We start from the raw sequence: 57,671 nt of genomic DNA on the forward strand, positions 1-57,671 counted from the left end.
GGCTACCTGGCCTTCGCCTTTACCGGCGCGCTGGCCACCACCTTGCTGGTCTATCTGGTCGGCGCCTATGGCACAGCCAGGCTGGAACCCATGCGCTTCGTCCTGGCCGGCGTGGCCATCAGCGCGGTGATGATGGGCTTTGCCTCCAGCATCACCTTGCTCAACCCCTGGGCCTTCGACCGCGTACGCTTCTGGAGTGCCGGCTCGCTCGACGTACGCGATCTGGCCCTGGTGCTGCAGGTGGCACCCGCCCTGCTGCTGGGCATCGTCATCGCCCTGCTGCTGGCACGCCCGCTCAATGTACTGGGCATGGGCGAGGACCTGGCCGTCTCGCTGGGCAGCCGGCCCAGGCTGATCCATGCCACGGCAGTACTGGCCATCACCCTGCTGTGCGGTGCCAGCACGGCCATCGCCGGCCCCATAGGCTTTGTCGGCCTGATGATTCCGCACATTGCCCGCTGGATGATGGGCACCGACCAGCGCTGGATCATGGCCTGCACGCTGCTGCTGGCACCGGTACTGCTGCTGGCCTCCGACATCATCGGCCGGCTGCTGGTACCGGGCGAACTGCGTGTGTCCATCGTCACAGCCTTCGTCGGCGCCCCGGTGCTGATCTGGCTGGCGCGACGGGCGCAACTCAGCGGGGGCCGCGCATGAGGCCATCCGATTACCTCTACCTGGGCCGGCCCACGGGGCCGGTCTACCTGCGCGTGCGAGCCCAGGGCCTCTGGGTAGGCATGCTGCTGGCCCTGGCGGCCTTGATGCTGGCCGGGCTCGCCCTCGGTGCCGGTGCGCTGGAACTGAGTCACGCCCAGGTCTGGCAGGCGCTGCTGGGCGAAGGCCCTGCACGGCTGGCCGCCGTGGTGCGTGAATGGCGGCTGCCGCGCGTGGTGATGGCGCTGGTAGTGGGCGGTGCACTGGGCATGAGCGGCGCCATCTTCCAGTCGCTGATACGCAACCCGCTGGGCAGCCCGGATGTCATCGGCTTCAACACCGGTGCCTATACCGGCGCCCTGGTCACCATCATCCTGCTGCAGGGCTCTTACTTCGAGATCGCCACGGGCGCCCTGGCGGGTGGCCTGGCTGCCGCCCTGCTGGTCTATCTGCTGGCTTATCGACGTGGCATCCAGGGCTTTCGCCTGATCATCGTGGGTATCGCCATCAGTGCCATGCTGGCGGCTTTCAATACTTGGCTGATGATCAGCGCCAGCCTGGAATCGGCCATGACAGCCGCACTCTGGGGCGCCGGCTCACTCAACGGCATCACCTGGGACAAGGCCCTGCCTTCCGCGCTGTTCAGCCTGGTCGCCATGGTGCTGACGCTGCTGCTCAGTCGCCGAATGGCACTGCTGGAAATGGGCGATGACAGCGCCAGTGCGCTGGGCGTGCCTGCCGAACGCACGCGCCTGCAGCTGATGAGCCTGGGCGTGGTGCTCACGGCCGCCGCCACCGCCGCCGCCGGCCCCATCTCCTTTATTGCCCTGGCCGCACCGCAGATCGCACAACGGCTCAGCCGCAGCCATGGCACGGCACTGCTCTGCGCCTTCTGGGTCGGTGCCCTGCTGCTGTTGCTGGCCGACTATTGCGCCCAGCACCTGTTCGCCCCACGCCAGCTACCGGTCGGCATCGTTACCGTCAGCATCGGCGGCCTCTACCTGGTATGGCTGCTGTTCCGTCAATCCCGCCTGGCCTCATCATGACCTCTGCCCGCCTATCCGTCGTCCACCCGGTCCCTGACGAAGCCACACCGCAACATACCGCGCCCGCTCCTGCCCGGCTGCGCGGCCAGCACCTGCGGCTGGGCTACGGCGACCGGGTGATCTGCCCGCAGCTGGATGTGCGCATCCCCGACGGCTCCTTCACCGTCATCGTCGGCCCCAATGGCTGCGGCAAATCCACCCTGCTGCGCAGCCTGTGCCGCCTGATCACGCCGCAGGCCGGCCAGGTCTACCTGGACGGCAAGCAGATACGCGACTATCCGGCGCGCAGCGTTGCCCAGCAGTTGGGCCTGCTGCCACAGAGCGCCACGGCGCCCGACGGCATCAGCGTGCTCGATCTGGTATCGCGTGGCCGCTACCCCCACCAAAGCCTGTTGCGGCAGTGGAGCCCGCAGGACGAGGCTGCGGTACAGACCGCCATGCAAGCCACCGGCGTAGCCGACCTGGCCGGCCGTGCGGTGGACGAGCTATCGGGCGGCCAGCGCCAGCGCGTCTGGGTCGCCATGGCCCTGGCGCAGGAAACACCCCTGCTGCTACTGGACGAACCCACCACCTACCTGGACATCGCCCACCAGATCGAGCTGCTGGAACTGTTCCGCCATCTCAACCGCCACACCGGCCGCACCCTGATCGCCGTGCTGCACGACCTGAACCATGCCTGCCGCTACGCCACCCACCTGATCGCCATGCGCGAAGGCCGCATCGTGGCCGAGGGCGCACCCGGCGAAGTGGTGACGGCCGACATGGTGGAACAGGTATTCGGCCTGCCCTGCCTGGTGATGGCCGACCCGATAAGCCACACGCCCATGGTGATCCCGCGGGGCAAGCCGCATCTGGCCTAAACCTGCATCGACTACAGACATGGCCGTCGTCAGTTCAAACGCCACCAGCAACGCAGTACCGGCTGGGCATGCACCCGTGGGCGCCGTGCAAGGGACAGTAGGCGGGCTGTAGTAGTGGCCAGAACCTGAGCGATTGCCACCTGGCACCGGGGTCGAAGCTGCCGTCATGACATCGACCTATCCACTTTCCTCGCTCCCAGCGCCCGGCTTGTGCGGCCCTGGCGGAGTCCGACGCACTTCTGACGTTTCCGCGCACAGTTGCTCAATAACTACTGCCGGTACAGCATAGGTGCTTGGTACAGGCGCCCCATACTAGTCACACTGGTTTACCCGTTGCCTGATTCCCAAGCACCTAAACTGCCACCGCCCACAGCCGCCGGCCTCAGAACACCTTGTCGCTATCGCGCTAGCCCCGCATCAACCCAAGCTATCAATCCCCCCCAGCAATTGCGCCAGACACGGCCCTAGTGCCTCCAGCGAGGCCGGCGAGACGATGTCCTCGTGTGCGCAGTCGAATTCATGCACTTGCAGGCCGGCCACGAACGGTGCCCAGGTCTGCTGCACATCCATGCCCTGCGGCAGGGTCCGCTTGGCGACGAACAGTACCGCCTCCCCCTCGAACCGCTGGGTGCTGGCCTGCGACAACAAACGAACGGCGTCCTGGTAGTTGGCCACGATATGACCGAACATCTCGGTCTTCTCGCGCAGCATGAATTCATCGGCCGCCTCTTCGGTCGCCGCCATGAACTGTGCCTGCTCGCGCGCCACCTCGGATTTGGCCTCCTCCTCCGTCGGGCCGCTCCAATCCTGGCCCTCGGGTGGATAGGTATCGAGCAGCCCCAGGAAGGCCACCGTCTCGCCTTCTGCCTGCAGCCGCGCTGCCAGCCCCTGCGCCACGGTGCCGCCCAGCGAATAGCCGATCAGGTGATAGGGGCCTTGTGGCTGTATGCGCCGCAGATTGGCCAAGTGTTGTTCCACCATGGCCGGCATGTCGGCACTGGCCGCGATCGCACCTTGCGGCCGTGGCGATTGCAGCCCGACCATGCCCAGGCCCTCGGGCAGATAGCGGGAGAGCCCGCTGTACTGCCAGGCAAAGCCCGACGCCGGGTGGACGCAGAACAGGGGCTTGCCCTGGCCAGGCCGCAGGTGCAGCACTTCGCCGAAGCCGGCATTGGCCGGGTCGGCTGCCGGCCTGCTGTCGCCCAGTACAGCGGCCAACTTGGCTACCGTAGGCGAGACCATGATCTGGCCGACCGACACGCCCTGGCGCAATTCGCGGCGCAGCTCCGCCGCCAATCGCATGGCCAACAGTGAATGACCACCCAGGGCAAAGAAATCGTCCTCCGCCAGTACGGCCGGCAGCGCCAGGATACGGGCAAAGGCGGCCGCCACCTGGCTCTCCAGGCCTGGCCGCGGCAACCGGCCGCCAGCCGTACCCGCGCCGGATGGCTCGGGTAGGGCCTTGCGGTCCAGCTTGCCGTTGGCGCTGAGCGGAAAACTGGCCAGGCTGACGATGGCCACCGGCACCATATGTGCTGGCAAACGGGCCGCCAGCGCCGTGCGCAAAGCTGTCGTGTCCATGTCCGCCGCTGGATCGCCAGGAATCACATAGCCCACCAGTTGCCTGGCGTCGGCACCTGCCATGCCCGGCTGGTTGCCCAGGGTGCGGGCATGCACCACCGCCCGTGCCACACCGGGCTGCGCCAGCAGTGCCGCCTCGATCTCGCCCAGCTCGATACGCTGTCCGCGTATCTTGAGCTGGTCATCGCTGCGGCCCAGGTATTCCACATCGCCGGTCGGCAGCCAGCGCGCCACGTCGCCGGTACGGTACATGCGCTCGCCATCGCCCCAGGGGTCGGCCACAAAGCGAGTCGCCGTCAGGTCGGGCCTGCCCAGGTAGCCATGGGCCAGCTGTATGCCCGCCAGGTACAGCTCACCCGGCACGCCCACCGGCACTGGCCGCAGGTAGTTGTCGAGGATGCGCATCTGGGTGTTCCAGACCGGGCGACCGATAGGCACGCTGGCCGCCAGCCGGGTGCCGGCGTCGTCATCCGCCGCCGGCTTGTAGCTGACATCCACCGCCGCCTCGGTGGGGCCGTATAGATTATGCAGCGGGGCCACCAGCAGCACGGCATACAGGTTGGCCAGCTCGCGCGAGAGGGCTTCGCCGCTGCAGAACACCCGCCGCAAGCTGCTGCAATGGCCTGCCTGCGCGGCCGGCAGCCCCTGCAGATGGCCCACGAAGGCCGCCAGCATCGAGGGTACGAAGTGCGCCGTGGTAATACCCTGCTCGTCGATCAAGCGCAGCAGGGCCTCCGGGTCGCGGTGCGACTCGGGTGGTGCCATATAGAGACGAGCACCGTACATCAATGGCCAGAAGAACTCCCAGACCGATACATCGAAGCTGCAGGGTGTCTTCTGCAGCACCACGTCCTCGGCGCTCAGGCCATACTCATGCTGCATCCAGGCCAGCCGGTTGACGATGGCCTGGTGCGATACCAGCACTCCCTTGGGCCGGCCCGTCGAGCCGGAGGTATAGAGGAGGTAAGCCGGATGCTCAGGCGTGAGCCCGTCTGCCACACAGGCCGGCAGGGCCTGGCCGGCGTCCGGCTCCAGCGCATCGATCAGGAACAGCGTGCCCAGGTGGGCAAAGCGGGCTGACAGTGCATTGGTGGTCACGATCACGGCAGGCTTGGCGTCGCCGACCATATAGGCCAGGCGGTCGTCAGGGTAGCCGGTATCCAGCGGCAGGTAGGCCGCCCCAGCCTCTATCGCCGCCATCAGCGCCAGGCTCAGCAGCACCGAGCGCGGCAATGCCACGGCGACAATGTCGCCCAGCCCCACCCCGGCCGCCTGCATGCGGGCACCCAGCAGCGCCACCTGTCTGCGCGTCTGCCGGTAGTCCAACTGGTGAGCCTCGTCCAGCAGTGCTGGCCACTCGGGCGTGCGCTCGGCCTGTTCTGCCAGCATGGCGCGCAAGGTCGTGCTCGGCACCTGGGCCTGGGTGGCGTTGATACGCGCCACCAGCTGCAGCTCGGCGGGTGTCGGTGCCAGATAGGCGCCCCATGGCAGCTCGGGCCTGTAGGCCAGATAGTCCAGCAGCATGCGCAGCCGCTCCGCCAGCAACGCCGGCTCGCGCACCAGATTGCGATACTCGATCAACAGTCTTAGCTGCTCGCCCGGCAGTACCAGGATGGTGAGCGGGTAATGGGTATGGCCACGGTTGCGCAACGCGCCCAGCTGCGCTCCCTGGTAGTCCCGGGCATGCAGATCATCCTGGTCCGGGTAGTTCTCGACCACCAGCAGGGTATCGAACAGATTGGTCTGCCCCGCCAGGCGTTGTATCTCGCCCAGGCCCAGGCCGTCGTTCTCCAGCAGCTGTATCTGCTGCGCCTGCACAGCAGCCAGTTGTGCCAGCAAGGGTTGCTGCGGCTTGAGGCGGATACGTACCGGAATGGTGTTGCTGAACAGGCCGATATGCTCGTCTATGCCATCCACCGGGCTGAACCGGCCCGATACCGGGGAGCCGAATACCACGTCATCGCGGCCGGTGAGAATGGACAGCAATGCCGCCCACGCGCCCTGCATCAGGGTATTGAGCGTCACCCCCTGCTCACGGCAGCGGGCCGTCAGTGCCTGCTCCAGCTCGGCGGGGACGATCATCTCCAGCTCGTGTACTGCCGGTTCGGCTGTCTCGCCGCCGTACAGCAAGGTGGGTTTGGCATCCGCCAGTACCTCGCGCCATAGCGTGCGCGCCGTGGCCAGGTCGCGCCGCGACAGGGCCTGCACCACGGTGGCGTAGTCCACCCGCGTAGGCTGCAGGCTAGCGGGGCCGTCGCCATAGGCCTGCAGCAGGTCGCGCAACAGGATGGGGGTAGACCAGCCGTCCACCACCAGGTGGTGGGCGGTAATGAACAGGCTATGCACGGCGTCGCCATGGTGAGCCAACAGCGCATGCAACAAAGGTGCCTTGCCGGCCGTGCCGATGACGAAATCGCGCTCCAGCTCGGCGCGCTCCAGCTCCCGCAAGGCTGCCGGCTGTGCATCGCGTGGCAGGCTAGCCAGATCCACTTCCTGCCAGGGCCAGCGGCGCCCTGCCTGCAGGGGCGGCAAGGGCAGCACCTGCAGTGCTTCCTGCCGCAACTCGTCATCAAACCGCGCCCCCAGCTGGGGATGGCGCCGCAGCACAGCCTCCAGCGCATCGCGCAGGCCGGCCACGTCGATCGGCCCGGTGAAATCAAGCCGGGTGATGGAGTTGTACTTGCTGGCGGTCTCGCCCAGTTGTGCGTGGAACAGCAGCCCTTCCTGCAGCGGCAGGACGGGTAGCACCGCCGCCAGGGGGCCGTGCCGCTCGCGCAAGGCTGCCAGCTCGGCGGCACTCAGCGTCAGCCCCGGCGCCAGCAGGGTCTGGGCCGCCACCAGGGTGTCGCCAGCAGCATCGGCATGCTGCTGCGCATACGCCGCCAGCTCGCCAGCATGCTGGGCCACCGCCTGATGCAGATGGGCGATGGTGGCCTCGTCGTGGATGGCCGGCGCCCAGGTCCAGTTCAGCGCCAGGCGCGGCCTGCCAGCCCCCCCTTCAACAAAGGCATTGAGTTCCAGCCCGTACAACATCGCCATGTCCGGGTCCATATCCACGGCAAAGGCATCGGCGAAGCAGCCGCCGGCCCGCTGCGGCATCCAGTCGCCCTCGCTGGCGCCGAAGCGACCCAGGTAATTGAACAACATGGCCGGCCTGTGCAGCGCCTCCAGCGCAGCCATGGCCGGCCCATGGTCATCGTCGAGATAGCGCAGCACGCCATAGCCCAGGCCCCGGTCAGGAATCTGCCGCAAGCCCTGCTTGATGGCACGCACCGCCTCCACCGGCGTCGCCACGGCACGCAGATCGAGCCCCACCGGATACTCGGCCGTCAGCCAACCCACGGTACGCCCCAGGTCCACACGCTCGTCGTCGCTCTGCCGCCCGTGCGATTCCATGGCCAGGCGCAGTTGGGCCGCGCCGAAAACGGTCTTGCAGGCCAGGCTCACCGCTGTCAGCAGTATTTCCTCGACATTGGCGCGGTAGGCGGCCGGCAGACTCAGCAGCAAGGCATCGGTCAGGTCGGCGTCGAGCAGCGTGCGCTGCTGTCTGGCCGTGCCATAGTGATCGTGAGTGGCATTGAGCGGGCGCCTGCCCCAGGCAGGGAGCGGCTCGGCCAGCATGCTGCGCCACATGGCCAGCTCGGCGCGGCGGCCGGGCACACTGGCGGCCAGGCTGCGCGACCATTCTGGCAGCGCCGTCTCCTCACGCGGCAGCATGGGCGTCACACCGGCCATGGTGGCCTCGCAGGCAAGGGCCAATTCGGACAGCAGGATGCGCCAGGACACGCCATCGACCGCCAGATGGTGGATCACCCACAGCAGCGAGGCCTCGCCTGCGCTGCTGCTCAGGCGGATCGCCTGCATCATCAGGCCTTGCGATGGCGCCAGGCGCGCAGCGGCCTGCCGGAACAGCATGTCCAGCTCGCCATCGGCCAGCGCCGCTTCATGCAGGATGCGGCTATCGAGTTCGGCATGGGCCTGGCCAAGTACCAGGCCATCGCCTTCCACCTTGCTGCGCAAGGCCGGGTGCGCGCGCTGCAGGGCCAGCAGCGCCTGCGCCAGGTGGTGCTTGGCCACGCCTGCTGGCAGCTTCAGCAGCACCGCCTGGGCGTAGCGCCTATCCAGCCCGTAATGCTGGTGGAACCAGCTGACTATGGGCAACCGGCCTACCTGGCCAACCGCGTCGCCCACAGCCGACACGACGCCGGTGAGCGCCTGCATGGCCCCAGCCATGCGCGACGGTGTGCGCAAGGCAAAGATATCGCGTGGGCGCAGCAGAAAACCGGCACGGCGCAGTTCGCTCCCCAGGCCCATGGCCGAGATGCTGTCGCCCCCCAGGCTGAAGAAATCATCGTCCGCCCCCACAGCAGCAAGGCCCAGCACCTTGGCCACCCCCTGGCAGACCAGCCGCTCGCCCTCGGTCGCCGCTTCGCGCTGTGTGGCCGCAGCCTGCGGCACAATGGCGGGCAGTGCCTTGCGATCTATCTTGCCATTGACCGTCAAGGGCCACGCCGGCAGCAGCATCAAGGCGGCCGGCACCATGTACTCCGGCAGTCGGCCGGCCAGCTCGGCCAGCAGGGCGTGTTCGTGGCCGGCTTCTGCCGCCAGGCCATCCGCCAGCACACAGTAGGCGACCAGGCGGTGGCTGCTGCCCACGGCCTGTGCCAGCACCACCGCACCCGTCACGCCCGGCAGCGCGGCCAGTGCATGCTCTATCTCGCCCAACTCGATGCGGAAGCCGCGTATCTTGACCTGCTGGTCACCTCGGCCCATGAATTCCAGCTGCCCGTCGGCACGCCAGCGCACCAGGTCGCCAGTGCGGTACATCAGTCCGCCGTCGGCCCAGGGGTCGGCCACGAAGCGGCTGGCCGTCATTGCTGGCCGCCCCAGATAGCCCCGCGCCAGTCCCGGTCCGGCCACATACAGCTCGCCCACCATGCCGGTTGCCACCGGGCGCAGCTGGGCGTCGAGCACATGGACACGGGTATTGGCCACCGGCCGCCCCACCACGGGTTCCTCGCTCAGCGCGACATCGGCACTCAGGGTATCGACGGTGTATTCGGTGGGGCCATAGAAATTGTGCACCCGCAGGCCGGGGTACTGCCGCACCGTCCGCCACAGTGCTGGCGAGACCGCCTCGCTGCCCACCAAGGCCAGGCAGGGCTGGTGCCAGCCTGCCGCCATCAGGCCGCAGTCGAGCATCTGTTGCAACAGCGAGGGTGGCATGTCGATGGCGTCTATGGCCTGGCTGCGTACAAGTTCCACCAGCGCTTGGGCGTCGCGCCTTAGCGTCTCGTCGCACAGGTGCAGCTCCTGCCCCAGCACCAGCCAGAACAGCTGCTCCCACGAGGCATCAAAGGCGAAAGAGGTGCTGTGCATGGCCCGTAAACGGCGCCCGGCCAGGGCGGCAAGGGTGTCGCCATAGAGGCCATGGCGGTGCGATGCCAGCAGGTTGTTCAAGCCGCCTCGGCAGACCATCACCCCCTTGGGTGCGCCAGTAGAGCCCGAGGTATAAATCAGGTAGGCAAGATGCGCCGCCTGCAATGGCTGGCGCAGTTCGGCCTCGGCTATCGGCGCACCCGAACGCGCCGCTATGCGCAGCATCACCACGGTGTCGTCCAGGCACAGCACGCTAGCCAGGGCCGGCAGCCGGCCGCGCAAGGTCGTCGTGGTCAGCAGCAGTGCCGGCCGGGCGTCCTCGCACATCAAGGCCAGACGCTCATCGGGGTAATCCAGCTCCAGTGGCAGATAGGCGGCGCCGGCTGCCAGTACGGCCAGGATGGCCACTACCGCCTGCGCCCCCCGCGGTAATGCAATGGCGACCACATCGTCCGCCCCCAGGCCCTGTGCCAGCAACTCACGGCCCAGTTGAGCCACCTGCCCGGCCAGCGTAGCGAAGTCCAGCGCCAGGCCATTGCACACCAGGGCGCGCTCCGCCGCCTGGGCCTCGGCCTGCTGCCAGAACACCGCCATGACATCGGCCGCATCTTCTACCCTTGCCCCCTGCGACCAAGCCGCCAGCCGGGCCAGCTCGGCCTGCCCCGGCAGTGCCGGTGCCGATAGCAGTATCTGCTCGCTGGCCAGCAGGCCGCGCAGCAGGGTATCGAGTCGTTCAGCATGCAAAGCCAGCTCATCGGCGCGGTAACGGGCGGGATTGGCCGCCAGCTCCAGCGTCAGCGCGCCGCCTTCCAGCCACAGGCCGAACTCCAGGTCCTCCACCGGGCCGGCAGCCAGCAGATGGGTCATGCCGCTGGCACCTTCCAGCGCCAGCTGCTGGTCGTAGATCTTGAGGTTGAGCGTCGGGCCATACAGGGCGCGGCGGGAGCCCACCAGGCCCATATCGCGCTGCAGCTGTTCGGCATCATAGCGCTCGTGCCGGCGTACCTGGCGCAGCTCGGCCACCATACGCTGCGCCAGCTGGGGCAAGGTCTCCTCGGCCCGCACCGTCACCTGCAAGGGCAAGACATTCACCACCGGCCCGCAAGCGCGAACCGCCACCGAACCCAGGCGCCGCATAAAGGGCACGCCCACCACGATCTCGGCCTGTCCGCTCAGGCGATGGAGGTAGGCCACCACCGCCGCCATGGCCAGCTCGGCCGGACTCAGGCGGCCGGACTCGCCCAGCCGGGCCAGTTGGGCGACCTGTTGCGCCGGCCATTGCAGCCGCTGCCGCAGGACATCGACATTGGCGACACTGGCCGGGCCGGCGTCGCGGCTGGACAAGCTGACCGGCAGGGCCAGGCGGCCCGCGTAGTCCTGCCAGAAGGCCTTGTCGCGCTGCCAGGCTTCGCCCTGGCGATACGCCTGGCTCTCTTCCACCACGCGGCCGAAGGAAACAAAGGGGCTGGCAGTCGGCACCTCGCCACGGCGCAGCGCGTTGTAGATTTCAACCATGCGGCGGGTCAGCGCGGCAAAGCTGTAGCCATCGACACAGGCATGATGGTAGCGCTGATACCAGAACCAGCGATCCTCCCCCAGGCGGAACAGCCTATGGCAGAACAAGGGCGCCTCACCGTCGGCAGGCAGCGCGTGCTCCAGGTCCAGCCGCATCAGCTGCAGCGCCGCCGCAGCCGGATCGGGCTCGGCAGCCAGGTCCACGCACGCCGGTCCGGGCATGGCTGCCGGCGGCCTGTGCTGCGGCAGGTACTGTACCGGCCCCGCAGCCGTCTCGATAAAGCGGGCATGCAGCGTATCTGCCTCGCTCAGCCCCTGTCGTATCGCCTGGGAGAGCAGGTCTGCATCCACCTGGCCAGTCAGTTCGGCATAGTGGGCCACGGTATACAGATTCTTCCGGTCGGCAATCTGATCAGCCAGCCAGATACCCAGCTGCGCGCCGAGCAAGGGCAATTCCAGCAGGTCGTCAGCAGGCGACTGCGATTTTGCGGTATTCAACACGTCGTAGTTCCCTTGGCCTGGGCCAGCCCACCTGGTAGGCAGGCCGCCATGGCGATAGACAGCGGCCGGTTCAGGCGCCGCGCAGTTGGCGGGGGCGGATATCGGCCCAGTTGGTATCGAGGTAGGCCATGCAGGCTGCACGACTTTCAGGGCCCAGCACGCTATGCCAGCCGGCGGGCACGGCCGCCAGCGTGGGCCACAGGCTGTACTGCGCCTGCGCATTGGTCAGCACCAGAAAAGTCTGGCTTTCATCGTCAAAGGGATTGGGGCTGTCGGTCTGCATAATTTTCTCCTTCAGGTCGCCACCCCGCCAGGGCTGGCTTATGTTTATTAAGGGGGTAGCGCGGTGCACCCGCGCTAGCGGGCCTGGTCGGCCATAGGCAGATCGGTGTCTGTGTGCATACCGCCCGGTGGGGCCAGTAAGCAGGCCAGCCCATCGAGCAGGCCACCGCGCCAGCAAAGCCAGTCGTGGCCGCCCTCGAACTGCTGGTAGATCACGGTATGGCCAGCCTGGCGCAAGCCCTCATACACACTGTCGTTCAGGTCTATCATCACGTCCTCGCGGCTGCCCACCTCCAGAAAGACCCGCAAATGGCCAGGCGGCAGGGTGCCATCTGTGAGCAATTCGGCCAGCCGGCCACGGCTGCCTGGCTTGCGTGGACAAGCCTCGCCCGGCGGCGCCTGCAGGAGTTCGACATAAGGCCACCAGAACGAGCCCGACTGACTCAACACCGCACCAAAGCGCTGCGGATGGTGCAGCCCGGCATAGAGGGCAGCCAGGCCGCCCAGGCTCTGGCCCGCCACCACGGTGCGGGCCGGCTTGGAGCTGCTGGGCACGAGGCCAGCGACCCAGGGCAGCAATTCATGCTGTACGGCCTGCCAGAACAGGGGATTGCAAGACAACTCCGCCTGGCGGCAACCGCCGTCGATAACATCGATAAGGACATAGACTGCGGCAGGCAGATCGCCCGCCTCGGTGCGGGCCGCCAGTGCTGAAAAGATGGGCATGCGCTCAGCCCAGTGCTGCCCGTCCAGCAGCAGCACCAAGGGCCGCGCCAGCTGCTCGGCAGGTGTCTCGGCCTGGCCGCAGGCATAAACCCAGACAGCGCGCTGGTTGCCCAGCAAGTCACTCTGCCAGTGCAGCTTCTTCAGGTGCTGCGCAGCCTGGGCTTCGCCACGGTCATGCTCGTGCCAGGCCGATTGGTCGGGTGCACCGGGCAGATGTAGCGCGGACAGCATGCCGGCCCAGCCGCTGGCATGGGGTGGCAGTGGGTTCAGGGCGTCGGCCTGCGCCAACCCCATGATCGATCGCCACCATTGCCGGTGCCGGTCGCGTCTATCCTCCAGCTTTCCCTCGGCCACCGGCGGCAACTGGCTGGCATCGACCGGAATAAAGGCATAGCTGCCCCGCCAACTGGCGGGCAGCAGCACCTGCCAGTACCACACATCGGTGCCAGCGATACGCTGCAGCGATTCGGGGTCGAAGGCATGATGGTTGGTTACCGAATTCACATCGATATAGACCCGCTGGGTGCCAGAGCGGGATTCATCCCCCGCCGGATCGCGCCAGAGAAAAGTGATGCAATAGCTATCCTCGGCCACAGGCTCGCACAGCGGCGCCCCCAGCTTGGCGACAGCCTGCCACCAGCGCTCACTGCCTACCTCTACTGCTTGCAGCCAGGCTGCCGTCTCGGGTGCTACAGGGTTCAAATCCAGGCTCCTCCAGAATGCCCCGCACCGCAACTACGCCAGAGGCCTAGCCTGCGCAGGGCAAAATATCCCGCAACACCTACGTCACACCGCAAGGCGGCGTAGTACCCATCTAGGCTATCTGCGGTCATTCATGTAATAATGAGAAATATTATCATTTGTATTCTTAATTGAGAATACGCCGTGACGCTGCACCAATAACCACCAGGGAAAGAAATCACGATGGACAGAGGTAGAACGACCCACCGCCATGCCTTGCTGCTGGCGAGCAAACTGACACTCGCCTGCATGGGCGCCATGGCCACCATGGGCAGCGGCTGGGCGGCAGAAACCACTGCCGCGCAGCAGCAGTACCAGATCCCCGCTGGCGCGCTGGTCAGCCAGCTCAAGCTGTTCATCCGGCAATCGGGTGTGCAGGTAACGGTGGACGAATCCCTGCTCACCAACCTGAATGGTCAGGCGGTACAGGGCAGCCACACACCGCAAGCCGCCCTGACCGCCCTGCTGGCGGGTACTGGCCTGCATGTGGCGGCCCATGGCAATGGCCGCTTCACGCTGTACACGGCCGAAGGTGAGCTGGCCACCATCACGGTGACCGGCGAGAAGATCAACCGCTCGCTGCAGGAGACCACCACGGCGGTAACGGTGCTGCGCGGCCGCGATGTCGACCAGGGTGGCTCACGCTCGGTCTACGATGTCGTCAACCGTGCGCCCAATGTGAGCTTCAACGGTGCTGGCATCCCCAATATGCGCGGTGTTTCCGGCACTGGCCCCTCGACCGGCGTGTTCTCCTTTGTCTCCGGCGCCCGCCCCCGTGTCAGCACCTCGGTCGACGGCGTCTCCGAGAGCTGGTCCGGCCAGCGCTATGTCGATGCAGGCCTGTGGGATATCGCCCAGATTGAAGTCATGGCCGGCCCGCAATCCACCACCCAGGGCCGCAATACCATAGGCGGCGCCATTGTCGTCAACACCAAGGACCCGAGCTTCCAGTGGGAAGGTGCGGCGCGCATCGGCTACGAGAACCAGGATGGCAAGACCCTGCTGGCCGGCGTGGTATCCGGCCCCCTGGTCGAGGATGAACTGGCTTTCCGTGTCGCCGCCGAAGGGTTGCGGGGTCACGGATTTATCGACTATCCCGGCACTTGGTCGTGGGATCCCTCCGAGATACGCCGTAACAATGTACGCGCCAAACTGCTGTGGCTACCCAAGGGCGTGCCAGCCCTATCTGCCAAGCTCACCGTATCCCATCGCGCGAACAAGGGCGAGTACCTCAATACCGTCGATGGCAACTTCTTCGACTACCAGTTCCGTGGCATCGCCTCGAACACCCGCTACCAGGATTCCGCCAATACCACCGTCAGTACCGACCTCAGCTACGAGTTCTCGCCCGCACTGACCGGCCACTTCCTCTACAGCCGTGGCAACTACGATGCCAACTTCCAGGAATCCGGTCCCGATCGCTTCTCGCTCAAGCTGGACGAAGACAGCAATACCCTGGAATCGCGCCTGGTCTACGACGCCAGGGACAGCGGCGTCCGTGGCGTGATCGGCCTGTTCTACTACGATCGCCACCAGGATCTCTACGCCGGCCCCGATGGCTTCGAGGGGGAAGACAAGGTCAAGACGATGGCGCTGTACGGTGAATCTACCATCGCGCTGGGCAGCAAGCTGGATCTGATACTGGGCGGCCGTATCGAACGCGAGGAACAGGACCGCGACGTCATGGCCTGGCCGGGACGCCCCTGGGCCGGCCATATCCGCACCGATATCGGCGAAACCATGCTGCTGCCCAAGCTGGGGCTCAGCTACCGGCTGTCGCCCGAAACCACCCTGGGCTTCACCGTCCGCAAAGGCTATAACCCCGGCGCCGGCAGCATAGACTGGATCACCAGCGAGTTCTACGAGTACGGCAAGGAAGAGGTCAGCACCTATGAGCTGAGCACCCGTTCGGTCTGGCTGGATAAACGCCTGAACCTCAACACCAACCTTTTCTTCAACCGCTACGACGACTACCAAGCCCTCTTGAACCGCCGCTTCGTCAACATCCCCAAGGGCCGCAGCTACGGCCTGGAGATCGGCCTGAACGGCATGGCCACCCGCAGCCTGGAGCTGTTCGGCTCGGTGGGCCTGCTCAACACCAAGGTCACCGGCGCACCTGCCGGCAGCCCGGCCATCCTCGGCAATCACTTCAACTATGCCCCTAGGCTGACCGCCAACCTGGGCTTCAAGCAACGCTTCGACAGTGGCTGGTTTGTCGGTGCCGATCTCAACCGCACCGGTGACTACTACTCGGAGATCGACAACAACCCGGCATTCAAGGCTGGCGGCTACACCGTCGTCAACCTCCATGCCGGCTACGCGGCCAGCAGCTACACGGTACGGGCCTACATGAAGAACGCGACCGACGAAGACGTGCTCTATCACGTCAATACCGGCCGCAGCTCCAATATCGGCACCGTGGGCCAACCAAGAACCGCCGGCATCACGCTGGACTACCGCTACTGATCCCCAGCCAGGCCATCGCCGCCCCTGCGGTGGTGGCCTGGCTCAGCATCGCCAGGTAGCGCAACCACGCCCTCAAACAGGAGTCCTCGCATGGAACTATCCGCACCACTGACCGTAGAACGCCTGCGCCATCCCCTGAAGTTCAGGCTGCTGCAGGTGCGCCGGGTCGTTCGCCTTTCGCCCTATATGGTGTGCATCACCTTTACCGGCGACGACTTGGCCGATTTCGTCTCGGCCTCGTTCGACGATCACCTCAAGGTTTTACTGCCTCACCCTGGCGAAACCGCACCCGCCCTGCCGACCCTGGGCCCGGATGGCCCGGTCTACCCCCAGGGCCGCAACAAACCCATCACCCGCGACTACACCCCACGGCGCTACGACGCCGCGACTGGCGAACTGGACATTGAATTCGTGCTACACGATGCGGGACCGGCAACCCTATGGGCCGCGCAAGCCCAGCCCGGGCAATGCATAGGCATAGGCGGGCCACGTGGTTCCTTCATCATTCCCACAGGCTATGACTGGCACCTGCTGGTCGGCGACGAAAGCGCCCTGCCCGCCATTGCCCGCCGGCTGGAGGAGCTGCCCGCCAGTAGCCAGGCCCATGCCGTCCTGTCCGTCAGCCACGAGGCAGCTCGGCTCACGCTGCAGAGCGCCGCCCAGCTGCACCTCACCTGGGTGACGGCAGACAGTCCCCATGGACAGGCAGACAGCATGCTCGCCGCCCTGCAGCAATGGGCCACCCCTGCAGGCCAGGGCTATGCCTGGGTAGCCGGCGAGCTGTCCATGGTCAGGGCCGTACGCAGCCTGCTGCTGACGGAGCGGGGCTTGGACAAGGCACGGGTGCGCGCCGCCAGCTACTGGAAACAGGGCGAGATTGCCTCGCACGAGACGCTGGACGACTGATACCGCCTGGGCAGGGCCATTCAACCGCTGACCAGGCGCCGCGAGCAGCTCGGGCTCATATGGACTTTGTCCGGCACAAACGCTGCGATTGGGCAGGCAAAGCTGGTAAAGACGGTATCCGGCTGGATGAAATCGAAGCTGATCTCACAGGCCCTGCCTGCCCCAAGATAAACCGACAGGGTCTCCTGCAGCACCAGGGTGAGCCGCCCTTGCTGGACGTCCAGGCAGGAGAGATGGGCTGCGTCGAAATCAAAGAAGCGGCCTACTTGGCGGAATGCGCCTTTGAACAGGCTTTCCTTGGCAGAAAACACAATGGTGAGCAAGGTAGCCAAGGGCAGTTCGCTGGTCAGGGTTTCCAGGTAGCGCAGTTCTGCGGCAGAGACGGCGGTGGCAAGCAGCGCGGGCTGCATGTCTGCGCTTACCGTACGCTCAATGTCGATACCCACGCCGCCATAGCGGCGTCCATCCAGCACCATTGCGGCAGCATACTCGTCGTTGTGCGAGATGCTGCCTACCACGCCCAGCGGCCACAATGGTTCACGCGATGGCCCTATGGGGATAGGTGCAGGATCCACCCCTTGTGCGGCAAGGGCATGCGCTGCCGCCAGCCGGCCAAAAAAGAACTCGGCCTGGCGCTTGCGCACACTGGCCGCGATGCTAGGCGGGCAGTCTATGCCATGGGTGGCAAATGCCATGCCATCAAACTGCTGGGGCTCAAACTGCACCAGGCTGGCCGAAAGCCAGCGGCCGTCCGCCATACGCACCCGTAGTCGGCGGACACAGCCGGCGGCCGGTTCAGCTCGCAGCAACACACCCGGCGCAGCCTGTGCAGTTTGTAAACGCATGGCGGTTCGTATCATGATGCCATCAGCCCCCGTCAGCTACGCCACAGCGTCTGCTACTGCCCCGAAAACCCCGCCCAGCGGGCCACCCACTGCTTTGCAGTAGCGGCGAAAGGCCAGGGGGAACTGGGGATTGCTATTGATGAAGAAGTGTTTGCCCGGCATGGACAGGCACTGGGCCTGATCGAACATCTCTCGCCAGGCAAAAACGTCTGCAACCGCCATATCATCCTGCTCGCCGGCCAGTATCAGTGCCGGTATCTGCCTGATGTGGGGATGCAAGGACTCTGCTACATGGTTCTCGCCCAAGGCAAAGTCGGCGCGTATGGCAGGGGCGAACAGGCGCATGATCTCCGGGTCGGCCAGCAGTTCCGGGGGGGTGCCATCCAGGCTTCTGAGCTTTTCCAGGAACTGCGCCTCGGGCAGTTGGCTCATGGGGGCACGGGTACGGTCGCGGCCCGGCGCAGGTTTGGCCGAGAGTATGATGGCTTCAGGCGGCCGTGCACCTGCATGCAGCAGACGGTTAAGCATGAAAAATGCCATCAGTGCGCCATTGCTGTGCCCATACAGGACGTAGGGGCGATCAAGCATGGGCAGCAAGGCGGGCAGCAGCTGCGTAGCCACGGTCGCCAAGTCCCCGATCAGGGGCTCGGCCATACGCATGCCGCGCCCCGGTAGCTGTATGCCATAGAGTTCGGCTTCGGCAGGCAGCCATTGCCCCCAGGTGGCATAGGCGCCTGCACTACCACCAGAGAAAGGGAAGGCAAACAGCCTTACCGAGGCATAGGGCAGGCCGCTCAGTCGAACAAGCCAAGGTGTGGTTTTCATTTGCATGTCATCCTCCAAAGGCGGGCCACCATCCACTGCAACAGCAAACGGCAGCCCTGCCGAGATCAGAAGCGATAGCGCATCTTCATCAGGATCTGGTCTGAATCACGCAGCCGCAGTGCCTCATCAAACAGGTCGCCGGTTCTGATCTCGCTGCGGTCCAGCTCGCTGCTGCCGCCGCGCGAATAAGCCAGGAAAAGATCGGACTGCGGCCCAAGCGAGTAGCGATAACGTAGCTGCAGGCCAAACTTGTTGATGTCGAAATCGGCCTTGGCCTGACCGGTGGCCGTGAGCCTGCCGGTCGGCTGCAACTGATAGCCCTGCCCGTTCGAGGCCCGCATGGCTATCCATTCGGACTTGAGCCGGAGCTCATGCTTGCTGCCGGGAAACCAGTTGAGGCTCAGGCTGCCAAAATCAGCCTTGCGCTGGTAAACGCCAAAGTTACGGCCGCCATCCCACACCAGCCATTCACGGGTCCACTCCGGGGTGAATTCGAACTCGGCGTTGAAGGTATCGCTGGGATACCAGCTCAGTGTCATGCCGGCCATGCGCGACAGCTTGTCCGACATGCCGCGTGGGATCAGGCTCACCAGGCCGCTGAAAGCCCAATCGCCATAGCGTCGGCTCAGGAACTGCGCCTCGTAGTTCTGCCTGCTGGGGCGACGCCACAGTCCATTACCCCGCGATATCGTGTCATCCCAACCCGAGCTACTGGCGCTGGCCTGCAGGAACAGCAGCTCGCCGCTGCGGAAGTTGAGGTAGCTGTTGAGCACGGCAACACCGGGCAGGCGATCACCGCGATCATTGGAGCGAGCCTGGGTTTCCAGTTGCCAACGGCTGCTGCGCAAGAGCGACTGCTTGTCGTCATTGCGATGTATGTATTGGGCCGAGGCTTCCAGCTCATTCAGGCTGGCACGGCGCTGGTAGCCCAGGTCGTTGAAATTGAGCTGGTTGCCGAAATGCGCCGCCTCCAGCTCATAACTCCAATTGCTCGATGGATTCCAACCCAGCACCAGGCGTGCGCCGCTGTCATTGGTGGTTTCGCCACGCTGCTTGATAAAGCTGCCCAGCACCTGGGCATCGACCGAGATTGCCGAGTCGGGCTTCCAGCTGAGGTCGACGGCCTGGACATTGGCGGTTCGATCAAGATGGGGACGATCAGTCAGGCTGCCGAGCCAGCCCAGGCTGAGCTTAGGCGAAAGCGGGTACTGCAGGCGCGCCACATAGAAATCCCGCCCGGCCTTGCCGTCTTCCGTCGCCACAAGCACACCGTAGTTCATGCCACCTTGCGAGCCATTGAGCTTGATGGCGGCATTGATATCGCTGGCGCCCGTGCCATCATCGGCATCACCACCGATACGTCGGGTGTGTATCAACTTGCCGGAATCTGCCGTATTCATGCTGAATATGCTTTGATTCTCGGTAAAAAATGGTCGTTTGTCGCCGAAAAATGTCTCTACAGCATCGAAATTGATCACCAGGCTATCAGACTCGACCTGGCCAAAATCGGGGTTGACCGTGGCACTGAGCTGGAAGTTGGGCGAGGGCTTCCAGAATACATCCACGCCACTGCGATAGCGCGTCTTGTCGTTGAGCAGATCACGGTTGGCCGTCAGGTAGGGCCAGTAGTGGAACAAAGCAGTACGGTACTGGGGGATTTCTATGCGTTCAAACCCCGAGAGAAAGCGGCCGCGCTCGATCGCGATGGCCGGCTGTGCCTGCAACACGCCGTTGTGGCCCAGGCTGCGGCCGAAATAGACACCCACGGTGCGCTGTGGGCTGGCCGGTCCACGCATCGGTGCGACCGTCCAGGGAATCAGCATTTCCACCTGCCACCCGGCATCGGTTTCTGTCACGGCGGAACTCCAGTCGGTGTCCCAATCCAGATTCAGCTCGGTTTCGTTGGTGACCACGCCATCGCTGATGGCGCCGGACAGACCTACGCTAAAGCTATATGCCGACAGCCCATCACCATCGAAATCGATGACGACGTTGACCTTGTCCGACTTCTTGGTCTGATCACGTTGCAGACGCGGCTTGACGCGGGGTACGCCCGGCGCTTGCTCCAACTTGAAGGCCACCACGATGCCAGCAGGGGTAGAGAGCAGATAGGCCAGGGTCGCCGTGCCGCTATCCGGGTCGGTCAGGCTGTAAGGCTCGGTGATCTTGAAGTTGGAAAATTGCTGGGCCTGCGCCCACTCAGGCTCATTGATCTTGCCATCAATCACGATCGCTGCCTCGGCCTTGCCAGACAGGCCCGTCGTCAGGGCAAACAGTGTCGCCACAGACGACGCAAGCAAGCCTCGTTTCATAGCATTCCTCATAGATTCGGTGGATATCTGGTTTATTCGGCCCCGCTCCGGGCAGCAGTCGGCCTTCCGATGCAACATCCCTTTCGGGGTAGTGCTATCGGCCTGCGTCAGTCGCGTGGATAGAGATTGGGGCTTGGCTGATCCGGCGCCCAAAGCGCGCCGGATTCAGACGGTATCGGCTACCAGGTCGGCCTGGTGCCGTAGTGCGCTATTTGCCAGTCAACGATTCTGGTTTGGCCCCCGCACCCAACAGGAACTGACGGGTGCCGGCATCCTTGGCCTGGTTCAATGGGGTACGCCAGCGATTGCCATCAGCCATTACGCCCAGATTGACATCGGCGCCCTTGGCAACCAGATACTGCACGGTTTTCAAGTGGCCGCCCCGTGACGCATTGATCAAGGCAGTCTCGTCGTACGGGCCGGCAGCATTGATGTCGGCACCGGCTCGCAACAACCTCTCCACCACCGCCAAATGTCCCTTTGCGCTGGCGGCAGTCAGGGGTAGGCCGTCGCTACGCCAGGCTAGATTGACCTTGGCCTGCCGGGCCAGCAGCTCTTCAACCACCTGCAGCTTGCCTGCGCGGGCTGAGGCAATCAGGGCGGTACCGTCGCCATCCACGCCTGCGTCGATGGCCACTCCGCGCTCCAGCCACTGCCGTACTTCATCCAACCGGCCAGCCTTGGCAGCCTCCACCAGTTCAATCACACCGGGCGCAGCCTCGGCCACTTGCGTGGCATCGCCGACGGTTGCCTGGATGCGCGGCGTAGCAGCCCATACCAGTGTCGCCGCTGCGCCCAGCAGTGATACGCAGGCCAAGCGGGTCCAGGTTTGTCTGACCTTCAGTTGTTTTTTATCCATGCTTAATAGTTCCTCCACACGTTGAGTTAGCCCGTGGCGGGAACTGAACATCCCGCTTGCGAGCAGATGATGGGTTTGGTGCCTGGCCACGCTTTCCATGCTGGTCAACAACGACCTAGCGTAAGCCTTGCCCTGTCCAGCCGCCTTGGCGGCCTGTGCATCGCAGGCCATCTCCCGCGATAGTTCCAGCTGTGTACAGATGGCGCGCAAAGCTGGGCTCCACCAGTAAACAGCCATGATCAGCCGCTGCAGCACCAAGCTCCATAGGTCGCGTCGACGGACATGGGCAATCTCATGGTTGAGCACGTCCCGCAGCACGGCATCGGGTAGGTCGGCCTGGAGCTGACTGGGCATCAGAATGCAGGGCTTCATCAGGCCCACCACCATAGGGCCGGGCAGGTTCTCCACTGCCATGATGGCGGTGCCGGCAGGCAACTGCTGTTGCATCATGCGTTGCAACTGGGGAGCAAGCCGCGCACTCCGCCTTAGCTGCAGCGATACCCACCAGCCCCGTGCCAGCCGCGCTAGCTGCCACAGGCTGCCAGCCAGCCAGACCGTCAGCACCGCCGCGATCAACCAGGCTGGCAACTCCCAGGTACTGGCAGGCAACCCAGGCTGCGCCACCAGGCTGAGGTCCACGCTGACGGTCGTGGCAACCGCCGGTTGGGCGGCCACTTGGTTTACCGCCAGCAAGGTTTGCGGCACTGCCGCCATGGCCATTGCTGGCGTGGGCACCGGCGCGGGCACTGGCGTGGGCAGCGGCACGGGCAGGGTAGCCAAGGCAAGCCCAGGCGCAAACATGGCCAGCGGGGCCAGCGCGGCCAATACCAGCATGCCCAGCCATACCCAGGATCGTTCAGTGACACCGAACACCCGCATCCGCACAACCACCGCCGCCAGCAGCAGCAGCGCCGTGCTCTGCCACAGATGCTGCATGACAAACATCTGCAGCAGCGTCACCCATTGCGTATTCATTGTGTTCCATCCTCTTCGGCGTCCGGCGCCTCTGCCACCAGGCGTTTCAGCGCATCCAGCTCGTCGGGGCTCATTTCATGCTGCTCGATAAGGTGCTGTGCCAACACCTGGGGAGAGCCATTGAAGAACTGCTTGAGCAGGCGCTCCAGCGCACTCTTCCGCGCCTCTCCCCGACTGATGGTGGGGGTGTAGATAAAGGCCCGGCCTTCTTGGTGATAGGTAACCAGCCCCTTCTTCTCCAGCACCTTGAACATGGTCAACACCGTGGTGTAGGCAACCGACTTCTTCTTGGCTATCTCGTCCGTTACTTCACGCACCGAGGCCTGCTTCTTGCGCCACAGCACTTCCAGCAGTTCGCGCTCGGCATCGGTCAGTGCAGCTGCAGTCGGTCTTGTCATGGTCGGTTCCTTCCGTTCTATGGCAATCATTAAACAGGTCGCCATGCACTTCGTCAACTAAAAGATTAGTTGTAATAAATTAGTTGTAAAGCTTTAGTTGAAACCGTACTCCCCCGACTACAGCCTGTTCATGCCATCAGGCCCGGCTATTCCCAAACAACCTGGCCAAAGACTGTATGCCTTGCGGCGAGGCCAACGAACCGAGGGCTGAGCAACGCTCCTGGAACTCCTGCAAGCCCTGCTCGAACAAGCGATCGGGGCTCAGGGCCAGGGTAGGTTGGCGCCAGGGTACGTCGTAGAACTGCGGCACGCTTTCGAACAGGAAGGTAAACACATCCCGCCAGGACAGCAGCTTGACCTGAAAGACCAGGTGCAGGCTCTCGTCTATGTTCTCGGTGGTGTGCCAATAACCCCTGGGCAGGAACATCACTGAGCCGGGTTCCATTTCGATGGTGTCCCAGGACTTGGGCGACTCCACCGGCCGCTGGGGGTCTTTCAGCTGCATGCGGATATCAGGTCGCTTTTCCGCGCCGGCCTGGCCGCTCTTGGTGGGCCAATCTATGTAGTCGTTGGGGGCCACATGCCAAACCTTGCGTCCCTTCAGCTGCAGGATGAACAGCTCCTGCGGATCCCAGTGCCACGACAGGCCACGCCCTGGCATCGAGGCAAAGGCATTGACCTGGGTAGTGCCCGGCAGCAGTCCGAGCGCGCCATCGAGCTCCCGGGTCCATTGCAATATCGGTTCGCTGGCCAGCCGCGTCATGTAGATGGTGCAGGCAGCGCGATACAGCTCGATGGCCCGGTCCGGCGTGATGTCCTCTTCGCTACGCTTATCTTCTCGCGTGTAATCGGCCCGTATCGAACCTTGCAAGGGGCTGCGCAGCAGCGACTCTACACCGGCGAAATCGGGATGCTCGACGATCTCAGCAAAGCGTGACATGGGACCGGTGATATGGACGAATTCCTTGGGCCATTTGCCCGCCAGGAAATCCGCCGGGGTGAACGGGTGTACCAGCGAGGCAAACCTCGCAGAATCGGCCAAGGTAGGGGCTGACACGGTCTGGGCATTCATGCGTAACTCCATAGTGAAGCGCTAGCGATCTTGTTTACAGGATAGGGATGCCATTGATGCGGCCATCGGCATCGATTCAGGCACTGACGGTGGCGTAATCGGGCGTGGCCACCGTATGGCCGGTACGGCTGGGGAAACGGTTGCTCTCTAGCCTGATCCGGCCAGCTTCAAAATCGACACGACGATCAGCGATGGGGAAATACCGGTCATCGTGAGTCACAGCGACCACCGTGCGGCCACTCTGCTGCAGCCAAGGAATAATTTCCTCGTAGAAGGTACGGCGGTATTGCGGGTCCTGATCGGCCGCCCACTCATCCAGGACGTAGATATCCCGCTCGCGCGATATGGCCGATACCAGTGCCAGACGCTTGCGCTGACCCTGTGACAACCGCACCGTATCGAACACGCCGCCCAGAACCTTGACCACGCTGGCCATCTTGAAGCGTTCCAGCAAGGAGACGACTTGCGCATCGGCCGCCGCCTTGCCGCTGCCATCCAGTACCTGGCCAAACAGGTAGAAATCCGACAGCACCATGGAGAACAAGGCGCGGTAGCCTTCCTTATCCGCCCACGACTGCTTGACGCCATCAATGTAGATGCTGCCTGCGCTCGGCTCGTGCAGCCCCAGCAGCAGCTTGATGAAGGTGGACTTGCCGCTGCCATTGCCGCCGGTGATGAAGATGACTTCACCCTTGCGTATCTCGAGATCCAGTGGCCCAAGCACAAAGGGGGCTTCGGCGCCTTCCTGCCGATAGGTGAACTCGATCTGGGAGAACTGGATGGTGCTCCAGGCCGGCGCACTGGCCACCGGTGCGGCGAGCGACTTGTCCGCGTCGATCTGCAGGCTGTCGATCTTGCTGAGGGAGACGCGCGCGTGGGCAAACTGCTGCAGCAAATTCATGACCATGCCGAACGGCCCGGCACAGTAGGTGATGATGAGCGCGTAACTCATCACCAAGCCCTGGTCGCCCAGGCGGCGTCCCGCCTCCGTAACCACCCCCAACAACAGGAATACCAGCGCCACGGTGACGCCACGGTTGAGATCCCACATCATCCGGAATCCGCGCTCATGCTTGCGCAACTGCTCGGCCCGCCGCTGCAGATCATGCTCGTAGTAGTGCTGCTTGCGTGCTGCATCCACCGCCAGTTGGGCGCTGCCCTCCAGCATGCCCTTGTAGCCATCCATCATGGCGTCCTGGCTATCGCGCATTTCGCGGCTACGCCGGGCAAGCTTGCCTATCAAGGTGCGCGACACCACGAAGGAGATACCTATCGCCACCGCCAGCACACCGAACAGCATGGGTGAAAGATAGGCCAGGTAGGAGAGGCAGCTGACCAGCAAGATCAGATTGAAGATAAAGGTGGGCAACTCGGAGAACGCATTGGAAATGCTGGTCACGTCGCTGATCAGTACATTGTAGAGCCGGGACGAACCCGCCTGTTCCAGCTTGTCATAGGCCGTGCCCAATATCCGCCGAATCAGCGAAACGCGGATCTGGAATACCGCATCGGCACTCAAACGCGACAGCAGTGTGGAGGTACCTATCGTCATGAGCAGCCAGATACCCCAGACTGCGCCGTAGTACAGCGGGCTGTATGGCAGGGAAGCCCCGCCCTTGGTCTGCGAGATCATGCTGAACAGGCTAAGTGCCAGCAAGGCGGAGATACCGCTGCTCACCGTGGCGAGTAGCAGAAGTTTCCCGAGTTTCCTGATGAAGTAAGAAAGCATGAGTTATCGTCCGAATTCAGGATAGGCTAGCCAGCACATGGCCAGTGAGGTTGCAAAGCGACTGTGTGTAGGTCGCGAAGAAGTCCGGCAAGCCAAAAGCCAGGCCCCGATCCAGTTGCAGCAGGCAGGAAACGCCGCCATCCGGTTCGACGCCCAGCGTGATGCCGAGGGGGAAGCCAAAGTTATCCAGCGCGTAGGTGCCGGTGATGGCTGCATTACCCTCACCCAGATCTTCGTTATGGAAATTGACGAAGTTGAAGCTGGCCCCGATACGCTGCGCAGGCTCGCCCAGGGCTTCGATACATGGCAGCGGGAAGCGGGCATAGGGCTCCAGCCCCATCAATTGCGCCTGCACCCAGATGCTGCGATCTACGCCCTCGCCTTCGGGCAGACGCGTACCGAATGGCATCAGGTTCCAGTACAGGCCCATGGCCTGGAACGGATCCGACAACTGCTCGCTGCGACCATTGCTGACAACACCGATGACGGGATTTAGCCCCCGCGCTTGGAGTGCTTGCATATAGGCGGTCAGAAAGATCGCCTTGGCCGTGAGGTTGTGAGCCTGCCCCAGTTGGTTGACGGCCTGCACCAAGCCCGTATCAATGGCTTGGGTCTGGGCCGCATAGCGCGGCCCGGCCACCGCAGCGGTGATGGGATAGCTGGCGGACATCCCTGCCATCCGCTGCCGCCAGAAAGCCGTCTGTTCCGGGTCTTGCACCAGTGCATGCTGTATCAGTGCGTATTCCTTACATACATTGACTGGCGCCAATGCGACCGTCTCCACGCCCTGCACAGCATCACGGTAGTGCCGCGATACCCGGTTCAGGAACACCACATTACCCCAGCCATCCTGAATGGCATGATGGTTGGAGAACACCACCTCGGCCTGGTCGGCGGCCAGCTGCATGATTGCGGCACGTGCCAGCGGTGCGGAGAGATCGAATGGATCAAAGCCGTTTTGCCGGTCTTCCTCCAGCCATCGCTGTACTGCCTCGCCTTGCGCTACCGCATCCAGTGCTCGCAAGTCGCGCTGGACGACCATCACGCCCGATGCGGGCAGTTGCACCTGAAAGCAGGCACTGCCGTGAGCGACAAAACGGGTCTTGAAGTTGGGGGCATCGCTGGCTGCAACAATAGCCTCTGCCAGTGCCCCGATATCCAGCCCAGGCATGTGGATGCGTAGGGCCTGCTGGGCATGGAAGATGCCGTGCCGGGCGCTATCCTCGGCATATCTCGCTATCATGTAGCGCTGCATCTCGGTAGCCGGATAGACATCCTCATAAAGCTGCCGCAATCCGTTCGGCACAGGATCGCCCGCAGGGATGGTGTGCTGGGCCGTCTTGGCCACACCGCCACTGGCCAGGTAGCTGGCCAGCGCACGGATGGTCTGGAACTTGAAAATATCCATGACCGTGAGTGCCAGCCCTTGCTGACTAGCCTCATAGACGACCTGGATGCTGCGGATGGAATCGCCGCCGACGGCGAAGAATCGGTCAGTGACACTGATCTCGGTGCGCCGCAACACCTGCTGCCAGATCTGCAGCAGCACCTGCTCCAGGCGTGTCTGCGGCAGCTCCAGGGTAGTCCGCTCCTCCGCAGCTTCGGCCAGCTTCACCATTGCAGCACGGTCCAGCTTGCCATTGGGCAAGTGCGGAAACTGCTCAATGGCCAGGGTGCGCGACGGCACCATGTAAGCGGGCAGGAACTGGCTCGCATGGGCTAGCAGTTGCGCCTGGGTAGTCGTCGCCTGGCATTGCACCAGGGCCACCAATTGCGCCCCCTCGGCCACGACTGTGATGGCCCGCTGCACGCCGGGTGCAGTGCTCAGTACAGCGTCGATTTCCGTCAGCTCGATCCGCTGGCCATGCAGCTTCACCTGCTGATCCATCCGTCCCAGGTAGCGAAGCGCTCCATCAGGCAGCAACCGGGCGAGATCCCCAGTCCGGTAGAACAGCTGGTCCAGGCCATCTGGCATGAAGCATTTTTCATCGGTCAGATCCTGACGGTTCAGGTAGCCCGAAAACAGGCCTGCCCCCCCTATGCACAGCTCGCCAGCGATACCGATGCCTGCCAGGCGCCCCTGCGCATCCACCACGATGATCTGGGTATTGTCGATGGGGCTGCCTATGTCGGCAGCCTCGCCATCATCGGGGCTACATAGCTGATAGGTAGCGTCGATGCAGGCCTCTGTAGGGCCATACAGATTGCAGAGGCTGGCCGACAGCCTGGCGAAGCATTTCTGCCGCAGGCGTCGGGTAAGTGCTTCGCCGCCGGCAAACACTTGCTTCAGCGCAGGCAGTGCCGTAAACGCCGGGTAATCCACCAGGGTATCCAGCAGCGAAGGCACGAATTGCGCTACCGTCACCTCGCGCTGCGCCATCAGATCCATCAGGTAGGCCAGGTCGTAGGCATTGTCCTGCCTGGCTATGACCATCGTGCCGCCTACCAGCAGCGGCGCCCAGAACTCCCAGACCGATGCATCGAAGCTGGACGAGGTACGCTGCAGAAAGACATCGTCAGCGGAGAAATCGAAACGCCCTATCATCCAGCGCATATGGTTGAACAGGGCACGGTGCGGAATCATCACCCCCTTGGGCGTGCCGGTGGAGCCCGAGGTGTACAGCACATAGGCCAGATCTTCGCCCGCTATCGCCACACCAAGCGGTGTGTCCTGCTGCGTTGCAGCGGTCCTTTCCAGTTCGGCCAAGGCAACGAACCGGGCATTGCCAGCATAGGCCCCGGACAGCTGCGGCTGGGTATCTCCCTCAACGAGAACCAGGCTGCTACCCGCGTTGTCCAGCATATAGGCCAGGCGTTCGCTCGGGTAATCCCTATCCAGCGGCATATAGGCCGCCCCAGCCTTGAGCACCGCCAGCATCGCCACGACGTAGCCTACCGAGCGGCGCTGATACAGGCCGACCAGCTGTCCCTTGCCTATACCCTCCTGTCGGAGTTGCCGGGCCAGTCGATTGGCACGTGCGTCGATCTCCACAAGCGCGCTGCGATGCGCATCGTCCATCACCGCCCCGTGGCCAGTGCCAGCCAGGGCAGACTCGAACCAGGCCACCACATTGGCGTCAGCCTCGAGTGGCACGACCGCACCCTGGCCCAGCGCCAGTACCTGCGCCTGCAAGGCAGGCGTCAACCGCAGGCCCAACTCGGCATCAGCTTCCGTGTCAGCCAGCCCCGCCAGCAGGCAGCACCACTGTTCCACCAGGCAATCGACAGTAGCCTGCGAATAGCTGTCTACGCCCGCCTCCACCATAAGGCAGCCATACCCCTGCTGCAGCCAGACCGAGCCCATTGCCCGGCAAGCGCCGCGGCCTACAGACAGCGCGTCTAGACTTGCTACCTGGCCAGCCAGGTTCAGCATGCGGAAGGCGTAGTGGGTAGCGTCGCCGCCGCCTTCCACCACGAAGCAATCCTGTTGCGCTCGCATTTCGGCGCTGGCATGGGCCACCGCCAGGAAGCTGGCGGGCGTGCGCAGATCACAGCCCTCGGGCAATACAAATGGCAGCGCCCGCTCCAGCGGCCCCAGGCTGTACGCCAACTCTGGCAGGCTGACGCCATCCAGGATGCGTGACACTGCCGGCAAGGCCTGGTCTACACTCAAGGTCTGCAATAGCCACAGCCAGCTGCCGAAGTACAAATCCTCCACCGGTAGTCCCCAGCGCTCGGCCTGCCTTGCCAGCGCCAGGCAGAGCGCCTCCGGCAGGGCGCGGCGTGCCTGCGGCAGCCCAGTGTGTTCGGCCTTCGCGGCCGTATCGAAAACCAGCCCTTTGCCGGTGGGCGCTGCCTGCTGGCTACGCCAAAAACGCCGCCCAGCCTCACTCTCGTCAGCCTGTGCCACCTCCTCCAGCCATGCCGACAGGTCGGCATACTGGATAGGCTCGACGTTTTCCGGCAACGCAGCCCCCCCCAGCAACTGCAGCAGCTGGACCAACGTACGGGCATCTGCCGCCAGCGGGGCAACAGCCAGTATCAGGTACTGCCTACCATCGGGCAGCAAGGCGGCCAGCGCGGCAATACCGGTTTCCACCCGCATCATTCCGTTGGCTTCTTCCCAACGCAAAGCCTTCATCTGCGCCACCGTGGCCTCATCCAGGTGACGCCAATCCTCTTCGCGCAAGCTCAGCATCTCGGCCGAATAGGCCAGCGGTACCTGTATGGGCTCACGCAGGCCAGCTTGCCGCGCGAAGCGGGTTCGGAGTATCTCGTGTTCGGCCAGCATGGCCAGCAAGCGGTGCCGCAGTTGCGTACTATCCAGTGCGCGGCCCAGGTGGCCGGCAATCGCGTGGCAATGGACTGGTCTATCCTCGCGGGAGCGTAGCGTCCACAGGTTGCGCTGCTGGGGTGAAAGGGCAAAGCCGTCCTGTGTGGCGACGACGGGTTCGGTAAGGTTGTTCACTGTGTTCTATCCCAGGTTGGGTGGGCGGCCTGAGCCGGCACATAGGGCTGGCCCATGGCAACCACAATGGCGCGAGGGCCTTGGAAGGGAAGACGGCCATGGGCAATCAGCATGTTGTCCAGCAGCACCATGTCGCCTTGCTGCCAGGGCGTCACGAGCGTGGCCTGCCGATAGGCGGCATGGATATGGGCAATGATGCCGTCGTCTATCTGCTGCCCGTCGCCCCAGCAGGTGGCGTAGGGCAGCGCTTCATGGTCGAACTGAGCCAACAGCCCCTGCCGCACCGGTTCGGGCAGGCTGCTGGGGTGCCAGAATGCAATATGGTTGAACCAGACATGCTCGGCGCTGATGGGGTGCTGCCGTATCGCTGGCCGCACCTGCCGAGTACGGATGTGCTCCTCGTCAAATATTTCGAGGTCAATGTCTGACTGTGCGCAGTAACGCCGCACCTCATCCAGGTCATCGGTATTGAAGGCCTTGCGCCAGCTCGGCCCCAGACCATTGCCGTAGTTGCGGATCAGCATCCAGCCACGCTCGGTAAATTGCTGCACGATGGCTGGATCCAGGTTCCCCAGCACCCGCCGGACATCCGTCAGCGGCGTCTCGCCACCTTGCGCCGGTGCGGTTCGACAGGCGAAACAGATCTTCATCGGCCAGCGCATGACATAGGACAACTCGTTGTGCTGGGCGATAGTCTGATCGTGCGGAAACTCAGTGGAGGTGTAGACGCCATCACCCAACTGGGTGCGCGGGGTAGCCCCTTCCATATACGGCTGGATATCCGGAATAGTGGCTTTGACCAGGTCCTGGAACAAGCCATTGCCATCGCCGCCAAAGCCCCGGAACACAATGCCACCATACTGCAGCAGCGCTGCCTCCACTTCGGGACGGTTCTGCTGCAGCCAGCCGATCAGGTCGACTGCAGCATGCGCCGGCTCAAGCAACCGCAAGCGGGTCTGTCCGCCTTGCAGCTCGCCACGCCGGATCAGGTCGGTCACTGCAACTGACTTACGCACCGCACTCAGGCGCGGTAGACGCGCCGCAACATCGATAGCCGTCATGGCAAAACTCCTTCGTGGGAGGAAACCGAGGGGATGGGCTTACGCAGGCGGTTGGCGCCCGTCAGGCGCTGGCGCAGGCTGTCGATCCCATCGCGCTGCCGCTGGGAAAAGGTGTTGCGTACTGCGGCCAGGGCGCTGCCCGGCTGTGCAGCGATCTGCCGTGCCATGCTCAGCAGATTGGCTTCCAGGGCGCGGATCGTATGCGGCTTGAAGTAATCGGCATTGAACTCCCACTCCCCCCGCAGCCCACCGTCTGCTTCAGCCAAGGTCAGCATCAGGTCTAGCTTGCAGCTACGGCTGCCCAGCACCAGCCGTTGCAAGGTGATCTCCGGCATGGCAGCTTCGCCAGATGCCGGGAAGTTCTGGAACACCAGCTTGGTCTGAAACAACGGATGCTGGGAGAGGCCGCGCTCCAGCCCCAAGGCGGAAACGATCTGCTCAACGGGCACATGCTTGTAGCCGTAAGCCTCCAGCGTATTGGTCCGGGTACGCTGCAGCAGCTGGGGGAAATCGCTGCAATCACGCAGGTCGGTGGCGATGGCGAGCTGGTGCACGAACAAGCCGACCAGGCGCTCTGTCTCCGCATGGTCGCGACCTGCCATGTCGGTACCCACCACGACTCTGTCCTGTTTGCTGTAGTCGGCGATGACCAGGTTGTAGATGGCCAGCAGCACCACAAACAGCGAGGTATCGTACTCAACCGCAATACGCTTGAGCGCCGCTGTCGTGTCGGCATCCATGGCGAAGCTGGACTCACCCAATGGATAGCTCGCCGCGGCATGTCGTGGGCCGTCGGTAGGCAGCAGCGGCAGCTCGCGCAAGAAAGCCAACGCCTCCACCCAGTAGGCCAGGCCGTGTGTCGCCGTATCGTCCTGAGCCTGGGCACGCTGCCAGACAGCAAAGTCGGTGTACTGTATGGGGAGCGGCGGCATGGCCGTGTCTGTCTCATGCTGCACCCGTTCCCGGTAAAACCCCACCAGCTCCGCCGAGATGACTTGCATGGACCACCCATCGGCAACGATATGATGCATGTTCAGCAGCAGCACATGCTCGTTGTCAGCCAAGCGAAACAGCGTCGCCGTGAATACCGGGCCTTGCTCCAGATCGAAGGGCTGCAGTACCTCGCGCTGCAGCGCCAGCATGCACACAGCCATGGGCTGGGCATGGCTGCTCAAGTCCACCTGCACCATGGACCAAGCGGAAAGCGGCGCGATCTGCTGGCGGCCAATGCCTTGCCTGCTGACGTAGCGGCTGCGAAGTATCTGATGGCGGGAGACCAGTGCTTGCAGCGCTGCGGCCAGCGCTCCGGTGTCCAGCCTACCATCCAGTTTCAGCGCTACCGGCAGGTTGTAGCTTGTGCTATTGCCCAGCAGTGCCTCGAACCACAAGCGCTGCTGGGAGAACGACAAAGGATAGTCCTCGGCAGGTGGCTGCGGTTCGATCGCCCGCCCCGTTGCCTGCTTGTCCTGCACCGACAGCCAGGCCGCCTGCTGCCGAATGGTAGGCTGCCCCAGGAACACCGCGAAAGCCGCGTCCACCTCCAGCTCATCACGCACCCGGCTGCACAGCCGCATCATCAGCAATGAATTGCCGCCCAGTTCGAAGAAACTGTCGGTCGCACCTACCGTGGTCAACCCCAAGACATCACACCAGATGCCTGCGAGGGCGGTTTCCAGCGCGCCCTGCACGGCCACCTGCCCGGCCTCGGCAAGCATGGCGGGCTCGGCGGGTGGGAGGCGATGGCGGTCAACCTTGCCGTTGGCACTGATAGGCATGGCAGGCAACAGCACGATGGCCGCTGGCAACATATAGGCGGGCAGGCGTATCTGCAGTGCGGCCCGCAGCTTGGCTGCAGTGCACTGCACACCCTGCGCCGGCACGACGTAGGCAGCCAGGTACTTACCCTTCTGAGGATGCTCACAGGCCATGACCATGGCCTCGCTCACCATGCCCAGATCCAGCAGGGCATGTTCAAGCTCGCCCAGCTCCACGCGGAAGCCGCGTATCTTCACTTGATGATCCATGCGCGAGAGATACTGCAAGGTGCCATCAGCCAGCCAGCGCACCAGGTCGCCGGTTCGATACAGCGTGCCGCCTGGGGCAAAGGGGTCGCGCAGGAATTTCTCTGCGTTCAGTTCTGGGCGGTTCAGGTAGCCACGGGCGACGCCCTCTCCTCCCACATGCAGTTCGCCCACGGCCCCATAGGGAAGCAGCTCTTGCTGGCTGCTCAGCACATAGCAACGGGTACCGCTGATCGGGCGCCCTATGGGGCAGGCATGCGGCAAGGCCGCCTGCACCTCGTAGCCGGTGGTGAAGGTGGTGTTCTCCGTGGGGCCATACATATTGAGCAGATGGCGTGGCTTGCCGGCCGCCACGACACGGTTGATCGATTGCGTCTCTGCCTTTTCGCCGCCAAACAGCAAGCACCTTAGACCGGCAAACATGCCTGGCCTCAAGGCCGCCGTCTGGTTGAACAGCGCCGTGGTCATCCACAGGACGCTGATACGCTGCTGGGCGAGTGTCGCCTCCAGGGCGGCAGGGTCCAGCAGCGTGTCGGTAGGGATGAAGCAGAGGCAGGCACCGTTAAGCAGTGCTGCCCAGACTTCAAAGGTGGTGGCATCAAAGGCACTGCTGGAAGCCTGGGCAACAATGTCGGCAGGGGTGATGTCGAGATAGTCAGGCGCACAAACCAAGCGCAATATTCCGCGCTGCTCAACCATGGCACCCTTGGGCATGCCTGTGGAACCCGAGGTGTACATCAAGTAGGCCAGGCGCCGGCCATCGCCTGCAGCAGGCATGGCGAGCGGCGCATCAAGGCTAACCGCGCCGTTGTACTCACCTACGACCAGGGTGGCTGCCAGGCTCGCCACAAAGGGCGCTGTCCGGCGGGAACACAGCAATAGCTCGCAACCCGCATCCTCGATGATCAGGCCTATGCGCTCCATGGGCGCAGCGGTATCAAGCGGCACGTAGGCGGCCCCCGCCAGCAACACCGCCAGCATCGCCACCACCATGTCGGCACCGCGCTCCAGATAGAGGCCGACCGGCTGTTCGTCGTGCAAGCCATGCTGTGTCAGCACCTCCGCCAGCTGGCGCACGCGCATGCCCAGTTCGGCGTAACTCAGGGTCTGCTCGCCGTCGACCAAGGCAGGTCGATCCGGATAGCACCTTACCTGTTCGAAGAAGACCTGCGGTACCGAGCCTGTCACCCCGGACGGTGCACCGCCTGCCAATGTTCCCAGCAGCAGTTGGCGTTCGCTGGCCGGCAACATGTCTATTTCTGCCAGCGGCGTATCCGGCAAGGCCACCAGCGACTGCAGCAGCAGGTCAAACTGCGCCGCCATGCGCGCTATGGTTTCAGCCTTGAACAAGGCGCTGCAGTACTCCCATTGCAGGGCCAGCCCGCCGTCATGCTCGGCCACACTCAAGGTCAGATCGAACTTGGCCGTGTGGGCCGGCATGGTGACGGCCGACAGCGCCAAGCCATCCAGCGTCACGGCAGCCGACTGGTTGTTCTGCATGGCAAACATGATCTGCACCAGCGGCGGGTGGCTGCTGGAACGCTCTGGATTCAAGGTTTCCACCAGCAGATCGAAGGGCACGTCCTGATTGCCATAATCCTGAGCGATCCGCGTCGCAGCTTCTGCTAGGGCAAGCCGGAACGAACTGCTGGCATCGATCGTATTGCGCAGCACCAGGGTATTGACGAAGAAACCGATCAAACCTTCAAGCTCGGGACGCAGGCGATTGGCAATCGGCGTGCCGAAAACCACCTCGCGCTCATTGCTCCAGCGCGACAGCAGTATGGCAAATGCCAGTTGCAGGCCTATAAAGGGCGTCGTGCCGCTGTCGCGGCAGAGCTGCCAAAACCTGCCCGTGCTTGCCCCATCCAAGGTGCTGGCATGGACTGCGCCGTCGTAGCGCTGCACGCTGGGCCGGGGAAGGTCGGTCGGTAGACCATGCAGGTGTGGAATACCATCCAGGCGCTGCCGCCAATAGTCGAGCTGGCGGTTCAGCCCCCCTTGTGCCAGCCAGGCGCTCTGCCAGACGGCGTAGTCGCCGTACTGTGCGGTCAGCACCGGCAGCGACACCGCCCGCCCCTGCGTGGCAGCGGCATACAGTTGCGTGAACTCGGCCACCAGAACGCCCATGGACCAGCCATCAGACGCAATGTGGTGCATGTTCAACAGCAGCACATGCTGCTCGTCGGACAACCGCACCAGCGTCGCGCGCAGCAGCAGGTCGGTCGCCAGCTGGAAGGGACGCGCGCACTCGGCGGCCATGAGCGCCTGCAAGTCCGTCGCCTGGCTCGGGCCTGCCGGCAGTTCCAGATATCCCAGCTCAAACCGGGTATCGTCGCGCACCTGGCACAGGGGCTCGCCATCCTGCTCGACATATACCGTACGCAGCACGCTATGGCGCTCGATGATGGCCTGGAACGCCTGTACCGCGGCCAGACGGTCAAGCTTGCCATCCACCCGCAGTGCCACGGGCATGTTGTAACTGGCACCTACGCCGTTCATTCGGTCCAACAGCCACAGGCGCCGCTGGGCATAGGAAGGAGGATAGTGTTGATGCGTACCGGCGCTGATCGGTGGCGCACCATGCTTCTCACGTGATTCGTGCTGGATCAGCAGGGCTAGCAAGGCGTCCCGGTGCTGCCTGATCAGCGCCCCCAGTTCCTCGGTAATGACCCCCTGCGCAGCCCGTGTCACCAGCTTGCCGTCCTTGATGCGCAACTGTACGCCCAGCGCGTTCAGGCGGTTGATCACTGCAATGGCATCTGTCATGGCCTACCACTCCATCTCTTCACTCGCCTGCGGCTCGGCGTGCTCAAGCGACAGGCGAATGCTGCGCGTGGCGGCAATCAGCTCGGCCATCTCGCGTATGGTGCGCGCACGCATCAATTCAGCCATCGATAGCGCCACATCGCATGATTGGCTGATACGCAGCAACAGGCGTGTCAGCAGCAGGGAATGCCCGCCCAGGGCAAAGAAATCGGCATCCACGCTGAGCGCCGTGCGCTCAAGCACGCCTTCCCACAGGCTTTGTATTTCGCGTTCCAGTGCGTTGGCAGGCGCCACATAGCGGTCTTGTGGGTTGAACTCGGGCAGAGGAAGTGCCTTGATATCCACCTTGCGATTGGCGGTCATGGGCAGCGACTCCAGGCAGGCCCACGACGCGGGCCGCATGTAGCCGGGCAACCGTTCCTTTACCTGGGCGATGACGCCATCCAGCCCGGCCCCATCCAGCACGACATAGGCTGCCAGTTGCTTGGCGCCCGATATTCCTTGCACCGGCATGACAAAGCACTGCACCACACCAGGCACCTCGCCGATGACCTGCCGCACCTCTTCGATCTCGACGCGGAAGCCCCTGATCTTGACCTGGCCATCCTTGCGGCCAACGAACTCAAGCTGCCCATCTGCCAGTAGCCGGACCAGGTCGCCCGTGCGATAGACGCGCTGCGACGGCATCCCGTCCAGAAGCAGCTGCACGAAGCGCTGCTGGGTCTGTTCCGGTTGATTGAGGTAGCCCGGCGACAAGGACAAGCCACCGATATGCAGCTCGCCTACCACGCCTTGCGGCAAAGGCTGCATATCCTTGCCCAGCACCCAGCAGGGACCGTTGTCCAGGGGCTGGCCTATGGGCACACCGCTGTAGCGATCAGGCTCGGCCGCCAAGATGCGAACATCGAAGGTCGTTGCCGTCACCGTTGCCTCAGCGGGGCCATAGACGTTGAGCAGGGCCACCTGCCCGCCAAACCGGCTTAGCCAGCGGTCTGCCTGCTCACGCGGCATGGCCTCGCCACCCACGGCGCAAACCCTTAGGCAGTCGAGCGCTGCCGCCTCTGAAGGCAACTCGGTACACAGCAGGTTCCAATAGGCTGTTGGCAAGGACAGCACGTTGATGCGCTCGCTGCCGACCAAGGCCCAGAACTCCGCCGCATCGGGTAGCCGGGGTGTCTCGCGCAACACCAGGGTGCTGCCGCTGAACAGGCTGGCCAGCAGTTCTTCGATAAAGACGTCGAAGCCGGTATTTGATATCTGCAGCAGACGTTCACCGGACTGCAGTCCATAGCGGCGCTGGATTGCCCCCAGGAAAGCCAAGGCATTGCCATGATTGATCGTGACGCCCTTGGGGCGCCCGGTCGAGCCGGAGGTGTAGATCACATAGGCCAAATCGTCCGACAGCACCACGGGCATCGCTGGTGGTGCCTCCCCCTCGTTGCTGGCCGCAGCCATGGCCTGCAGCAGATGGACCTGCACGCCTTCCGGCAAGCTGCCTACCCAACGGTCAGAATCGGCCACGATATGCCGCAGGCCCGACTCAGTCACGATGTCGTACAGGCGAGACTGGCTTTGCTCCGGGTCCAGCGGTACGAACACCGCACCCAATCGCCAGGTGGCCAGCAGCGCAATCACCATGTCCACCGAGGGCTGGGTATCAAAGCCCACCAGCTGACCGGCTTGTATGCCCAGTTGCCGTAGCTGTTGTGCCGCTATGGCGATACGTGCGCTCAACTCGGCATAGCTGAGCCACTGTCCGCCCTGCTTGATGGCCGGAAAGTCTGCATGCTCTTGCGCCAGTGCCGTAAAGACCGACATCAGGCTATCAGAGGTAGCTGTCGGCCCAGGCATGGCGGCCAGCCTTGCCATCAGCGCGGCATCGTCCTGACTCAGCAGCCGGGCCGCCGCATCCATCCCCTCGACCATCTGGGCCAGTGCCAGACAGAGATAGTGCTGCACGCGCCGGGCGAAGCCTGCATCAAACCGCGCGGCATCAAACGACACATGTATCTGGCCAACGTCGCGCTTCATGTCCATCACCACGAAAGCGACGCCCAGGCCCGTGCTTTCGAACTCGAACGCCCGCTTGCTGCGGGTTGCCTCGATACCGATATCTTCTGCCTGCTCCGTCACTGAAAAGTGGTTGTAGGTAAAGCTGGTTTCAAACAGCTCCCTGTCTGCGTGCAAACGCTTGATCTCGGATAGCGGATAGAAACGTTTGGCCCAGATATCCGCTTCAGCCCGATAGCAACGGCTAACCAGTTCAGCCCAGCTAGCCGGCCCGCAATCGAGCCGTAGTGGATGGGTAGACACATACAAGCCCAGCAGGTGGTCGCCACCAGCGATCTCAGGCCTACCGTGGGTGGTCAGCCCCACCAGCACATCGAGCTCACCGCTGAACAGGCTGATCACCTTGGCATAGGCCGCCAGGAACAAGGACTTCAACGGCACGCCCAGGGCGCCGGCCAGCCGGCGGCAATGCGCGAATTGCGCGGCAGGAATCTCAACCGGCGAGATCTGCTTGGCCGATTGGTCCCCGCCATGCTCGGTGTGTAGCTGGGTGTAGGGTGCGTCTGCCATATAGGACGACCAGAACGCGGCCTGCGCCGGGTCTGCCAGTGCAGCCTGCTCCGCTTCGATCAGCAGCCGGTAAGGCGCGGGGGGCAATTGCTGCGCGCTGACGCCTTGCTGCGCCAGCGTCGCGTACTCCGTCATCAGTTGGGTCATAAAGCTGGCCAGCGACCAACCATCCAGTATGGCGTGGTGCTCCAGCCAGATAAGCTCCAGCTCGCCCTCGGCAATCAGGTAGGCGTGTGCCTGGAACAAGGGCGGCGCAGCCAGGTCCAGCCTTTGCAGGCGCAACCGGTCGAGTTCAGCGGCAAGATGGGCATGCTGCGCTTCGGCCGACATCGCCCGCAAGTCGTAGACATGGATAGGTGGTTCCACACAGGCATGCACCAATTGCAAGGGTTCGGCATAGCCATGCAGCTGGAAGGAGGTGCGGAGTATCTCGTGGGCAGCCATCACATTGCGCATGGCGCTACGCATGCGCGCTATGTCCAGCCCGCCGCGATAACGCTGATTCAGCACATTGTGGTACAGCGAGTTATCGCTGCTGGCCAGGTTGTGATACACCATGCCTTGCTGTAGCCGCGACATGGGATACGCTGCCTCTATGCCGTCGGGCAGGCGCGCACGGTCTGCCTCGGATATCAGGTCAAACGCGCCGACAACCCGCTCGCCGGGCGCGGCATCCTGTTGCAGCCGCAGCGCCAGATCGGCAATGCAGGGGCAATCGAACACATCCGCTACCGTCATATGCCTGCCTGCCGCCTTGGCGCTGGCAACCAGGTTGACGGTTTTCAAGGAATCGCCACCCAAGGCGAAGAAGTTATCGTGCGTGCCTACCCGCTCCAGCTGCAGCAGCTCACCGACCAGTCTGCACAGCACTTGCTCTGCCTCGGTGACCGGGGCGACGTAGCGCTGCTGCCAGACATCATCACTGCCCGGTTCGGGCAGGCTATCCCGGTCTATCTTGCCATTATTGGTCTGCGGCAGCACCGCCAGGGGCACCACATGGGAGGGAATCATGTAGTCCGGCAGCACGCCTGCCAGATAGCGGTATAAGCTGGACTTCCAGTCCTCGCTCACCGGCTGACCCAGCACCAGGTAGGCCGCCAGGCTGCGCTCCTCGCCCTGGCCCATGAGCGTGACCACCGCATCCCTGACCGCCTCGTGGCCGATCAGATGCCGCTCGATATCACCCAATTCGATGCGAAAGCCGCGTAGCTTGACCTGGCCGTCATTGCGGCCGATGTATTCAAGTACGCCACCTTCCCGCTTGCGTGCCAGATCACCGGTGCGATACAGACGGCCGGTTTCGCCAAAGGGATTGTCGATAAACCGCTCGGCCGTCAGCTCGGGGCGATTCAGGTAGCCGCGACTGACGCCTGCCCCGCCCACATACAGCTCGCCGACCACGCCCTGTGGCACCGGCTTCTGGCGCTCGTTCAGGACATATAGCTTGAGGTCATCCAGGGCTAGGCCGATATCGCTGATGCCCTGTTCAACATCCTGTGCCAGCACGCGCTTGTAGGTCACGTGCACGGTGGTTTCGGTAATCCCGTACATATTGACCAAGGCCGGCGTCGCATCGCCGAAACGAGCCACCCAGCGCGCCAGCCGCATGGGTTCCAGCGCCTCGCCGCCAAAGATGACATAGCGCAGCTTGCCGGCATCATTCCTGGCCAGCAGCTCGGTCATCAGGTTGGAGAAAGCCGTCGGCGTCTGGTTGAGCACGGTCACGCCCTCCTGCAGCAGCAAGTCGGCCACAGCAGCAGGCGTGCGCGATACCTCATACGGCACGATAACCAGGCGGCCGCCATACAGGAGCGCCCCCCATATCTCCCAGACAGAGAAATCAAAGGCATAGGAATGGAACAGGCTCCAGACATCCTGTTCCGAGAAGCCGAAATGCCGCTCGGTGCTGGTAAACAGGCGTGTTACGTTGCCATGTTCAACCATCACGCCCTTGGGTTTACCGGTTGAACCGGAGGTGTAGATCACATAGGCCAGATCCTTGCCCGTGACCTCGGGCAAAACCACGTCCGGTACGGGCTCTGCCACCTCATCCAGCAAGCGCACCGGCGTACCGCAGTCTGCCAGGGCGGCCTGGTAACGGGAGACCGACAGCACCAGGCGGGCTTGTGCGTCCTCCCGGATAAAGCGCTGGCGCTCCTCCGGCACCGAAGGGTCGATAGGCAGGTAGGCTGCGCCCGCCTTGAGCACGCCCAGTATGGCAACGACCAGCGGCAGCCCACGATCCAGCGTGATCGCCACCAGCTCGCCCGGCTTTACGCCGGCGGCGACGATATGCCTTGCCAGCCCATCGGCCTGGGCATCCAGTTCGCCATAGCTCAGCTGCATTCCATCACAACTGACCGCGATCGCATCCGGTCTGCGCTTGGCCCAGTCCTCGAAACGGCCATGCAGCTTGCCTGTATCGTTAGCCTGACGGGCCAGGGCCAGCAGCCGTTGGCGTTGTTCCGGCGTCAGTTGTGCCAATCGTGCGCGCGCTTCGTCCGACACCTGCAGCGCGGGCTTGGTGTGTTCCTGCTTCATCATCGTATTGCTCCCTGATTATTCTTCTGATACGGCATCAAGCTCGCTAAGCAGCGACAGCAATTCGGCATCGCTGATCTCTGCCGGCACCTCGGGCTGGTGTATGGCGTCATCCAGCCCATGTACCGGGCCATCGACCAACTCCGGCATGGCAGCCAGCAAGCTGGTGAAATGCGCCAGGATCTGCTGGGCACAGGCGTGAGAGAACTCCCCGGTCTGGTATTGCAGCTTGAGCGTCAGCGTCTGGCTGGGCATCAGCACCAGCGTCAGCCCGGTTCCCGTACTCTCTTCGCTGCGCAGACTGCTCAGGCGCAGGCCGCTGCTGTGACCGACCGCCTCACGGATGCTGTCAACCGGATAGTTTTCATAGACCAGTACGCTGTTGAACAAGGCGGTGCGCGACCCGTGCGGTGATTGCGCCAGGATGTCGGGCAGGGGTAGATAGCCCTGTTCCAGCCGTTGCAGGTGGGACTGGTGTACGGTCTTCAGCCAGTCTCCCAGCGTCGTCGCCCCATCCACCGCCAGCACCACCGGCATGGTGTTGATGAACAGGCCCACCATGGCGTCCGCCCCCGCCAGCTCGGCCGGCCGGCCGGCCGTGACCGAACCAAAACAGACTTGCGACCTACCGGTGTAGAGGTGCAGCAGATAGGCCCACGCACATTGCGCCAGGCTATAGAGCGTCACCCCCTTGGCCTTGGCCAGCTGATCAAGCCGCGCAAACTGCTCTGCCCCCAGCGTATGCTTCTGGTTGCCTGCCATGGGCACGGCCTCGATACCACCGTCGTTGGGCAGCAGGCAGGGTGCGTCCATGGCTGCCAGCTGACGCTGCCAATACACCTTGGCGGCACCCACATCCCTATGCTGCAGCCAATGCAGGTAGTGCTTGAACTGACGCCCTGGCGGCGGCAATTGGCCGGCCTGCGCGTAGCTATCGAGCAGTGAGCGGAACACCAGCGGGAGGCTCCAGCCGTCGATGATGGCGTGGTGGGTCGTCCACAGTACGCGGTAGCGGCCAGCCCCGAGATGCCATAGGGTGACGCGGCTGAGTGGTGCCACACCGATATCAAAGCCCTGCCTGCGGTCCTCGGCCATCTCGGCGGCGATGATCGCCTCCTGCTCAGCCGAGGACAGATGCGCCAGATCTTCGTTGCAGAACGGCAGGGTGACCTGCTCGGCTGCCTGCAACAACATGGCCATGCCACCGCGCTGCATGGGCACAAAGGCAGCGCGGAATACGTCATGCCGATGCGGCAGGCTGGCGAAGGCCTGCTGCAGACGCAGCATGTCCAGCTGACCATCGAGATCGAATACCAGCTGATTCACAAAGGCGCCTTGTCGCTGCCCTGCATCCCGCAGCGACTGATAGAGCATGCCCTGCTGACTGCCGGTGGCGGGTAGCACGTCGCTCAGTGCCGGCCATTGCGCCTGCCATTGCGACAGCTCACCCTGCGTCAGGGATACCAGGCTCACATCACTGGGCGTCAGCTGCCGCAGCGGATGGCGCTGCCAATAATCCGCCAGGGCAACAATGGACGCCCGCAGTTGGGCCACCAGCTCGCCTATGGCCTGACTGTCGAATTGATGCTGGTTGTACTTGATGCTGAAGCGCAGCTGCCCCCCCGACACCAGCCCGTCCAACGCCAGCAGGACATCGCGCCGTCGATCAGCGGAGATGTTACGTCCGGGCCTCTCTCTGGCCGGCCGGAACATGCCCCCGGCATTGACGACCTGATCAAACTGCCCCAGATAGTTGAAGGAAATGGCGCCCGCCCTGAAGCCGCTGTCGTCCAGCCGCGTTCCCTGGCTGGAAAGATACTTCAGCACGCCATAGTGCTCGCCCTTGGCCGGTATGCCGCGTAGTTGCTCCTTGGTATCGCGCAACAACTCGGCCAGGTCTGCCGCAGCATCACCAAACACCCAGGGATAGGTAGCGGTGAACCAGCCTACGGTCTCACCCACATCAAGCACCTCGCCCAACTCACCCCGGCCATGCCCCTCCATGACCACGGCCAGCCGTGTCACACCACGCCAGGCATGGCAGGCATGGCGCAGCGCGGCCATCAGCGTTTCCTCGATGTTCATGCCGTAGGCCAGATGGCTGCTGGTGAGCAGGCATTCGGTGAGTGCCTGGTCCAGTACCAGGGTCTCGGTTGCTTCGTCGGCGAAGGTACCCAGACCCACTGCCGGTGTACCCCAGTCGTTTGGCGTGTGGGCAAGCACGGCTTCCCAGCAGGGCATTTCGGCCAGCACGTCGGTGTCAACCGCGCGCTGCTGCAACAGCGCCACCGCCTGCTGGAACGAGGCGGGCCGTGCTGGCAACACCCTGTCGGCACCCGCTTCAGCCTGGCGATAGGCCAGCTCAAAATCCTGCAGCAGCACGCGCCAGGAGATACCGTCGACCACCAGGTGGTGCACCACGATCAACAGCCGCGCCGTGCCGTCGTCCAGCTGCAGGTGCACCACTCGCATCAGCGGGCCGTCCAAGGTCAGCGATTGCTGGATCAGGCCGGCTTCCCGCTCTACGGCCAACCCCAGTCCCTGGCCTTGCGCAGCGACGGTCTGGGTACTGAGGCTGGCTGTCACCAACGCGGCTGTGTCGGTGCGGTAGCTTGCCCGCCAATGACCTTGAGCATCCATGTCAAAGCGGAGTCTGAGCACATCGTGACGGTCAAACAGTGCGGCCAGGGCCAGTTCAGCATGCGCCAGCGAAAAATCAGCATTGAGCTCAAGCATTACCGACTGGTTGAAATGGTGCAGATCAGTGGCATCACCACCCAGGAGCCAGGCCTGCATCGGGTGCAAGGCCTGCTCACCCTGCGATGGCAGGTACTGGACTGGCGCTTGCACCACCCCTTCGACCAGGCGTGCCATGGCCACTATGGTGGGTTCTGCGTAGAAGTCCTTGGCTGAGAAACGCAGCCCCTGCCGATTCAGATGCGCACTCAGCTTCAGCAGCAGGATAGAGTCGCCACCCAGCGAGAAGAAGTCTTGATCGACCGGGATGGATTCGGCCTTGAGCACAGCGCACCAGGCATCATGTACCTGCTGCTCCGTGGCATTGGCTGGCCGCCGCTGGCCTGTCTCGAAGGCTGCCGGCTGCGGAATGGGCAGACGCGACAGATCCACCTTGCCGTTGGGCAGCAGCGGTAGGTGCTCCAGTTCAACCACCAGTTGCGGCAGCATGAAGTCCGGTAAACCATCCGCCAGGAAGCGCCGGGCTTCTGATGTATCCAGGCGGGCATCGCTGCCGGCCGCCAAGCTGACATAGGCCACCAGCTTGTCATCAACCACCCTGGCTACCGCACGGACCACTGCAGGATGCCGCTCCAGTGCCGTGTCGATTTCGCTTAGCTCAATGCGATAGCCGCGCAGCTTCACCTGGTTATCGATACGGCCTAGTATCTCCAGCTCGCCATCGGCGCGCCAACGCACCCGGTCACCAGAGCGGTACATGCGTGCATCCGCCTGCGCCGCATAGGGGTCGGGCAAGAAACGCTGTGCCGTTAGCTCCGGCTGGTGCAGATAGCCTGCCCCTACGCCATCGCCGCCGATGTACAGCTCACCCTCGACACCGATAGGCGCCAGCTCGCGCGCCTGGTTCAGCACATACAGGCGGGCATGGCCTGGGCTACGGCCTATGGGCACGGTGGTCTCTGCGACTGCGGGATCGCACAGGTAGTAGGTGCTCCACACGCTGCACTCAGTCGGCCCATACTCGTTGTACAACTTGGCCCGTATGGTGGGATGGGCAAAATGCCGGGCCTTGACTGCCGTGGTAAACATCTCCGCCGCCAGAATGACTGCCCTCAGGCTGCGGCCGCTAATCACCTCACCATCGATGAAATCCAGCACTGCGCAATAGACGGACGGCAGGCTGAGAAGATGGCTGACCTGCCAGCGCTCAATCAGCTCGGCAATGGCCGCCGCATCTCGCCGCTGGCTGTCATCACACAGGCAAAGGCGGCCCCCTGTCAGCAAGGTGCCGAAAATGGTCGGAATGGAAGAGTCGAAAGAGATGGAATTGAGCAGCAGCGCCGAGGTGGGCGCCTCATAGAGCGCGAACCGGCTGGCAAGCGCTGCCATCATCTGCCGCTGGGTAATCACCACGCCCTTGGGGGCGCCTGTCGATCCCGAGGTATAGATCACATAGGCTGGCCCATCCACCCGCTGCAGCTCACGCTGAGGCGGTGTCTGTGGCTGGCTTGCCAGCATACGGATCAGCTCAGGGCTGGCCATGTCCAGCACCGGGCAGGCGGCCGCGATGGCCGGCTGCACGGCAGCGGTTGTCACCAAGGCCGCCGGATTGCTGTTGGACAGCATATGGGTCAACCGGCCCAAGGGATATTTAGGATCCATGGGCACATAGGCGGCACCGCATTTGAGCGCTGCCAGCATGGCAACCACCATGTCGGCGCCCGGTGGCAGGCAGATGGCAACCAGGTTGTCTGCGACCACACCCTGTGCCATCAGCTGATGCGCCAGTTGATTGGCCCGTATCTCCAGCTCACCGTAACTGACGAGCTCCTGCTCGAACACCACCGCAGGCGCATCCGGGCAACGTGCTGCACAGGCCTCAAACATGGCCTCGACGCGCTGCGGCTGTGCGGGTGCCGGCTGGTGCTGCTGCCAATCGTGCAGCAGGACATGGCGCTCCGGCTCGGGTAGCAAGGGTAGCCGCGATACCGGTTGGTCGGGCTGCAACAGAATGGACGACAGCAGCAGCTCGAACTGGTCGGCCATCCGTTCTATGGTGCGCGCGTCAAACAGCGCCGTATCGTAATACCAGTCGGTAAAGAGCCCATCCGGTGCTTCGGCGGTGATCAGCGTCAGGTCGAACTTGGCGGTAACGGTCTCTTCTACCCGTTCCAGTTCCAGCCCTTCCAGCGAGAATGAACCCCGCTCGAAGTTCTGCAAGGCGAACAACACCTGGAACAAGGGTGCATGGCTGCGCGACCGGGCCGGCGCCAGTTCCTCGACCAGCATCTCGAACGGCACGTGCTGGTGTTCAAAGGCCGATAGCGCCATCTCCTTGGTGCGTTGGAGCAGTTGCCGGAAGTCCGGGTCACCACTCAGATCGCTACGCAACAGCAGCGTATTGACGAAGAAGCCGATCAGGGGCTCCAGCTGCTTGTGCAGGCGGCCGGCGATGGGTGTACCCATCACGATATCCTCGCTGTTGCTCCAGCGAGCCAGCAGCAAGGCAAAGGCCGCCTGCAGGGTCATGAACAGGGTGGCACCCTGCTCCTGGCCAAAGCTGCGTAGCTGGCGCAGCAACTGCGGCGACAGCTTGCGGCGCGACATGGCACCCGCGTGGCTGGGGACCAGGGGACGCGGCCGGTCCAACGGCAGGTTATGGACAGGCGGCATGCCCGCCAGGCGCTGGCGCCAGAAGCCGAGTTCTGCCTCCAGCGTCTCCCCCACCAGCCAGTTGCGCTGCCAGGCGGCGAAATCGGCGTACTGCATAGGCAGTGCGGGCAATACCGGCTCGCGTGCCGTCGCCAGTGCGCTATAGATTTCGCGGAATTCCTTCACCATCAGCGCTTCGGACCAACCGTCCGACACAATGTGGTGGATATTGAACAGCAGCAGGTGCTCACGCTCATCCAGCACTGCCAAGGTAACGCGCAGCGGATGATCGTGGGCCAGATCGAACGGGCGCAACGCGTCCTCACGTACCAGATCGCGCCGGCGCTGCATACGCTCCGCAGCGGCCAGCCCTTGCAGATCCACTTTCAGTATGGGCAGGGGAGCGGCCGGCAGGATGACCTGCATCGGCTCCCCATCCACCTCCTGGAAGACGGTACGTAGCGACTCGTGCCGCAGCACCAGCATGTCGAGTGCCGCCTGCAATACGGCATGGTCAAGCTTCCCGTGCAGTATGAAGGGCGACGGCATGCTGTACTGGGCGCTGCCGCCGCCCAGTCGGTCTATCATCCACAAACGACGCTGCTGGAACGATACAGGTATGGGTAAGGTGCGATCGGCAGCCTGCAAGGCCGGGTAGCGCGCGCCGTGCTCACCGGCCTGGGCCACCAGGGAGGCCAGCCCGGCGACCGTGGGCTGTGCGAACAGATCGTTGAGCGACAGCTCGGCATCGAAGGCATCGCGGATATCCGCCAGCAGGCGTGTCGCCAGCAGGGAGTGCCCGCCTAGCTCGAAGAAGTTGTCGGCCGTGCCCACCCGGTCAAGCTTGAACAGCGCCTGCCATACCGCGCACAGCCCTTGCTCCATCTCGCTGGCCGGCACCACCATGGGTGTACTGAGCTGGGGGCGTGGATGCAGGATTTCCTGCCTGATTGCTGGCATGGCGGCAGCGGTGACCGTCTCGGCGGCAACCGCACCCTTACCAGCGACCTGGTCAAAGCACTGAGCAGCGAAGCCATAGGTAGGCAGGCTGATATAGGGCGCCTCGATACCGGCAGACAGCTGCTGCCAGTCCAGTGCATGGCCATCGGCATACAGCCGGCCAACAGTGCGCAACAGCACAGCATCGTCTGCGTCGGTTTCGCGGGGGTGGCGCACGCTGCCCAGGCAGAGCTGAGTCGGGTCGAACTGCGCATGACTGCGCACAAAGCTAGCCAGGGTATTGCCCGGCCCTATCTCCACGAAAGCATGCTGCCCCTTGGCCAGCAGGGTGCCCACCGCATCGGCGAAACGCACGCCATGGCGCAGATGGCGGACCCAGTAGTCGGGATCGCATGCCTGCTCCGCCGTGACAGGCAAACCCGTCAGGTTGGACAGGTAGCTGCGCTGTGGCGCATGCCGTGGTGTTGCCTCAACACAGGTACGGAAATCGGCCAGCACCCCATCCATCATGTAGCAGTGATAGGCGTGCGAGGTCTTGAGTCGCGTACAACTGATGCCCTCACGCATCAGGCGGCGCTCCATTCCCGCTATACGCTCCAAGGCACCGGCCACGACAACTAGCGAGGAAGAATTGACTGCGGCCAGCTCAAGCCCGTCATCCAGATAGCTGGCGATGGCCGCTTCCGACAAACGCACACTGAGCATGGCGCCGGTTTCTGCAGCAGCCATCAGGCGGCCACGCTCGCATACCAGCGCCAGCGCATCCGGCAGGGTAAAGACGCCTGCCAGGCAGGCAGCCACATATTCCCCCAGGCTGTGCCCCAGCATGGTGGTCGGTTGTATCCCCCACTGCATCAGCGTGCTGGCCAGGGCGTACTCAACGATGAACAGCAACGGCTGTGCCAGATCGGTACGCGCAATCAGGGCGTCGTTGTCGGGGCTGGCATCCGCCAGCAGCAAGGTACGCAGCGTGCTGGCCAATGCCTCGGGCAACAAGGCGAAGCATGCTTCCACCTGGGTACGATACTGGGCTAGGCCCTGGTAGAGATCGCGGGTCATGCCGGGGTACTGCGCGCCCTGGCCGCTGAACATGAACACCACATCGCGCGCCTTGCCTGGCGTGCCGACAGGCTGGTCAGCCAAAGTTGCGAGCTGCGTCAGCAATTGCTCGTGCGACTGTGCGACCAGATACTCGCGTACCGGATAATGATGGCGTGCCTGCTGCAAGGTCTTGGCCAGCGCATCCAGTGCTGGGCGCTGCGCCGCCACGGCTTGCCCCAGCTTGCCGGCATAGCGGCGCAGTGCGTCCGCCGTCTTGGCAGACAACGGTATCAGCCTGGCCCGGCCACTGTCGGCATCACTGCTGCGGTGTTCGAGATACTCCTCGACGATGGCGTGAACATTGGTACCACCAATACCAAACGAGCTGACCCCGGCACGCAAGGGCCGGTGCGGCCGGACCAGTGGCGTCAGTGCATCATTGACGCGAAAACGGCCGTGCGCCAGGTCCATCATGGGGTTGGCAGCGCGATAGTGCAGCGAAGGCGGCAACTTGCCGTGCTTCACGGCCATGACGGCCTTGATGAAGCCGATGACGCCTGCCGCGGCATCAAGATGGCCCACATTGGATTTCACCGAACCGATCAGGCACGGCTCAGCGCCCGGCTCCCTGCCATAGGCCTGACTGAGCGCCTCAACCTCAATGGGGTCGCCAATGCGGGTTGCCGTGCCATGGCACTCAACAAAATCGATTTCATCGGGTTTGACTTCGGCCAGCGCCAAAGCAGCACGAATGACCCGACTCTGGCCCGATACCGAAGGAGCGGTATAGCCGACCTTGTCGCAGCCATCGTTGTTGACTGCCGAGGATTTCAGCACCGCCAGGATGGGATTGCCATCTGCGATGGCATCGTCCAGGCGCTTCAGCGCAACGACGCCTACACCCTGCCCCGGCACCGTGCCCTTGGCATCAGCATCGAATGGCCGACAGTGGCCATCGGGCGACTGGATCATGCCCTCGTGGTAGGTATAGCCTTTCAGCAGCGGCGAAACGCAGACCCCGCCGGCCAGCGCCACATCGCAATCACCGCTCAACAGCCCTTGGGCTGCCAGGTGGATGGCAACCAGGGAGGTGGAGCAGGTGGTATCCAAGGCCAGCGCTGGACCTTTCAGGTTCAGCCGGTAGGCTACCCGGGTCGCAAAGAACTCGCGCTGATACAGCATCTTCAGATCGTAGATATCGCCGACCCGGTCGCCCACATGCTGGGATACCGCCCTCAGCCAATGCATGTTCTGGGACGAGCCCGCATACAGGCCCACGGCCGCATCATGCAGCTGCGGGTCGCAGCCGGCGGACTCCAGCGCTTCCCAGCAGCACTCATGCAGCAGCCGCAGCTGCGGATCCATGAACTCCGCCTCGCGCGCCTTGTAGTCGAAAAACTCGGCATCAAAATCGAAGCGCCCATCGAGATAGCCAGTCGCTTTCACGTAGGCGGGATTCTGGATGTCCGCCTCACTGACACCCTGCTCTCGCAGCAGCGCGTCATCCAGCGGACGTATCAGCTCCTCGCCACGGCACAAGCGTTCAAACATTTCGTCGGGTGACATGGCCTGGGGCAGGCGCAGGGCCATGCCAACCACGGCAATTTCCAGACCGGTCGTATGCGTCGTCTTCATGCTGCACCCCGCTTGGCCAGACGGTCTGCCAACCGGCCCTTGGCCCGTTTCGGCGTGTCATCGACCGGTGCCGGCGCCTGTTGTCGCGCACTGATGAAGGCCGCCATCGCCCGTATGGTCGGATGCTCGAAATAGCTCACCACATTGATCTCCTGTTGCAGCATCAGATTGGCCTTGCTGGCGATCTCGATCAGGTGGACCGAACTCCCACCCAGCTCGAAGAAATTGCGATCCACACCTATGCGCTCACGTCCCAGAACCTGCTGCCAGATACCCGCCAGCAGCGACTCCAGATCGCCTTCCGGCTCGCAATAGCTGCTGTCGGCCTGCTCCCAGTTGGGGATGGGCAGTTGCTTGCGATCGACCTTGTTGTTGGCAGATAGCGGGAAGGCATCGAGCATCACGTAATAGGCTGGCACCATGTAGTTGGGCACCAGCGCCGCCAGATAGCCGCGCAGCTGTTGTGCCCAGTCAGCCACGCCGGCGTGGTCTTCCAGGCAGATGTAGGCCACTAGCTGCTGTACCCCGGTGTGGTCTTTCAGCACCATCACCACGGCATCGGCCACCTGCTCATGCCGGCTCAACGCGGCTTCGATCTCACCTAGCTCAATACGGAACCCGCGCAGCTTGACCTGCAGATCCTTGCGGCCAACAAACTCGATATTGCCGTCGGGCAGGTAGCGCCCAATGTCGCCGGTCTTGTAGAGACGATCGTTGAGGCCTGGATGGGTGACATAGCTGGCTGCAGTGCGCTCGGCGTCGCCGTAGTATTCGCGGGCTACACCGATACCCCCTATGTGCAGCTCACCCACCACGCCGACCGGGCAAGGCACCAGATCATCGGTCAGGACATAGAAGGCCTGATTGGCCAACGGCTTGCCATAGGGCACGCTCTTGCGATCACTCATGTCCTCCCGGATGGGATAGCTGATCGACCAGATGGAGCCTTCCGTCGCGCCCCCCAGGCTATGGATATCGACACCGGGGAAAACCTTGGCAATACGGGCCGGCAGGGTGGGTGGAATCCAGTCGCCGCTCATCATCAGCGTGCGTAATGCCCCCCCGCCCTGTTGTTGGCGCCATTCGTACTGTGCGGTCAGCAACTCGGCCGATGCCGGTACCGAGTCCCATAGGCTGATACGGTGGCGCTCCACCAGCTCGGCCCAGTGCTGCGGATCCTTCTGACGTGCATCGTCAGGGAACACCACCCTCCCCCCGACAGCAAGCAGCCCGAACATGTCGTACACCGACAGATCGAAGCTCAGCGCCGACACAGCCAACACGGCATCGCCAAAGCCCACGCCGTAGCGCTGGTTGATGTCGAGTATGGTGTTCACCGCCGACCGATGTTCTATGGCCACCCCCTTGGGCTTGCCTGTCGAACCTGAGGTGAAAATCACATAGGCCAAATCGGCCGGCGACTGCGGCGATGCAAAGCCGGACAAGGCCTGCTCAGCCTGCTCAACCGACAAGGCGGGTAAACTGGCCAGGTCTATCTGCACCAGTGCCAGCTGAACCTCGGCTGCCAGGTCGGGCAGGGTCACCAGTGCACAAGCTCCGCCATGGCTCATCACCTGATCAAGACGGGCCCCAGGCCAGGCGGTATCCAGCGGCAGATAGGCTGCCCCTGCCATCATGATGCCCAGCGTGGCCACCAGTTGCAGACGCCCCTTGGGCAGCAGCACTGCAACCAGCGCCTCCGGTTGCACCACGTGCGTACGCAGTGTCTGCGCCAGCGCTGCAGCCTGGGCAAACAGCTCGGCGTAGCTGAGCTGGCCGTGCTCATCGATAGCCGCCACGGCATCGGGCGTCCGCCGTACCTGTGCCACAAACAGGTCTTGTAAGGTCTGCTCGTAGGGAAGACACAGCGCGGTATCGTTCCACTGCCGGACTATCTTGTCCGCCTCGGCCGCCGGCAACAGATTCAGCGCCTGCAGCCGGGTACGGCTGTCAGCCACGACGGCATGCAGTATCTGCTCATAGCCATCGGCCATCCGTTCTATCGTTGCCGCATCAAACAGGTCGGCGTTGTAGTTCCAGGTCAGGTCCAGCCCATCACCACCCTCATTGGCATTGAGCAGCAGGTCGAACTTGGCCAGCACCTGCTGCCGCTCCGCCGCCCGCATGTCCAGGCCTGGCAGCGCAAAGCTGGACTGCTCCTGGTTTTGCAGCACAAACATGATCTGGAACAGCGCTGGGTGGCTGAGGCTGCGCTCGGGCTTGAGCAGCTCCACCAGCATCTCGAACGGCACGTCCTGGTGTTCGAAGGCCGCCAGCACATTGGCCTTGGTTTGGCCCAGCAAGGCCTCGAAACTGGGGTTGCCGGCCAGATTGCTACGCAGCACCAGGGTATTGAGGAAGAAGCCGATGAGCTTTTCCAGCTGCTGCTCACCGCGCCCCGCCGCCGGTGTGCCGATCACGACATCCTGCTCATTGCTCCAGCGAGAGACCAGGGCTGCCAGGGCGGCCTGCAAGGTCATGAACAGGGTTGCTTCAGATCGCATGGAAAGCTGCCTGAGCGCGTCCAGCAATTCGGCCGGCACCCGGCGGGTCAGCACCGCGCCACGGTAGGTCTGGCGTATGGGTCGCGGCTTGTCCAGCGGCAGGCTATGCACCTGGGGCAGCGCAGCAAGTTGCTGTGACCAGTAGCTCAGCTGCGGCGCCAGTACATCGTCGTCCAGTACCTGGCGCTGCCAGTGGGCATAGTCACCATACTGGATGGGCAGCGGCGCCAGCATGGCCTGGCAGCCTTCGATATAGGCGCGGTAGGCCTCGACGAACTCATTGATCAGCAGGTTGATAGACCAGCCGTCCGAGGCGATGTGATGCATATTGAACGCCAGCACATGGCGCTCAGCCGAGAGGCGCAGCAACTGTACCCGCAGCATCGTGTCCGCAGACAGGTCGAAAGGCTGGTGGGCGTCATCCTGCAGCAGCGCTGTAACGGCATCGGCTTGTTCCGACGCGTCCATCGTGCTCAGGTCGGTTACGCTGAAAGGCAGCGAGGGTTCGGCCTGTATGTACTGCACCGGCTGCCCATCCAGCATCACATAGCAGGTGCGCAGTATCTCGTGTCGGGACATGATCAGCGCCAGGCTGCGGCGGCAGGCCTGCTCGTCGAAATGGCCATGCAGCTCGAACGCAGCGGGCATGTTGTATTGCGGGCTGCCACCTTCCAACCGGTCTATCAGCCATAGCCTATGCTGTGCGTGTGACAGCGGCGCATGCTGCCTGTCGGCGACAGGCTTGATGGCAGGCAACGCCCGACGACGCTCCAGCCCGTCCACCACGACAGCCAGTTGGGCAATTGTGGGGGCGGCAAAGAACGCAGCCAGCGGCAGCTCGACATCCAGTATTTCGCGTATCGCGCTGATGATGCGGATGGCCAGCAGGGAGTGGCCGCCAAGGGCAAAGAAATTGCCATCGAGCGCCACCTCGGTGCGCTTCAGGATGCGTGCCCAGATTGCGACCAACGCCTGCTCGGTAGCCGAAACGGCTTGCCGCGCGAGCGACTCGGCCGGCACCAGCGGCTCCGGCAAGGCCTTGATGTCCAGCTTGCCATTGCGGTTCAAGGGCAGGCCAGGCAGATCAACGATTACCGATGGCACCATGTATTCCGGCAATCTGCCACGGCAGTGGGCCACCAGCGCTTCGGGCGCCGCAGGCTGGCCGTGTGCCACCACATAGGCCCGCAGCGTTTCCGTGCTGGACGAAACGATCACGGCTACATCGGCAACGGCCGGATGCTCGCGCAGCACCTGCTCGATCTCGCCCAGTTCGATGCGATAGCCGCGCAGCTTGACTTGGGTATCACGACGGCCCAGATAGGCCAGCTTGCCATCTGGCAGCCAACGTACCAGATCGCCCGAGCGGTAGTAACGCCCGGCCGCACCGGCCGTTGCCAGTTCGATGAAGCGCTCCTGCTCCAAGGCAGGTTGATTGAGGTAACCCCTGGCCACACCGGGTCCAGCGATACAGCATTCGCCAACGGCACCCGGCGGCACCTGCTGTAGGCGTGCATCCAGCACCTGCACCCGCACATTGGGCAGCGGGCGCCCGATCACGGACCGGCTAACCGGGTCTATCCTCGCCCAAGTGGCGTCGACGGTGGTTTCCGTCGGGCCGTAGACATTCAGCGCCACCCTGCCGCTCTTCGCCATCCACTGGGCAATCTCCTGCCATTGCGCATCGTGTATGGCCTCGCCCCCCACCAGCAGATGCGGCAGGGCGCAGCCGCGCTGCTTTGCCTCCTGCAGTACCAGATCGAGCAAGCTGGGGGTACAGTCGAGCAGCCCGATATCGTGCTGCAACAGGTAGTCCAGCAGTTGGGACGGTTCAGTCCGTACCGCTTCCGGCAGGATGTGCAGTTCGCTGCCCACCGCCAGTTGCGACACCGCTTGCAGCGCGGCATCGAACACCAGCGGTGCATTCCAGGCCCAGCGCAGCGGCGTAGCAATACCGTTGCCTGCCAGCACAGCATCAAGGCCCGCGCCCAGGCTACCCAGGCTGCCATGTTCGACCATGACACCCTTGGGCCGGCCGGTTGTACCGGAGGTATAGATAACGTAGGCCAGACCATCATTGCGCGACTTGTCAGGGTTGCCGGAGAACTCGGCCATCCATTGGGCGTCCTCCCCGGCACCGTCGAGCAGCACCACATCCACCATGGACAGATCGAACAGGTCGGCCGTGCGGGCGAACGCCAATACCCAGTTCGCCCCGGCATCCTCGACCATCATGGCCAGACGCGCCTGGGGTGCCTGCGGATCCAAAGGCACAAAGCAAGCACCGGCCTGCCAGATGCCCAGCACCGCGATCAGTTGCTCGACCGAGCGGCCGCAGCAAATACCGATACGGTCGCCCGGCAGCACGCCCAGTTCACCCAGGTAGCCCGCCAGCCGGTCAGCGCGCTCAGCCAGTTCTCCGTAACTAAGCACACTGTCGCCATGGCGCACAGCCAATCGCGTCGGCGCAATGCAGGCCTGGTGCAGGAACTGTGTCAGCACCGTAGCGTCCGGCAGTGGCAGTTCGACAGTTTCGCCATAGCCGGCCAATTGCCGCTGCTGCGCCTCGGTCACCAGCGGTAGCAGGCCGATATCCACACCAGGATCGTGTACGATGGCTTCCAGCAATACGCCAAAGCTATCGGCCCAGGATTGGAGGGTGGCCTGTTCAAACAGCTCGCTGTTGTAGACCCAATTGAATTCGATGGCGCCATCGCGTTCGGTGGCGCTCAACATCAGGTCGAACTTGGCCGCCACTTCCTCGCGCAGGACTTCCTCGATGCTCAACCCAGGCAATGCCAATTGACCGACATCCATGTTCTGCAGCACAAACCAGAGCTGGAACAAGGGCAGGTGGCTGGCACTTCGGACTGGGTTGATATCCTCTACCAGCATATCGAAAGGCAGCTGCTGGTGATCGAAGGCATCCAGCACCATGCCGCGACACGAGGCCAGGTAGTGGGCAAACGAATCGCGTTGCGGGATGTGGTTGCGCAGCACCAGCGTGTTGACGAAACAGCCCACCAAGGCTTCGAATTCGCGCCGGTCACGTCCGGCGATAGGCGTGCCGACAACGACCTCTGACTCACCACTGACGCGTGACAACAGCAAGGCGTAACTGGCCTGCAGCAGCATGAAGAGAGACACGCCATGGGCCTGTGCCAAGGCATTGAGCCGCGCCGCCAGCGCGGGTGCAGCCTGGGTGCGGATCGCCGCTCCCTGGGTGCCCAGGCGTGCCGGCCTTGCCTTATCGAGCGGCAAGCCGTGCAGCGGGGGGAGATCGCGCAGCTGTTCACGCCAGTAAACCAGCAGCTCATCGCGTCGCTGCGATGACAGCTGCTCGCGTTGCCAGGCCGCGTAATCGGCATACTGCACCGCCAGCGGCGGCAGTTCGCATGCTTCGCCCTCGCATGCCGCACGGTAGAGTGCGGCCAGGTCGCGCATCAGCACACCAACAGACCAGCCATCGGACGCGATATGATGCATGTTGAACAGCATCCGGTAGCTATGCTCGTCCAGCCTGACCAAGGTAGCGCGGAAGACCGGTCCGTGGGCGAGATCGAAATCAGCCTTGGCATCGGCCATCAGGATAGCCTCGGCGCGTGCCGAGCGCTGTGCCGACGGCAGGTCGCACAGGTCGTGGAAGGCAATCCTGGCAGAGGCGGGCAGGATCAGCTGGACGGCTTCACCCTCGACCTCGCGGTAGCAGGTACGCAGTATCTCGTGCCGCTGTACCAGCGCCTGCAGTGCCTGCTGCAGCAAGGGCAGGTTCAGCTCACCGCGCAGATCGAACAGCGCCGGCATATTGTATTGGCTGCTGCCGCCCTCCATCCGGTCGATGAACCACAGCCGTTGCTGCGCATAGGAGGCGGCAATGGCCTCGTTGCGTGGTACGGCCTGAATCGCTTGTAGCTCGCCCGTGGGCTCACAGCTGCCTAACCAACGTGCCAGCGCACGGATGGTGCCGTACTGGAAGAGATCTCGGATGGGCATGCGGTAGCCAGTTTTCTCGGCCAGCAGGCTGGCCATCCGCGTCGCCAGCAGCGAGTTGCCGCCCAAGGCAAAGAAGTCATCCTCCACGCCTACCCGGTCCAAGCGCAGCAGTTCAGCCCATAGCTCAGCCAGGCATTGCTCCAGCGGGGTTTCCGCAGGCACGAAACTGGCGGTGGCGTAATCCGCGGCTTGCGGTATGGGCAAGGCGCGGCGATCCAGCTTGCCGTTGACGGTGACCGGCATGCCAGGCAAGGCCACAATAGCGGCCGGCACCATAAAGCGCGGCAGTTCAGCCTGGAGCGTGCGCCGCAACGTGGCAGTCAGCGCTGTCACATCAGCCTGCTCACCCGCCGTGGCCGTGTAATAGGCCACCAGTTGGCGCTCGCCCTCCTCGCGTACGATGACACACGCTTCCATCACGCCATCCTGGGCCAGCAGGCAGCGCTCCACCTCTGCCAACTCGATCCGGTAGCCACGCAGCTTTACCTGCGTGTCCAAACGCCCCAGGTACTCCAGCACACCATCGGTACGCCAACGTACCAGGTCGCCAGTGCGGTAGTAGGTCTCACCCGTTTGCCCATCCTGCGTGAACTGGCTTGCTGTCAGCGTGGCATTGCCCCAGTAACCCAGAGCAAGGCCTGCACCACCCGCCTGCAACTCACCTATCGCCCCCACCGGCAGCAGTTGTCCGGCGGCATCGACGACACGCACATGCGTACCGGCAATAGGCCGGCCTATGGGTAGGGGCCGGTCGCCCAGGCTGTCGCGTTCGACGGTATGGCAGCAGGTAAACGTCGTATTCTCGGTCGGGCCATAGCCGTTGATGACACTGACCTGCGGCAGCTTGGCGTAGAGGCGGGCGACCGCAGCGGGCGATACGACATCGCCGCCAGCCAGAACCTGGCGCAGTTGCGGCAGTGGCTGGTCGAGATGGTGGGTCCATTGATCAAACAGGGCCGCAGTCAGCCACATGCTGGTCACGCCATGGCGCGCCAGGAAGTCTGTCAGCTGTGACAGGTCCAGCGCAGGCTCACTATAAATGGCCAGGGTGCCGCCATTCAGCAGCGGCCCCCAGATCTCCAGGGTCGAGGCATCGAAGGCCACAGAGGCCAGCTGCAGCATGGTGGTGGTGCTGTC

At 63.7% G+C, this 57,671-nt stretch carries 21 protein-coding genes (2 of these 21 cut by a window edge); 5 read left to right on the forward strand and 16 right to left on the reverse strand.

The features are described from left to right. The 3 genes in view from fepD to V7714_RS08615 are tightly spaced (each overlapping or abutting the next) and all read left to right on the forward strand, a layout consistent with a single transcriptional unit that may run on beyond the window. On the forward strand, positions 1–657 hold the 3' portion of the coding sequence (gene fepD, locus V7714_RS08605; RefSeq protein ID WP_335709346.1) for a Fe(3+)-siderophore ABC transporter permease. The gene continues 372 nt to the left of window position 1, outside the view; the window shows 657 of its 1,029 coding nt (coding positions 373–1,029); its start codon lies beyond the left edge, outside the window; it ends in the stop codon at positions 655–657. Then, on the forward strand, positions 654–1,700 hold the full coding sequence (gene fepG, locus V7714_RS08610; RefSeq protein WP_335709347.1) for an iron-enterobactin ABC transporter permease: 1,047 nt from the start codon (positions 654–656) through the stop codon (positions 1,698–1,700). Before fepD ends, fepG begins: the two co-directional genes overlap by 4 nt. After that, entirely contained in the window at positions 1,697–2,560 is an 864-nt protein-coding gene (locus V7714_RS08615) for an ABC transporter ATP-binding protein (RefSeq protein WP_335709348.1), read from the forward strand. The genes fepG and V7714_RS08615 overlap by 4 nt, the downstream gene beginning before the upstream one ends. A 417-nt stretch (positions 2,561–2,977) precedes the next feature. Here the strand turns inward: V7714_RS08615 and V7714_RS08620 are convergent, their stop codons facing one another. The 3 genes from V7714_RS08620 to fes form a co-directional block, all read right to left on the reverse strand. Further along, positions 2,978–11,536: an amino acid adenylation domain-containing protein gene (locus tag V7714_RS08620; protein ID WP_335709349.1), complete on the reverse strand. Its 8,559-nt coding sequence runs from the start codon at positions 11,534–11,536 to the stop codon at positions 2,978–2,980. Between the two features lie 70 nt (positions 11,537–11,606). Next, positions 11,607–11,819 (reverse strand): MbtH family protein, encoded by a 213-nt coding sequence (locus tag V7714_RS08625; protein WP_335709350.1) that lies wholly within the window; start codon positions 11,817–11,819, stop codon positions 11,607–11,609. Positions 11,820–11,893: 74 nt separating this feature from the next. Further along, entirely contained in the window at positions 11,894–13,246 is a 1,353-nt protein-coding gene (gene fes, locus V7714_RS08630; protein WP_335709351.1) for an enterochelin esterase, read from the reverse strand. A 222-nt stretch (positions 13,247–13,468) separates the two neighbouring features. Between fes and V7714_RS08635 the strand changes: the two genes are divergently transcribed. Beyond that, entirely contained in the window at positions 13,469–15,751 is a 2,283-nt protein-coding gene (locus V7714_RS08635) for a TonB-dependent receptor (protein WP_335709352.1), read from the forward strand. A gap of 90 nt (positions 15,752–15,841) precedes the next feature. Beyond that, positions 15,842–16,657 (forward strand): siderophore-interacting protein, encoded by an 816-nt coding sequence (locus V7714_RS08640; protein WP_335709353.1) that lies wholly within the window; start codon positions 15,842–15,844, stop codon positions 16,655–16,657. Positions 16,658–16,677: 20 nt separating this feature from the next. Here V7714_RS08640 and V7714_RS08645 read toward each other — a convergent pair whose 3' ends face one another. The 13 genes from V7714_RS08645 to V7714_RS08705 form a co-directional block, all read right to left on the reverse strand. Further along, positions 16,678–17,502, reverse strand: coding sequence for a 4'-phosphopantetheinyl transferase family protein (locus tag V7714_RS08645; RefSeq protein ID WP_335709354.1), 825 nt, complete (start codon positions 17,500–17,502; stop codon positions 16,678–16,680). A gap of 36 nt (positions 17,503–17,538) precedes the next feature. Then, on the reverse strand, positions 17,539–18,333 hold the full coding sequence (locus tag V7714_RS08650; RefSeq protein ID WP_335709355.1) for a thioesterase II family protein: 795 nt from the start codon (positions 18,331–18,333) through the stop codon (positions 17,539–17,541). 59 nt (positions 18,334–18,392) lie between these two features. After that, positions 18,393–20,627 (reverse strand): DUF5916 domain-containing protein, encoded by a 2,235-nt coding sequence (locus V7714_RS08655; protein WP_335709356.1) that lies wholly within the window; start codon positions 20,625–20,627, stop codon positions 18,393–18,395. Between the two features lie 220 nt (positions 20,628–20,847). Beyond that, positions 20,848–22,473 (reverse strand): M56 family metallopeptidase, encoded by a 1,626-nt coding sequence (locus tag V7714_RS08660; RefSeq protein WP_335709357.1) that lies wholly within the window; start codon positions 22,471–22,473, stop codon positions 20,848–20,850. Beyond that, positions 22,470–22,871 (reverse strand): BlaI/MecI/CopY family transcriptional regulator, encoded by a 402-nt coding sequence (locus tag V7714_RS08665; protein WP_335709358.1) that lies wholly within the window; start codon positions 22,869–22,871, stop codon positions 22,470–22,472. Before V7714_RS08665 ends, V7714_RS08660 begins: the two co-directional genes overlap by 4 nt. 136 nt (positions 22,872–23,007) lie before the next feature. Beyond that, positions 23,008–23,943 (reverse strand): JmjC domain-containing protein, encoded by a 936-nt coding sequence (locus V7714_RS08670; protein ID WP_335709359.1) that lies wholly within the window; start codon positions 23,941–23,943, stop codon positions 23,008–23,010. Between the two features lie 76 nt (positions 23,944–24,019). Then, positions 24,020–25,672, reverse strand: coding sequence for a cyclic peptide export ABC transporter (locus tag V7714_RS08675; RefSeq protein WP_335709360.1), 1,653 nt, complete (start codon positions 25,670–25,672; stop codon positions 24,020–24,022). 16 nt (positions 25,673–25,688) lie between these two features. Next, positions 25,689–30,080 carry a non-ribosomal peptide synthetase gene (locus V7714_RS08680; protein WP_335709361.1) on the reverse strand — a complete coding sequence of 1,464 codons (4,392 nt, stop codon included), beginning with the start codon at positions 30,078–30,080 and terminating at the stop codon, positions 25,689–25,691. After that, positions 30,077–31,141, reverse strand: a complete 1,065-nt coding sequence (locus V7714_RS08685) for a TauD/TfdA family dioxygenase (RefSeq protein WP_335709362.1) — start codon at positions 31,139–31,141, stop codon at positions 30,077–30,079. Before V7714_RS08685 ends, V7714_RS08680 begins: the two co-directional genes overlap by 4 nt. Then, complete coding sequence (locus V7714_RS08690) at positions 31,138–35,931, reverse strand: amino acid adenylation domain-containing protein (RefSeq protein ID WP_335709363.1); 4,794 nt, start codon at positions 35,929–35,931, stop codon at positions 31,138–31,140. The genes V7714_RS08685 and V7714_RS08690 overlap by 4 nt, the downstream gene beginning before the upstream one ends. A gap of 3 nt (positions 35,932–35,934) precedes the next feature. Continuing rightward, entirely contained in the window at positions 35,935–41,055 is a 5,121-nt protein-coding gene (locus V7714_RS08695) for an amino acid adenylation domain-containing protein (RefSeq protein WP_335709364.1), read from the reverse strand. A 15-nt stretch (positions 41,056–41,070) separates the two neighbouring features. After that, the gene (locus tag V7714_RS08700) at positions 41,071–50,037 is read right to left on the reverse strand and encodes a non-ribosomal peptide synthetase/type I polyketide synthase (protein ID WP_335709365.1); all 8,967 of its coding nucleotides are present in this window, start codon (positions 50,035–50,037) and stop codon (positions 41,071–41,073) included. Continuing rightward, positions 50,034–57,671, reverse strand: partial view of an amino acid adenylation domain-containing protein gene (locus V7714_RS08705; RefSeq protein ID WP_335709366.1) — the 3' portion only. It continues 5,256 nt past the right edge of the window; only the last 7,638 of its 12,894 coding nucleotides appear in the window; its start codon lies off the right edge, out of view; its stop codon occupies positions 50,034–50,036. The genes V7714_RS08700 and V7714_RS08705 overlap by 4 nt, the downstream gene beginning before the upstream one ends.

Origin of the sequence: Chitinimonas sp. JJ19 (assembly GCF_036961565.1) — a bacterium.
Classification (GTDB): domain Bacteria; phylum Pseudomonadota; class Gammaproteobacteria; order Burkholderiales; family Chitinimonadaceae; genus Chitinimonas.

Excerpts from the sequence above, each read along its gene's own strand:
- V7714_RS08685 (WP_335709362.1), bottom strand. The coding sequence starts at position 31,141 with ATGACGGCTATCGATGTTGCGGCGCGTCTACCGCGCCTGAGTGCGGTG.
- fepG (WP_335709347.1), top strand. The coding sequence starts at position 654 with ATGAGGCCATCCGATTACCTCTACCTGGGCCGGCCCACGGGGCCGGTC.
- V7714_RS08640 (WP_335709353.1), top strand. The coding sequence starts at position 15,842 with ATGGAACTATCCGCACCACTGACCGTAGAACGCCTGCGCCATCCCCTG.
- V7714_RS08650 (WP_335709355.1), bottom strand. The coding sequence starts at position 18,333 with ATGCAAATGAAAACCACACCTTGGCTTGTTCGACTGAGCGGCCTGCCC.
- V7714_RS08615 (WP_335709348.1), top strand. The coding sequence starts at position 1,697 with ATGACCTCTGCCCGCCTATCCGTCGTCCACCCGGTCCCTGACGAAGCC.
- V7714_RS08635 (WP_335709352.1), top strand. The coding sequence starts at position 13,469 with ATGGACAGAGGTAGAACGACCCACCGCCATGCCTTGCTGCTGGCGAGC.
- V7714_RS08690 (WP_335709363.1), bottom strand. The coding sequence starts at position 35,931 with ATGACAGATGCCATTGCAGTGATCAACCGCCTGAACGCGCTGGGCGTA.
- V7714_RS08695 (WP_335709364.1), bottom strand. The coding sequence starts at position 41,055 with ATGATGAAGCAGGAACACACCAAGCCCGCGCTGCAGGTGTCGGACGAA.
- V7714_RS08665 (WP_335709358.1), bottom strand. The coding sequence starts at position 22,871 with ATGACAAGACCGACTGCAGCTGCACTGACCGATGCCGAGCGCGAACTG.
- V7714_RS08675 (WP_335709360.1), bottom strand. The coding sequence starts at position 25,672 with ATGCTTTCTTACTTCATCAGGAAACTCGGGAAACTTCTGCTACTCGCC.
- V7714_RS08625 (WP_335709350.1), bottom strand. The coding sequence starts at position 11,819 with ATGCAGACCGACAGCCCCAATCCCTTTGACGATGAAAGCCAGACTTTT.
- V7714_RS08645 (WP_335709354.1), bottom strand. The coding sequence starts at position 17,502 with ATGCGTTTACAAACTGCACAGGCTGCGCCGGGTGTGTTGCTGCGAGCT.
- V7714_RS08700 (WP_335709365.1), bottom strand. The coding sequence starts at position 50,037 with ATGAAGACGACGCATACGACCGGTCTGGAAATTGCCGTGGTTGGCATG.
- V7714_RS08670 (WP_335709359.1), bottom strand. The coding sequence starts at position 23,943 with ATGAATGCCCAGACCGTGTCAGCCCCTACCTTGGCCGATTCTGCGAGG.
- V7714_RS08660 (WP_335709357.1), bottom strand. The coding sequence starts at position 22,473 with ATGAATACGCAATGGGTGACGCTGCTGCAGATGTTTGTCATGCAGCAT.